Annotated in this window: 48 protein-coding genes (1 of these 48 running past the window's edge); 25 read left to right on the top strand and 23 right to left on the bottom strand. The window is 59.3% G+C overall.

Annotated features, from left to right (window positions below; genetic code table 11):
* Both hemJ and hemE read right to left on the bottom strand, forming a co-directional pair.
* Positions 1-435, bottom strand: partial view of a protoporphyrinogen oxidase HemJ gene (hemJ, locus tag PDO_RS18745; protein ID WP_037074653.1) — the 5' portion only. 102 nt of this gene lie to the left of the window's left edge; 435 of the gene's 537 nt are visible here — the first part of the coding sequence; the start codon lies at positions 433-435; the stop codon falls past the left edge of the window.
* 4 nt (positions 436-439) lie between these two features.
* Complete coding sequence (gene hemE, locus PDO_RS18750; RefSeq protein WP_007605649.1) at positions 440-1,471, bottom strand: uroporphyrinogen decarboxylase; 1,032 nt, start codon at positions 1,469-1,471, stop codon at positions 440-442.
* 404 nt (positions 1,472-1,875) lie between these two features.
* On the opposite strand from hemE, the gene PDO_RS18755 reads away from it, so the two are divergent.
* From PDO_RS18755 to dnaQ, 5 genes are read left to right on the top strand one after another with little or no spacing between them, the layout of a single operon-like run.
* Positions 1,876-2,697: a pyruvate, water dikinase regulatory protein gene (locus tag PDO_RS18755; protein WP_007605650.1), complete on the top strand. Its 822-nt coding sequence runs from the start codon at positions 1,876-1,878 to the stop codon at positions 2,695-2,697.
* Between the two features lie 32 nt (positions 2,698-2,729).
* Positions 2,730-3,329: a Maf family protein gene (locus PDO_RS18760; RefSeq protein ID WP_007605651.1), complete on the top strand. Its 600-nt coding sequence runs from the start codon at positions 2,730-2,732 to the stop codon at positions 3,327-3,329.
* Positions 3,322-4,179 (top strand): shikimate dehydrogenase, encoded by an 858-nt coding sequence (locus PDO_RS18765; RefSeq protein WP_007605652.1) that lies wholly within the window; start codon positions 3,322-3,324, stop codon positions 4,177-4,179. The genes PDO_RS18760 and PDO_RS18765 overlap by 8 nt, the downstream gene beginning before the upstream one ends.
* The gene (gene coaE / locus PDO_RS18770) at positions 4,176-4,775 is read left to right on the top strand and encodes a dephospho-CoA kinase (protein WP_007605653.1); all 600 of its coding nucleotides are present in this window, start codon (positions 4,176-4,178) and stop codon (positions 4,773-4,775) included. The genes PDO_RS18765 and coaE overlap by 4 nt, the downstream gene beginning before the upstream one ends.
* Before the next feature lie 2 nt (positions 4,776-4,777).
* Complete coding sequence (dnaQ, locus tag PDO_RS18775; RefSeq protein ID WP_007605654.1) at positions 4,778-5,479, top strand: DNA polymerase III subunit epsilon; 702 nt, start codon at positions 4,778-4,780, stop codon at positions 5,477-5,479.
* A gap of 50 nt (positions 5,480-5,529) precedes the next feature.
* Here the strand turns inward: dnaQ and secB are convergent, their stop codons facing one another.
* Together secB and PDO_RS18785 are read right to left on the bottom strand one after the other, a co-directional pair.
* Entirely contained in the window at positions 5,530-6,006 is a 477-nt protein-coding gene (gene secB / locus PDO_RS18780) for a protein-export chaperone SecB (protein ID WP_007605662.1), read from the bottom strand.
* An 88-nt stretch (positions 6,007-6,094) separates the two neighbouring features.
* Positions 6,095-6,586, bottom strand: a complete 492-nt coding sequence (locus PDO_RS18785) for an FxsA family protein (RefSeq protein WP_007605663.1) — start codon at positions 6,584-6,586, stop codon at positions 6,095-6,097.
* A 140-nt stretch (positions 6,587-6,726) separates the two neighbouring features.
* On the opposite strand from PDO_RS18785, the gene PDO_RS18790 reads away from it, so the two are divergent.
* The 5 genes from PDO_RS18790 (at position 6,727) to gyrB (ending at position 12,040) form a co-directional block, all read left to right on the top strand.
* The gene (locus tag PDO_RS18790; protein ID WP_007605664.1) at positions 6,727-7,422 is read left to right on the top strand and encodes a Tim44/TimA family putative adaptor protein; all 696 of its coding nucleotides are present in this window, start codon (positions 6,727-6,729) and stop codon (positions 7,420-7,422) included.
* Positions 7,419-8,537 carry a murein transglycosylase A gene (gene mltA / locus PDO_RS18795; RefSeq protein WP_007605665.1) on the top strand — a complete coding sequence of 373 codons (1,119 nt, stop codon included), beginning with the start codon at positions 7,419-7,421 and terminating at the stop codon, positions 8,535-8,537. The genes PDO_RS18790 and mltA overlap by 4 nt, the downstream gene beginning before the upstream one ends.
* Entirely contained in the window at positions 8,538-9,101 is a 564-nt protein-coding gene (locus tag PDO_RS18800; RefSeq protein WP_007605666.1) for a Smr/MutS family protein, read from the top strand.
* On the top strand, positions 9,098-9,463 hold the full coding sequence (locus tag PDO_RS18805) for a helix-turn-helix domain-containing protein (RefSeq protein ID WP_007605667.1): 366 nt from the start codon (positions 9,098-9,100) through the stop codon (positions 9,461-9,463). The genes PDO_RS18800 and PDO_RS18805 overlap by 4 nt, the downstream gene beginning before the upstream one ends.
* A gap of 141 nt (positions 9,464-9,604) precedes the next feature.
* The gene (gene gyrB / locus PDO_RS18810) at positions 9,605-12,040 is read left to right on the top strand and encodes a DNA topoisomerase (ATP-hydrolyzing) subunit B (RefSeq protein ID WP_007605669.1); all 2,436 of its coding nucleotides are present in this window, start codon (positions 9,605-9,607) and stop codon (positions 12,038-12,040) included.
* 124 nt (positions 12,041-12,164) lie between these two features.
* On the opposite strand, the gene PDO_RS18815 is transcribed toward gyrB, so the two are convergent.
* Positions 12,165-12,755, bottom strand: a complete 591-nt coding sequence (locus tag PDO_RS18815; RefSeq protein ID WP_007605672.1) for a nitroreductase family protein — start codon at positions 12,753-12,755, stop codon at positions 12,165-12,167.
* A gap of 298 nt (positions 12,756-13,053) precedes the next feature.
* Between PDO_RS18815 and PDO_RS18820 the strand changes: the two genes are divergently transcribed.
* The 8 genes from PDO_RS18820 to PDO_RS18855 all read left to right on the top strand — a co-directional run bounded on the left by PDO_RS18820 (position 13,054) and on the right by PDO_RS18855 (position 20,894).
* Positions 13,054-14,334, top strand: coding sequence for a polyhydroxyalkanoate depolymerase (locus PDO_RS18820; RefSeq protein ID WP_007605674.1), 1,281 nt, complete (start codon positions 13,054-13,056; stop codon positions 14,332-14,334).
* A gap of 147 nt (positions 14,335-14,481) precedes the next feature.
* On the top strand, positions 14,482-14,916 hold the full coding sequence (locus tag PDO_RS18825; protein WP_037074656.1) for a DUF2852 domain-containing protein: 435 nt from the start codon (positions 14,482-14,484) through the stop codon (positions 14,914-14,916).
* A gap of 91 nt (positions 14,917-15,007) precedes the next feature.
* Positions 15,008-15,766, top strand: coding sequence for a M48 family metallopeptidase (locus tag PDO_RS18830; RefSeq protein ID WP_007605677.1), 759 nt, complete (start codon positions 15,008-15,010; stop codon positions 15,764-15,766).
* A 72-nt stretch (positions 15,767-15,838) separates the two neighbouring features.
* Entirely contained in the window at positions 15,839-16,513 is a 675-nt protein-coding gene (locus PDO_RS18835; RefSeq protein WP_007605679.1) for a phosphoribosylanthranilate isomerase, read from the top strand.
* Positions 16,510-17,730 (top strand): tryptophan synthase subunit beta, encoded by a 1,221-nt coding sequence (gene trpB, locus PDO_RS18840; RefSeq protein WP_007605680.1) that lies wholly within the window; start codon positions 16,510-16,512, stop codon positions 17,728-17,730. Before PDO_RS18835 ends, trpB begins: the two co-directional genes overlap by 4 nt.
* A 2-nt stretch (positions 17,731-17,732) precedes the next feature.
* Positions 17,733-18,572, top strand: a complete 840-nt coding sequence (gene trpA, locus PDO_RS18845; RefSeq protein WP_007605682.1) for a tryptophan synthase subunit alpha — start codon at positions 17,733-17,735, stop codon at positions 18,570-18,572.
* A gap of 38 nt (positions 18,573-18,610) precedes the next feature.
* Positions 18,611-19,516, top strand: coding sequence for an acetyl-CoA carboxylase, carboxyltransferase subunit beta (accD, locus tag PDO_RS18850; RefSeq protein ID WP_007605684.1), 906 nt, complete (start codon positions 18,611-18,613; stop codon positions 19,514-19,516).
* Between the two features lie 37 nt (positions 19,517-19,553).
* Complete coding sequence (locus tag PDO_RS18855) at positions 19,554-20,894, top strand: bifunctional folylpolyglutamate synthase/dihydrofolate synthase (RefSeq protein ID WP_007605686.1); 1,341 nt, start codon at positions 19,554-19,556, stop codon at positions 20,892-20,894.
* Between the two features lie 51 nt (positions 20,895-20,945).
* Here the strand turns inward: PDO_RS18855 and trxA are convergent, their stop codons facing one another.
* From trxA to PDO_RS18915, 12 genes are all read right to left on the bottom strand, one after another.
* Positions 20,946-21,266: a thioredoxin gene (trxA, locus tag PDO_RS18860; protein WP_007605688.1), complete on the bottom strand. Its 321-nt coding sequence runs from the start codon at positions 21,264-21,266 to the stop codon at positions 20,946-20,948.
* Positions 21,267-21,339: 73 nt separating this feature from the next.
* On the bottom strand, positions 21,340-24,903 hold the full coding sequence (gene addA / locus PDO_RS18865) for a double-strand break repair helicase AddA (RefSeq protein ID WP_007605690.1): 3,564 nt from the start codon (positions 24,901-24,903) through the stop codon (positions 21,340-21,342).
* Entirely contained in the window at positions 24,896-28,087 is a 3,192-nt protein-coding gene (gene addB, locus PDO_RS18870) for a double-strand break repair protein AddB (protein ID WP_007605699.1), read from the bottom strand. Before addB ends, addA begins: the two co-directional genes overlap by 8 nt.
* Before the next feature lie 3 nt (positions 28,088-28,090).
* Complete coding sequence (locus tag PDO_RS18875; protein ID WP_007605701.1) at positions 28,091-28,822, bottom strand: nucleotidyltransferase family protein; 732 nt, start codon at positions 28,820-28,822, stop codon at positions 28,091-28,093.
* Positions 28,823-28,827: 5 nt separating this feature from the next.
* Entirely contained in the window at positions 28,828-30,357 is a 1,530-nt protein-coding gene (locus PDO_RS18880; RefSeq protein WP_007605703.1) for a bifunctional tRNA (adenosine(37)-N6)-threonylcarbamoyltransferase complex ATPase subunit type 1 TsaE/phosphotransferase, read from the bottom strand.
* Positions 30,354-32,900: a PAS domain-containing sensor histidine kinase gene (locus PDO_RS18885; protein ID WP_007605704.1), complete on the bottom strand. Its 2,547-nt coding sequence runs from the start codon at positions 32,898-32,900 to the stop codon at positions 30,354-30,356. Before PDO_RS18885 ends, PDO_RS18880 begins: the two co-directional genes overlap by 4 nt.
* A 242-nt stretch (positions 32,901-33,142) precedes the next feature.
* The gene (gene ahcY / locus PDO_RS18890) at positions 33,143-34,540 is read right to left on the bottom strand and encodes an adenosylhomocysteinase (RefSeq protein WP_007605705.1); all 1,398 of its coding nucleotides are present in this window, start codon (positions 34,538-34,540) and stop codon (positions 33,143-33,145) included.
* 165 nt (positions 34,541-34,705) lie between these two features.
* Positions 34,706-34,984 (bottom strand): HPr family phosphocarrier protein, encoded by a 279-nt coding sequence (locus tag PDO_RS18895; protein ID WP_007605706.1) that lies wholly within the window; start codon positions 34,982-34,984, stop codon positions 34,706-34,708.
* Positions 34,985-34,990: 6 nt separating this feature from the next.
* On the bottom strand, positions 34,991-35,392 hold the full coding sequence (locus PDO_RS18900; RefSeq protein WP_007605712.1) for a PTS sugar transporter subunit IIA: 402 nt from the start codon (positions 35,390-35,392) through the stop codon (positions 34,991-34,993).
* Positions 35,393-35,500: 108 nt separating this feature from the next.
* Positions 35,501-35,947, bottom strand: coding sequence for an HPr kinase/phosphorylase (locus PDO_RS18905; RefSeq protein WP_007605715.1), 447 nt, complete (start codon positions 35,945-35,947; stop codon positions 35,501-35,503).
* Positions 35,944-37,725 (bottom strand): sensor histidine kinase, encoded by a 1,782-nt coding sequence (locus PDO_RS18910; protein WP_007605718.1) that lies wholly within the window; start codon positions 37,723-37,725, stop codon positions 35,944-35,946. The genes PDO_RS18905 and PDO_RS18910 overlap by 4 nt, the downstream gene beginning before the upstream one ends.
* Before the next feature lie 112 nt (positions 37,726-37,837).
* Positions 37,838-38,563, bottom strand: a complete 726-nt coding sequence (locus tag PDO_RS18915) for a response regulator transcription factor (protein WP_085995842.1) — start codon at positions 38,561-38,563, stop codon at positions 37,838-37,840.
* Between the two features lie 357 nt (positions 38,564-38,920).
* Here PDO_RS18915 and PDO_RS18920 point away from each other — a divergent pair, with 357 nt between their 5' ends.
* The 4 genes from PDO_RS18920 (at position 38,921) to PDO_RS18935 (ending at position 42,303) form a co-directional block, all read left to right on the top strand.
* On the top strand, positions 38,921-40,531 hold the full coding sequence (locus tag PDO_RS18920; RefSeq protein WP_007605722.1) for a phosphoenolpyruvate carboxykinase: 1,611 nt from the start codon (positions 38,921-38,923) through the stop codon (positions 40,529-40,531).
* Between the two features lie 121 nt (positions 40,532-40,652).
* Positions 40,653-41,087 carry an alternative ribosome rescue aminoacyl-tRNA hydrolase ArfB gene (gene arfB, locus PDO_RS18925; RefSeq protein WP_007605724.1) on the top strand — a complete coding sequence of 145 codons (435 nt, stop codon included), beginning with the start codon at positions 40,653-40,655 and terminating at the stop codon, positions 41,085-41,087.
* A gap of 85 nt (positions 41,088-41,172) precedes the next feature.
* Positions 41,173-41,646 carry a peptidoglycan-binding protein LysM gene (gene lysM / locus PDO_RS18930; protein WP_007605726.1) on the top strand — a complete coding sequence of 158 codons (474 nt, stop codon included), beginning with the start codon at positions 41,173-41,175 and terminating at the stop codon, positions 41,644-41,646.
* A gap of 36 nt (positions 41,647-41,682) precedes the next feature.
* Positions 41,683-42,303: an alpha-ketoglutarate-dependent dioxygenase AlkB family protein gene (locus PDO_RS18935; protein WP_007605727.1), complete on the top strand. Its 621-nt coding sequence runs from the start codon at positions 41,683-41,685 to the stop codon at positions 42,301-42,303.
* 22 nt (positions 42,304-42,325) lie between these two features.
* On the opposite strand, the gene coaA is transcribed toward PDO_RS18935, so the two are convergent.
* The 6 genes from coaA to hisB form a co-directional block, all read right to left on the bottom strand.
* Positions 42,326-43,321, bottom strand: coding sequence for a type I pantothenate kinase (coaA, locus tag PDO_RS18940; RefSeq protein WP_007605728.1), 996 nt, complete (start codon positions 43,319-43,321; stop codon positions 42,326-42,328).
* Entirely contained in the window at positions 43,318-43,641 is a 324-nt protein-coding gene (locus PDO_RS18945; protein WP_007605729.1) for a phosphoribosyl-ATP diphosphatase, read from the bottom strand. Before PDO_RS18945 ends, coaA begins: the two co-directional genes overlap by 4 nt.
* A 17-nt stretch (positions 43,642-43,658) precedes the next feature.
* Positions 43,659-44,435 carry an imidazole glycerol phosphate synthase subunit HisF gene (gene hisF / locus PDO_RS18950; protein ID WP_007605730.1) on the bottom strand — a complete coding sequence of 259 codons (777 nt, stop codon included), beginning with the start codon at positions 44,433-44,435 and terminating at the stop codon, positions 43,659-43,661.
* Between the two features lie 12 nt (positions 44,436-44,447).
* Complete coding sequence (gene hisA, locus PDO_RS18955; protein WP_007605731.1) at positions 44,448-45,182, bottom strand: 1-(5-phosphoribosyl)-5-[(5-phosphoribosylamino)methylideneamino]imidazole-4-carboxamide isomerase; 735 nt, start codon at positions 45,180-45,182, stop codon at positions 44,448-44,450.
* A 22-nt stretch (positions 45,183-45,204) separates the two neighbouring features.
* Positions 45,205-45,855 carry an imidazole glycerol phosphate synthase subunit HisH gene (gene hisH, locus PDO_RS18960; protein ID WP_007605740.1) on the bottom strand — a complete coding sequence of 217 codons (651 nt, stop codon included), beginning with the start codon at positions 45,853-45,855 and terminating at the stop codon, positions 45,205-45,207.
* An 88-nt stretch (positions 45,856-45,943) separates the two neighbouring features.
* Positions 45,944-46,537 carry an imidazoleglycerol-phosphate dehydratase HisB gene (gene hisB, locus PDO_RS18965; protein ID WP_007605741.1) on the bottom strand — a complete coding sequence of 198 codons (594 nt, stop codon included), beginning with the start codon at positions 46,535-46,537 and terminating at the stop codon, positions 45,944-45,946.
* A gap of 200 nt (positions 46,538-46,737) precedes the next feature.
* Here hisB and hslV point away from each other — a divergent pair, with 200 nt between their 5' ends.
* The 3 genes from hslV to PDO_RS18980 form a co-directional block, all read left to right on the top strand.
* The gene (gene hslV / locus PDO_RS18970) at positions 46,738-47,265 is read left to right on the top strand and encodes an ATP-dependent protease subunit HslV (RefSeq protein WP_007605742.1); all 528 of its coding nucleotides are present in this window, start codon (positions 46,738-46,740) and stop codon (positions 47,263-47,265) included.
* Between the two features lie 73 nt (positions 47,266-47,338).
* Positions 47,339-48,649 carry an ATP-dependent protease ATPase subunit HslU gene (gene hslU, locus PDO_RS18975; protein WP_007605743.1) on the top strand — a complete coding sequence of 437 codons (1,311 nt, stop codon included), beginning with the start codon at positions 47,339-47,341 and terminating at the stop codon, positions 48,647-48,649.
* Between the two features lie 169 nt (positions 48,650-48,818).
* On the top strand, positions 48,819-49,051 hold a 233-nt coding region (locus PDO_RS18980), incomplete at its 3' end, for a DUF1402 family protein (protein WP_007605744.1).

The raw sequence follows: 49,051 nt of genomic DNA on the forward strand, positions 1-49,051 counted from the left end.
GCGGCCAAAGGAGCGAACGGCTTTCGAGAAATAGCCATGCACGCCGGAGAGGGCCACAACGCAGGCAAGCTTTGCATGCAGCCAGCCGCCCTGAAATCCATAGACCGACCAGGCAAGATAGAGGCCGAGCACCCAGCTGACGATCATCGCCGGGTTCATGATCACCCCCATCAGCCGGCTTTCCATCACAGCAAATGTGCGCGCCTGATCCGAATCCGCCTCACAGTCCCCATGGTAGATGAAAAGCCGCGGCAGGTAGAGCAAGCCCGCCATCCATGAGATCACAGCGATCACATGCAAGGCCTTGATCCAGAGATAGGCTTCATCCGCACCGAATATCACAATCGAAAGACCGATCGCCACAAAGAAGGCGAGAGCACCGGCAGCCTTGCCGGCAGCCCTGCGACCCGGATTGCGATCGGTCTGCTTTTCCATCATCTCACCCGTTCCGGCGCACCTGGTTGACCAGGTCCGTCACGTGGTCGGGATTTGCCTGCGGCGTAATTCCATGCCCGAGATTGAAGATCAGCGGTCCATTGCCCAGCGCCTGAAGAATGGCATCGATGCCCTCGGTCAATGCGGCACCACCAGCCACGACCCGCATCGGATCGAGGTTACCCTGAACCGGGCCCTCCTTCTGCAGATCGACGGCAAAGCTCAACGGCACCGACCAGTCCAGACCAATCGCATCTGCGCCCGTCTTTTGCCGATACGTTGTCAGCAGAACGCCGGCACCCTTGGCAAAGGCGATGATCTTGGCGGAGGGACGGCGCGCCTTCACCGAGCCTATGATGCGGGCAACCGGTGCAACACAGAACTTCTCGAACTCTGCCTCCCCCAGGACACCCGCCCAGGAATCGAAGATCTGCACGGCATCGGCTCCTGCATCCATCTGGGCCACCAGGTAATCGGCAGACACGTCCGCCAGAAAATCCAGAAGCCTGAGGAAAGCGTCGGGATGCTGGTAGGCGAACAGGCGGGCAGGGGCCTGGTCGGGAGTTCCGTGACCGGCGATCATATAGGTCGCCACCGTCCAGGGCGCGCCACAGAAGCCGAGCAGTGTGGTTTCCTGAGGCAGTTCCTGGCGTAGCTTGCTGACAGTCTGCATAACGGGCTTCAAGTGATCGAGAACCCTGTCCGCGACCAGACCGTCAATGCCATCGGCGTCGATCGGATCCATCTGCGGTCCATGTCCTTCGGTGAAGCGGACATTGCGCTTCAGGGCATCGGGAATCACCAGAATGTCTGAAAACAGAATGGCCGCATCGAACGCGTACCGGCGAATCGGCTGAAGGGTCACCTCGGTCGCCAGTTCTGGCGAATAACAGAGATCAAGGAAACTACCGGCCTGCTGACGCGTTTGGCGATATTCGGGAAGATATCGCCCTGCCTGTCTCATAAGCCAGATCGGCGGAGGCGAGACCGTTTTTCCATTCAACACATCCAGGACTTTACGGTTCGGAGCACTCAAGGCCAAGGCCCTTTCAAAAAAGAAAAGATATATAGAGTCTTCTTCTATTTCTAAGAGTCGGTGGGTATCAAGGATTAAAGCCGCTCCACCGGTCTTGCCTGCCTAGGGGCCTTGCCGGAAGATGACGGAAGAGATTGACTTGGAGAAAACGAGGTTCTGGGGAAAACCTAAAATTAACCCGTAGAGTCAGCTAGTTAGAGTAGTCGATGAAAGGCGCCGTTCTGTGGATAAATCCAGACGGTCGCACAGGACCTGCGACTTCTTAACACAATCCACAGCCCCTCTTTTCGGCAAGCCCCGGTACCGTGGACTGTGGATAAATCGGCACTTTTCCCCTTGCCTTGCCGCTGTCCCGACCGCTAGCTGTGTTTATCCCGGATTATCAACAGGCGACGGAGAACATCGTGGAGAACCGGAAAAACTTCTTCCATCTCCACCTGATTTCTGACTCAACTGGGGAGACTCTGATCTCGGCGGGCCGCGCTGCTGCCGCCCAGTTTCGTGGATCGAATGCAATCGAGCATGTCTATCCGCTGATCCGCAGCAAGAAGCAGATCAACTCGCTGATCGAGGCGATCGATCGCGAACCCGGCATTGTCCTCTATACCATTGTCGATGCGGATCTTGCGGCGCTGATAGAGACGAGTTGCCACGAGCTTGGATTGCCCTGCGTCAATGTTCTGGCCCCGATCATCGAGAAGTTCCAGACCTATCTCGGTGCACCCTCGCGGGGCAGGGTAGGGGCGCAGCATGTCCTGAATGCGGAATATTTTGCCCGTATCGAAGCACTCAACTTCACCATGGATCATGATGACGGCCAGGCGCCAGAGGACTATGACGAGGCTGATGTCGTGATCATCGGCATCAGCCGGACCTCCAAGACGCCGACAAGCATCTATCTCGCAAACCGTGGCATCAAGACCGCGAACATTCCGATTGTCCCGGGTGCCGCGTTGCCGGACAGTCTGCTTGCAGCAACCCGCCCCTTGATTGTCGGCCTGATCGCCACATCCGACCGCATCTCCCAGGTTCGGGAAAACCGCATTCTGGGAACGACCGCGGGATATGACCGCAGCGACTATGTCGATCGCGCCTCGATAACCGAAGAGTTGAAATATGCCCGCGCACTGTGTGCGCGCAACAATTGGCCGATCATCGACGTCACCCGCCGGTCGATCGAGGAAACAGCCGCCGCAATCGTTGCCCTGCGACCCAAGCTACGTTAAGCGAATCGAGCCATATTGCACGGGATGTCGCCATGCCTGAACACCTGATCCTTGCCTCCGGCAGCCAAGCCCGGCGTGAGTTGCTCCGCAATGCCGGATTGGCCTTTGACGCAGAACCGGCACGGGTCGATGAACGTGCAATCGAGAATGGCCTGCCCGCCGAAATGCGAACGCCGCAATGCATCGCCGAGCAGCTTGCCATTGCCAAGGCGAGGGACGTATCCGTTCGACATCCTGGAACGATCGTCATCGGCTGCGACCAGACCATGTCACTGGGCGACCAGTTGTTTCACAAGGCGCCGGATCGCGCCCAAGCCTATGCCACGCTGAAAACCTTGTGTGGGCAAACACACCATCTCAACAGCGCGGTGTGTCTGGTCCGCGACGGCGACGTTCTCTGGTCCCATGTCGGGGTCGCCAGAATGTCCATGCGCGATTTCACCCCCAGTTTTCTGGATCAGTATCTTGACCGGAATCTCGTCCGCATTCTTGGCAGTGTTGGTTGCTATCAATTGGAGGGTGAGGGAATCCAGCTATTCGATGCCGTCGATGGCGACTATTTTACCATCCTGGGGCTGCCGATCTTACCCCTTCTCGCCGCACTGCGTACACTGGGCATTAACCATGCATGATTCACGTGAAACACTTTCGCCGCGTGCCTTTGTTGCCGGCTATCCAATAAAGCATTCCCGCTCGCCGCTCATTCACAATTACTGGCTGAAGCAATTCGCCCTGGTGGGAAGCTATGAGAAAGTCGAAGTCGCCCCGGCAGATTTCACAGATTTCATTCGGCTGTTGAAAACAGAGGATATGTATCGCGGCGGCAATACCACCATCCCGCACAAGGAAGAGGCATTTCGTCTGGCAGACTGGCCCGACGAGATCAGCGAGGAACTGGGTGCCGCAAACACCTTATGGATGGAAGAGGGAGCGTTATACGCGACAAACACCGATGGCTTCGGTTTTACCGCGAACCTCGATTCGAACCATTCCGGATGGGACAGGGCCAAGATCGCTGTGGTTCTCGGTGCAGGCGGTGCGAGCCGCGCGATCGTTCAAGCGTTGCGTGACCGCGGCCTGGCTGAAATTCATATCGTAAACCGATCTGTCGCGCGTGCGCGGGAATTGGCCGATCGCTTCGGCCGGCCGCTCCAGGCACATGGTCTCGAGGCCTTGCCGGAATTGATGCAGGGCGCGGGCCTTTTCGTGAATACCAGTTCACTTGGCATGGATGGGAATCCGGCTCCCGATCTTCCATTTTTCGGCATGCGAAGCGATGCGCTGGTGGCAGATATTGTCTACGTACCCCTCAAGACGCCTTTTATGCGCCAGGCAGAGAGCGTTGGATTGGCGACAGTGGACGGTCTCGGTATGCTGCTGCATCAGGCTGTGCCCGGTTTCGAGAAATGGTTTGGTCGTCGTCCCGTTGTCACCCAGGAATTGCGCGACATCATTCTCGCCGATATCGGAGCCCCCGCATGATCGTGATTGGGTTGACCGGATCGATCGGTATGGGGAAATCCACGACAGCGCGGCTGTTTGCCGATGAGGGAATTCCCGTCAATGACGCCGATCAGGTCGTGCATGACCTCTATGCCGACGCCGCAGTTTCGCCGCTTGGCATCGAGTTTCCAGACGCGGTCGTCAATGGAGTGGTGGACCGTGAGATACTCGCTCGGACTCTGGCTAAGAATCCGGATAAGTTTAAGACCCTTGAGGCTATCATCCATCCGCTTGTCAGGGATCGCGAGCGTGCGTTTGTCGAAGCGCACCGTGCCCGGGGCACGGAAATTGTCCTGCTGGATATTCCGCTGCTGTTTGAGGTCGGAGCCCAGGACCACGTCGATGTGATCGTTGTCGTTTCCTGCAGCGAGGAAATTCAGCGCCAGCGTGTCATGGCCCGGCCGGGGATGACGGAGGAAAAGTTCGCGCTCATTTCGACCCGCCAGATGCCAGATGACGAAAAGCGGCGACGGGCTGATTTTGTCGTCGAGACGTCGCATGGCATTGACAGCGCGCGCGCCCAGGTGAAAACCATCCTGCAACAACTCAGACAGCGTCGACCGGAGATGCATTGACCATGCGCGAGATCGTATTCGATACTGAAACCACCGGCCTTGAAAGCAAGGTGGACCGCGTGATTGAAATAGGCGGTATCGAACTGTTCAATCATTTCCCGACCGGACGCAGCTTTCACGTCTATATCAATCCGGGTGACCGCAAAGTGCATCCCGACGCGCTTGCCGTGCATGGCATCACGGATGAATTTTTGAAGGACAAGCCGCCGTTCGGTGACATTGTGGCCGAGATGCGCGAATTCTTTGACGGCGCCAAATGGGTCGCGCACAATGCCAACTTCGACATCGGTTTCATCAATGCCGAATTCGAACGGCTTGGCCTGCCTCCCGTTCAGTCGGATGTCGTGATTGATACGCTGGCACTCGCACGGCGCAAGAATCCGATGGGTCCAAATTCGCTGGATGCGCTTTGCCGCCGTTATGGAATAGACAATTCGCACCGCAGCAAGCACGGAGCGCTTCTCGACTCCGAATTGCTGGCCGAAGTCTATATCGAAATGCTGGGTGGCCGTCAGACAGCACTGGGCTTGACCTCTGTCGAAAACCGTCAGAACCGCAATACGGATATGCTCGAGACGGTTGAGATTTCCTACGAGCGGCCGCGTCCACTTACAGCGCGCGTCGCGGCGAATGAAGTCGAGGACCATTCGAAGCTTGTCGCCCGTCTAGGCGCAAGCGCGATCTGGTCTAAATTCGAGGCATGAAAAAGGGCCCCGAAAGGCCCTTTTGATATCCTGACATCAAGTCCGATGGATCAGTTCGGGGCGCCCTGCACCTTTGCGCGCGCCTGCTCTTCGGAAACGCGCTGGGCGAACATCTGGGCAAAGTCGATCGGGTCGATCATCAGCGGCGGGAAGCCACCATTGCGGGTCGCATCGGCGATGATCTGGCGGGCAAACGGGAACAGCAGGCGCGGGCACTCGATGAAGAGAACCGGCAGCATGTGCTCCTGCGGGAAGCCGGTGATGCGGAACACGCCGCCGTAGACCAGTTCGGTTGCGAAGACGACCTTGTCGCCTTCCTTGGCTTCAGCAGTCAGCGCCAGCACAACGTCGAAATCCGTTTCGGTCAGCGGATTGGCGTTGACGTTGACATTGATGTTGATCGCCGGCGCCTTGTCGCGAGCCTGCAGCGAACGCGGTGCACCCGGGTTCTCAAAGGACAGATCCTTGATGTACTGGGCAAGAATGTTGAGGGAAGGGCTGCTTGTTCCCTGATTGTCGTCGGCCATAGGGCTTTTCCTCGAAGCGTGTTTTGCTAAGGCCATCTAACATCTAGGCTTTGCGCTTACAACCCTCGGCACCGGGTGTAGCCGCGGTCTAGCGGTCGCCGATCCGCGGCCCACGCCAGGGAGAACCGGGTTTTGGATCGCGACGATATTCGTCCTCGTCGAGATCAACCACAGATGCGTCCTTGCTGGCCTGGTAGCTGAAGTCTGATGTGGTGAAACCACTGCGCTTGACCACGATGCGCGGCTTGGCCAAGCGCCAGGCGATGTCGCGAACGAAGGGCAGGAACAGCAGGAGACCGATCACATCGCCGACAAAGCCGGGAACGAGAAGGAGAAATGCCGCAACGACAAGCAGTGAGGCATGAACAAGTTCGCGGCCCGGATCGACACCTTTGCTGGCCTCCGTCTGCAGCCGTCGCAGGATGCCGGCCCCCTGAATGCGCAAAAGAAACACGCCAACGATACCAGCGAGCAGGACTAAACCGAGCGTTGCCATCACACCCAGGGCCTGACCGACAAGAATGAGGCTGGCGATTTCAGCGAGTGGCGCAAGCAGTATGAGCGCCAGGGATATGCGCATAACGGTCTCCGAACGCCACGTGTCGATGCGATCGCAAGAGCCGGCGCAAACTCTTTGCAAAGATTGCCATTTGAATGATACGGCGCTGACGACTATATGGGAGATCGAATAAGTAAATTCAATCAAGGCCGGCGGTATCCATGGGATCAAATGATTTTGTTACATTGTTCTTTCTTGTGGCGGCGGTGCTGATATTTTTCCAGCTGCGAAGCGTCCTTGGACGCCGGACCGGGCATGAAAAGCCGCCCCTCGATCCTTTGGCGCAGCGCGATCAGTCGAAAGATCCCGCCGACGACAGCAAGGTTGTAACCCTGCCGCGCCGTGAAGAGGGCAATGGCGAGGATCGTTTTGCTGCAATTGACGCTTTCGCCAAGCCAGGCACACCGCTGAACGATCAGTTGCGTGAACTGACCCGGCACGACTCTGCTTTCAATCCGAAGGAATTTCTCAACGGCGCCAAGATGGCTTACGAGATGGTGGTCATGGCCTATGCCGATGGCGACCGGAAGACCTTGAAAACCCTTCTGTCGCGCGATGTCCTTGAGGGCTTCGAAAGCGCCATCGCGGATCGCGAAAGCCGCGGCGAAGTCATCAAGTCGACATTCGTTGGCATCGAAAAGGCCGAAATCACCCAGGCGTCCGTTCGTGACAGCGAGGAGCAGGTCACTGTTCGCATCGCCAGCCAGTTGATTACGGCGACCTATGACAAGGCTGGCGCCCTGATCGATGGCGATGGGGAAGCCGTTTCCGAGGTCAATGATGTATGGACATTCGCTCGCGACATTCGTTCGCGTGATCCGAACTGGAAGCTGATCGCGACCGAAGCAGAACAATGACCGAAGGCCGCGTCGATTTACGGCTTAAGCCGATGCGCTTCGAGGATCTTCCGGGTTGGGAGAAGGACGATCCTTCGGCACTTTTTCCAGCAATGCAGGCATGCCGGACATATATCACCGACGTTAAGCACTATCGCACCGGGTCGCTTGGCTTAAACGCCGGCGACCTTTTGCCGTTGTTCGAAGCGGCGAAACAGGTTGATCCAGGTAACGGCGCCGCGGCGCGGGCGTTTTTCCAGGAGAACTGTCAGCCCTTCCGTATCGAATTGCTTGATGGCTCATCCGGTCATGTGACCGCATTTTACGAGCCGGAAGTGTCCGTATCGAGCCGCCCGGACGGTGAATACCGCTTTCCGTTCTACCGCCGCCCGTCGGACTTGATCGATCTGGATGACAGCAATCGACCGGCCTCCATCGATCCGTCTTATGTCTTTGCACATCAGGCTGGCGGCGAAATTTCGCTTTATCCGGACCGCCGAGCAATCGACGAGGGTTATCTGGAGGGGTGCGGGCTGGAGATTGCCTGGGCCCGGTCAAAGGTCGATGTCTTCTTCGCCCATGTCCAGGGAGCGGCCCGTCTGCGCTATCCGGGCGGCGGCATCAAGCGCATAACCTATGCTGGCAAGGCGGGGCACGCGTTTTCCGGGATTGGCAGACTGCTGATCGATCTTGGAGAAATCCCCGACGCTGACATTTCAATGCAGTCGATCCGTGCCTGGCTGGCCGCGCATCCCGGGCGTGTTGACGAAATTCTCTGGCACAATCGTTCCTACATTTTCTTCCGCGAAGCTGAAGTCGACGATCTGAGTCGGGGACCAATTGCCGCCGCCAAGGTACCGCTGGTGGCGGGGCGTTCGCTGGCGGTGGATCGCTTGATTCATACCTTTGGATTTCCATTCTTCATTCATGCCGAAACGCTGACCGGCCTCGACCATGGTGCACCATTCGCCCGGCTGATGCTGGCGCTCGATACCGGCTCGGCGATCCTCGGTCCTGCCCGTGGTGATATTTTCACCGGCTCGGGTGACGAGGCCGGAGAATTGGCCGGTGCCGTGCGCAATGCGGCAGACTTCTATATATTGATCCCGAAGCAGGCAGCAGCGAGGTTTGTCTGAGTGTCAGGCGGGTCAAAATTCAATCCTGAAGATCGCATCCTCTGGGGCAAGGTCGCCCGCTCGACGCGCGCGATGCCTGGCCGACTGGAAGATCTGCTGGAATTTGAAAAGCAGTTCGATGTCGAAGAGGCTAAAGAAACAGTCGCTCCCAAGGTCGACCTGGCTTTGCCGTCGAATGTTGAAAGCAGTCAGGCCGCCGTTGCACGCAAGCCCTCGGGGACCCATCACCCGCTGGAACGACCGGTCAAGCGCAAGCTGTCGCGCGGCCATCTGGCTCTGGAAGCGCGCATCGATCTGCACGGCCTGATCCAGAGCGAAGCGCATGGCATGCTGTTTGACTTTCTCCACCGGGCCCATGAACGCGGTTTGCGCCACGTGCTGGTCATCACCGGCAAGGGCAGTTCGCTCGGCAGCGAAGGCGCCTTGAAACGAGCGGTGCCGATTTGGTTCTCCATGCCGGAATTTCGCTTTCTGATTTCGTCCTACGAGCCCGCCGCCCGTCAGCACGGCGGGGAGGGCGCTCTCTATGTTCGTCTTTCGCGCCATGGAGTGGATCGTCGATGACGCCCTTTGGCAATGCGCTGCGCGAACTGCGGGAACGCAAGGGCGTTTCGCAAAAGCAGATGGCGGCGGCGATCGGTGTCTCGCCTGCCTATCTGTCGGCGCTGGAACACGGAAAGCGTGGCCTGCCGAATTTCGACTTCCTCCAGCGCGTCGCCGGTTATTTCAACATCATCTGGGACGAGGCCGACGAACTGTTTGCGACTGCACGGCAGTCTGATCCGCGTGTCGTTCTCGACACGGCCGGCATGGCGCCTGACTACACCGTCTTTGCCAATGACCTTGCGCGCCTGATTCGCCAGTTGCCGCCGGATGTGCTAAGGCAATTGCAGGACGTCCTTGACGCTGCCAAAAATCGGATGTGAAAGGCGTAAATCCCTCGGATATCCACGGGAAACACCGCGCGCGCCTTTGGAACTGATATCAAAACCCCTATAGTCGAGCCGCTTGAAGCTGCTGATTCGAATCAGGCAGACCCTTTGAGAATTGACTGGAAAGATTGCTGAATGACCGACTTGCCGATCACGGAAAATGATGGACCGGCCGAATATGGTGCCGACTCGATCAAGGTGCTCAAGGGACTGGATGCAGTTCGCAAGCGGCCGGGCATGTATATCGGTGATACGGACGATGGTTCAGGTCTTCACCACATGGTCTACGAAGTCGTCGACAACGCGATCGATGAAGCCTTGGCCGGACATGCCGACATCGTCACGGTGACGTTGAACGCAGACGGCTCGGTCACAGTGACCGATAACGGTCGCGGCATTCCGACGGACATTCACACGGGCGAGGGCGTATCTGCTGCAGAGGTCATCATGACCCAGCTGCATGCGGGCGGCAAATTCGACCAGAATTCCTACAAGGTTTCGGGTGGTCTTCACGGTGTGGGCGTTTCCGTGGTGAACGCGCTGTCGGTCAAGTTGAACCTCAAGATCCGTCGGGTCGGCAAGGTTCACGAGATCAGCTTTACTCATGGCGTGGCCGACGCGCCGCTGCGCGTCATCGGCGACTACGAAGGCCGATCCGGCACGGAAGTCACCTTCCTGCCCAGCCCGGAAACCTTCACAAACATCGAGTTCGACTACAACACGCTGGAACATCGCCTGCGCGAGCTGGCCTTCCTCAATTCCGGCGTCCGCATTCTGCTGACCGACAAGCGTCGGTCGGATATTCGCCAGGAAGAAATGGTCTATGACGGCGGTCTTGAAGCCTTCGTTGTCTATCTCGACCGTGCGAAGAAGCCGCTGGTTCAGAAGCCGGTGGCCATCCGCGGGGAAAAGGACGGCATCACGGTTGAAGTGGCCATGTGGTGGAACGACAGCTACCACGAGAACGTGCTTTGCTTCACCAACAACATTCCCCAGCGCGACGGCGGCACCCACATGGCGGGTTTCCGTGCAGCGCTGACCCGTCAGGTCACGTCCTACGGTGAAAGCTCAGGCATCACCAAGCGCGAAAAAGTCACGCTCCAGGGCGAAGACTGCCGCGAAGGGCTGACCGCCGTTCTGTCGGTCAAGGTGCCGGATCCGAAATTCTCCTCGCAGACTAAGGACAAGCTTGTTTCGTCCGAAGTTCGCCCGGTGGTCGAAAGCCTGGTGAACGAGGCGCTCAGCACATGGTTCGAGGAACATCCGAGCGAAGCCAAGATTCTCGTCGGCAAGGTTGTCGAAGCGGCCGCCGCGCGCGAAGCCGCCCGTAAGGCGCGCGAACTGACGCGTCGCAAGGGCGCCCTCGACATCGCCTCGTTGCCCGGCAAACTCGCCGATTGCTCCGAGCGCGATCCCGCCAAGTCCGAACTCTTCCTCGTCGAGGGTGACTCGGCAGGTGGCTCGGCAAAGCAGGGCCGATCCCGCGAAAGTCAGGCCATCCTGCCGTTGCGCGGCAAGATCCTCAACGTGGAACGCGCACGGTTCGACAAGATGCTGTCGAGCCAGGAAATCGGTACGCTGATCACGGCGCTTGGCACGTCGATCGGCAAGGACGAATTCAACGCCGACAAGCTGCGTTATCACAAGATCATCATCATGACCGATGCTGACGTGGACGGTGCGCATATCAGAACTCTGCTGCTGACCTTCTTCTTCCGGCAGATGCCGGAACTGATCGAGCGCGGCCATCTCTACATTGCCCAGCCGCCGCTCTATAAAGTGTCGCGCGGCAAGTCGGTCCAGTATCTCAAGGACGAAAAGGCACTCGAAGAGTACCTGATCACCATGGGCATCGAGGAAGCGACCCTGACGCTTGCCAATGGAGAAGTTCGCGCCGGTCAGGATCTGCGCGACCTGATCCAGGATGCGCTTCGTCTGCGTTCGCTCGTCGAAGGTCTGCATTCGCGCTACAATCGCAATGTCATCGAGCAGGCAGCGATTGCTGGCGCACTCAACCCCGAGCTGACCGACAATCGCGCCCGCGCCGAGGCGACCGCTGCCGAAGTCGCGCGCCGCCTCGACATGATTGCCGAAGAAACCGAGCGCGGTTGGCAAGGTTTTGTCACCGACGAGGGTGGCCTGCGGTTTGAGCGCATGGTGCGGGGCGTGAAGGAAACGGCAGCCGTCGATGTGGCGCTGATCGGTTCGTCCGATGCCCGCCATATCGATCAGCTGACGCCGCGTCTGCATGACATCTATTCCGAGCCGCCGGTTCTGGCACGCAAGGATGGAAAGACCGACATGTCTGGGCCGCGCGCCTTGCTCGACCACATTTTTGCAGCCGGCCGCAAGGGTCTTTCCATGCAGCGCTACAAGGGTCTCGGCGAAATGAATGCCGAGCAGTTGTGGGAAACGACGCTTGATCCGAACGTCCGTTCGCTGCTCCAGGTCCGTGTCAACGATGCGACCGATGCCGATAGCCTGTTCGCACGGTTGATGGGCGACGAAGTTGAACCGCGGCGCGACTTCATCCAGGAAAACGCACTGAGCGTTGCCAATCTCGACATCTGATCGGATCTGCAATCACAAAACAAAGGGCCGCATTCCGAGGAATGTGGCCCTTTGTCTTGCCCACTGTTTTCACGTGAATCATGGTTAATGCGATTCACGTGAAACGCTTGATATTGGTGCAGCCTCAGAAGCTGCCTTCGAATGCCACATCGCTCAGAGGCTTGCGGTCGTTGGGCATCTCCCTGGCGCGCAGGCCCTCCGGCAGGACCGATTTGTCACCGGGCTTTCCGATTGCAATGGCGGCCTCGACATGGAAACCTTCCGGGGCGCCGAGGTCGGCCGCTGCCTTGTCGAAATCGATGCCGGTCATGCCGTGGGCGAAATAACCGGCCTTGACGGCCTGAAGCGCAAGCAGACCCCACGCAGCACCGGCATCGAAGCTGTGGCTGCGGAAAGGCTTTGGCGCCGATCCGTCCGCCGGGCGGCTCAGCGTATCCGAAAATACGATGATCAGCGCGGAAGCAGTCTTGGCCCAACCCTGGTTGAACTCATTCAGAATGCCGAGCAGCTTGTCGAATTCGGCAGTGCCCTTCAGGCCATAGACAAAACGCCATGGCTGATAATTGAACGCGGACGGTGCCCAATGGGCGGCATCGAGAATGGTCAGCAAATCTGCCTTCGGCATGACGCTGTCGTCGAAAGCGCGTGGAGACCAACGGTCGAGAAATACCGAATCAACATTGTGCTCGGACTGACGGCTATTGCTGGTGGTCATAGGGTTCCTTTGCAGTTTTGGCAGGCTTGCCGGCACAAGATGGCGCAGTTGCCGAATCCGTGCCAGCACTTCCTTCGCGGTTGCACAAATCTCCAGGCGGACGTGGATAACGGTTAACCAGCGGATGTAATGGGAACCTTAAGCCTTTTCATTCAGCTTGTGTTGGAACGGAAATGCGTGTGCCGATGTTCTCCTTGGATGCCGTGCATCAAAAGGCTTTTGCACTGCAAAAACTCTGTTAGTGTAGCATATCGAAATGGGCTTATATGCCCAACACGACCGGAAGGTGAGCCAAGCGATGTTTTATCAGCTCTATGAACTCAACCATGCTGTCATGGCGCCGTTTCGCGCGACAGCGGATGCGATGAACCTGGCCTGGAAAAACCCTCTCAACCCTTGGTCCCACACTGTCGTCGGCCGAAGCTTCTCTGCGGGCTTCGAAGTGTTTGAGCGCGTCACGCGCCGTTACGGAAAGCCTGCCTTTGATTTGCCAACGACCCCGATCAATGGTGAGGCCGTCACCGTCGAGGAGGAGGTGGTCTGGCGCAAGCCGTTCTGCAACCTCATCCACTTCAAGCGCCATCTCCCGGCTGGCACCGACAAGGGCCCCCGTATCCTCATCGTCGCACCGATGTCCGGTCACTACGCCACGCTACTGCGCGGTACGGTGGAGGCGTTGCTGCCGAGCGCCGACGTCTACATAACCGACTGGATCGATGCCCGCATGGTACCGGTGACGGACGGTGACTTCGACCTCGACGACTATATCGATTACGTGATCGAGATGCTCCACCATCTCGGCCCGGACACGAACGTGGTCGCCGTCTGTCAGCCCTCTGTTCCGGTCCTGGCTGCGGTCGCCGTCATGGAAGCCGACGGCGATACCTGCGCGCCGGCCTCGATGACGCTGATGGGTGGCCCGATCGACACCCGCATCAATCCGACAGCCGTCAACCAGCTTGCCCAGAACAAGCCCATCGAATGGTTCCGCGACAATGTCATCATGCAGGTTCCGTGGCCACAGCCGGGCGTCATGCGGTCCGTCTATCCCGGTTTCCTGCAGCTCTCGGGTTTCATGTCGATGAATCTCGATCGCCATATGATCGCGCACAAGGAATTCTACGGCCATCTGGTCAAGAACGACGGCGACTCCGCGGAGAAGCATCGCGACTTTTACGACGAATATCTGGCCGTGATGGATCTTACTGCGGAGTTTTATCTCCAGACGGTCGATACGGTCTTCATCAAGCATTCCCTGCCGAAGGGCGAGATGCTGCATCGTGGCAAGCCGGTCGACGCCAAGGCGATCCGCAATGTCGCACTGCTGACGGTCGAAGGTGAGAACGACGATATTTCCGGCGTCGGCCAGACCCAGGCTGCACAGACGATCTGCAGCAGCATCCCGGACGAGATGCGCATGCACTACATGCAGCCGGATGTCGGTCACTACGGCGTATTCAACGGTTCGCGTTTCCGCAGGGAAATCGCGCCCCGTATCATCGCCTTCGCCACCAAACACAGCAAGGGTGTAAAGGCGACGCCAGTAAAGCGCGTCATCAAGGGCGGCAAGGCGGGCTGACGTCCGAGCCAATAGCTCCGATTTAAATTAGCGGATTCAGATGGTTGTCCATTTGGGTCCGCATTTCTCTTGAACGCGCGGCTGCCATTTCCCACATCGATTCCATCGGTCGGCATCCTGCCCCCGATGAAACGAGGGTAATCGATGATGAACCAGTCAGCATTGCTTCGACCGGATTGGACTCCGGCGACCGTCGTCCTGATGGTACTTGGATTCATGGTGTTCTGGCCGCTTGGCCTTGCCATGCTTGCCTACATTCTGTTTGGCGACAAGTTCCAGACTTTCAAGCGTGAAGCCAACCGCAAGGCGGACGACGCGTTTGCCTGGTGTCGCTCGAGCCGCTATCAGGGCTCGACGTCGGCCACCGGCAATGTCGCCTTCGACGATTGGCGCAAGGCAGAGCTCGATCGGCTTGATGAAGAGCGTCGTAGGCTCGATGAAATGCGCGCGGAATTCGACGCCTATGGGCGTGAACTGCGTCGCGCCAAGGACCAGGAAGAATTCGATCGATTCATGCGCGATCGCCAACAGGTGAAATCTGCCGATCAGGGGATTGCGCCGATGGGCAATTCCGGCAACTGACGGCGTGCATGCGCGACCAAACGAGGCCGGCATCCTTGATGCCGGCCTTTTTATGCGTCATTTTCCTGAACGAATCCGATAAAAGGCATCAATGTTCTCCCTGTTCAAAAAGCCCGCCGCCACACGCACGTCCAGTATAGCGCTGGACAGGACGCTGGCTGTCGATGGCCGTGAACTGCCTCTGACGATCCGCAGGAACATCCGGGCAACACGCATCACGCTGCGCATCGAGCCCGGCGGCCGTGCATTGAAGATGACCATTCCTCATGGTCTCAAGGAGCGCGACATCGACGACTTCCTCGATCGCCATCAGGGCTGGCTCCGGACCCGGCTTGCGCGGCAGTCGGTTGGCGGTGCGATTGAGGATGGTGGCGAGATCACGCTGCGCGGCATCAAGCACCGCATTGTCCACTCCGGACAGATGCGCGGACTGACCCAGTCGATCGACAGCGAAATCGGCCATATCCTCAGCGTCAGTGGTCTCGAGGATCATCTGCCCCGCCGTATCTGCGATTTTCTGAAGAAGGAAGCGCGTCGGGACCTGGAGCGTTTGGCCGAGCAACACGCCCGGTCGGTCGGCAAACCGATCAGGAGCCTCAGCTTGAAGGATACGCGCAGCCGATGGGGATCCTGTTCCTGGGATGGCAAGCTGAGTTTCTCCTGGCGGATCGTCATGGCGCCACCGCCGGTGATCGATTATCTCGCCGCCCATGAGGTCGCCCATCTGTGTGAAATGAACCACGGTCCGGCATTCTGGTCGCTTTGCAGGGAACTCTGCCCACACATGGATGAATCCAAGGCATGGTTGAAGCGCCATGGCTCTGCGCTTCATGCGATCGACTTCGGCTGATCGGCCTCTGACCGTTCAGCATAGGTCGCAATTTGGCTCGACTCTTTTGTGATTTCGTGCGACTTCGCTGCCATGAGACCCGATATCAAGATCTGCGGATTGAAGACGCCGGAGGCTGTCGATCGCGCTGTTGAGCGCGGGGCGACCCATATCGGCTTCATATTTTTTGCCAAGAGCCCGCGCAACATCGAGCCGGACATTGCAGGCACCCTTGCGGACCGCGTCCGCGGCCGTGCCAAGATCGTTGCTGTTACGGTCGATGCCGATGCTGACGACCTCGATGAGATCATCGCGCTGCTGCGTCCCGATATCCTGCAATTTCATGGACATGAAAGCCCGGAGCGGCTTTTGACGGTCAAGGCGATGACCGGTTTGCCGATCATGAAGGCATTTTCGATCCGTGAGCCAGATGATCTCAAGCGCATCGAACCCTATATAGGTATTGCCGACCGTTTTCTCTTCGATGCGAAGCCGCCGGTCGGCTCGGATCTGCCCGGCGGAAACGGCGTCACATTTGATTGGCGACTGTTGCGCTCGCTTGACGAAAGTGTGAATTACATGCTTTCCGGTGGGCTCAATAAGGACAACATAGCGGACGCCCTGCGCGAAACGGGCGCTCGTGGGATTGATGTTTCCTCTGGCGTCGAAAGCGCGCCCGGGGTCAAGGATCTGCAGATGATGGACGAGTTTTTTGCGGCGGTCGCTGAGGCTTCGCGCCGCGTACCGGTATCAGGGAGTGTCAAGTGAACGAAACACCCAAACCCAATTCCTTCCGGGAAGGTCCGGACGAGGACGGCCGCTTCGGCATCTTCGGTGGCCGCTTCGTTGCCGAAACGCTGATGCCACTGATCCTCGACCTTCAGGCCGAGTGGGAAAAGGCAAAGACCGATCCGGAATTCCAGGCGGAACTGGCGCATCTGAATACCCATTATACTGGCCGGCCGAGCCCGCTTTATTTCGCCGAGCGCCTGACGGAAGAACTGGGCGGCGCAAAGATCTATTTCAAGCGCGACGAGCTGAACCACACCGGTTCGCACAAGATCAACAATTGCCTCGGTCAGATCCTGCTTGCCAAGCGCATGGGCAAGACCCGCATCATCGCCGAGACCGGTGCCGGCCAGCATGGCGTGGCGTCGGCAACGGTCGCGGCCCGCTTCGGCATTCCCTGCGTCGTCTACATGGGCGCGACCGATGTCGAGCGTCAGGCACCGAACGTTTTCCGCATGAAGCTGCTCGGCGCCGAAGTGAAGCCGGTAACGGCCGGACACGGAACGCTGAAGGACGCCATGAACGAGGCGCTGCGTGACTGGGTCACCAATGTCGATGACACCTACTACATGATCGGTACGGCAGCCGGCCCGCATCCCTATCCGGAAATGGTCCGCGACTTCCAGTCGGTCATCGGCCGTGAGACCCGCGAGCAAATGATGGCCGCCGAAGGCCGTCTTCCCGACATGCTGATTGCCGCTGTCGGTGGCGGTTCGAACGCGATCGGTCTTTTCCATCCGTTCCTGGATGACGACAGTGTCCGCATTGTTGGTGTCGAAGCAGGTGGCAAGGGACTTGAGGGCGAAGAACATTGCGCCTCTCTGACCGCCGGTTCGCCCGGCGTCCTGCATGGCAACCGCACCTACTTGCTGCAGGACGGCGATGGCCAGATCAAGGAAGGTCACTCGATCTCCGCCGGTCTCGACTATCCGGGCATCGGCCCAGAGCATTCCTGGCTGAAGGACATGGGCCGCGTTGAATACGTGCCGATCAAGGACGACGAGGCGCTTGCCGCCTTCCAGATGCTGACTCGCACCGAAGGCATCATTCCGGCGCTCGAGCCAAGCCACGCGCTCGCCGAAGTCATCAAGCGCGCGCCGACGATGGACAAGGACCAGATCATTGTCATGAATCTCTGCGGTCGCGGCGACAAGGACATCTTCACCGTCGGCAAGATTCTCGGAATGGGGCTCTGATCATGACTGCACGTATGGATAAACGCTTCGCCGATCTGAAGGCCGAAGGCCGCCCCGCCCTGGTGACCTATTTCATGGCTGGCGATCCGGACTACGCAACATCGCTGGCGATCATGAAGGCGCTGCCGGAAGCTGGTGCCGACGTGATCGAACTTGGCATGCCTTTCTCCGATCCGATGGCCGATGGTCCTGCGATCCAGATGGCGGGACAGCGCGCCCTGAAGTCAGGCCAGACCCTGTTGAAGACGCTCGAACTCGCGCGCGAATTCCGCAAGACCGATCAGTCTACGCCGATCGTGCTGATGGGCTACTACAATCCGATCTATGTCTTCGGCGTCGAGCATTTCCTTGATGTTGCGATCGAAGTCGGCATCGATGGCCTGATCGTTGTCGATCTGCCGCCGGAAATGGATGACGAGCTTTGCATTCCCGCCCGCCGCCGCGACATCAATTTTATCCGTCTGGCCACGCCGACAACGGACGACAAGCGCTTGCCGACCGTGCTGCAGAACACGTCCGGCTTTGTCTATTACGTGTCGATGAACGGCATCACAGGGTCGTCGATGCTTGATCCTTCGCGCGTTTCCGGTGCCGTCCAGCGCATCAAGGCCCACACGGATCTGCCGATCTGCGTCGGCTTCGGCGTCAAGACCGCCGAGCATGCCCGCCTGATTGGTGCCAATGCAGACGGCGTTGTCGTCGGCACGGCCATCGTCAATCAGGTCGCCAACAATCTGACAGCTGACGGGAAAGCCACGGCGGATACGGTTCAGGCCGTCGTCACCCTGGTTCGCGGCCTTGCAAGCGGTGTGCGCAGTGCACGCCTTGCTGCTGCCGAATAATTTTCCGATAGAGGCTGTAAACGTCAGGAGTATACCGCGTGAACTGGATCACCAATTACGTGCGCCCGCGCATCAATTCCATGCTGGGTCGCCGGGAAGTGCCGGAAAACCTCTGGATCAAGTGCCCTGAAACGGGCGAAATGGTCTTCCACAAGGACCTCGAAGAGAACAAGTGGGTCATTCCAGCATCCGGCTATCATATGAAGATGCCAGCCAAGGCGCGCCTGATCGACTTGTTCGACAACGGCCAGTATGAAGCCTTGCAGCAGCCGAAGGTGGCGCAGGACCCGTTGAAGTTCCGCGACTCGAAGAAATACACCGACCGCCTGAAGGACAGCCGTCTGAAGACCGAACAGGAAGACACCATCCTCGCCGGCGTCGGCACCGTGCAGGGGCTCAAACTTGTAGCGGTAGTTCACGAGTTCAACTTTATGGGCGGTTCGCTCGGCATTGCCGCCGGCGAGGCGATCGTGAAGGCTTTCGAGCGCGCGCTGAAGGAAAAGTGCCCCTTGGTGATGTTCCCCGCATCGGGCGGCGCACGCATGCAGGAAGGCATCCTGTCTCTGATGCAGTTGCCGCGCACGACGGTTGCGGTCGACATGCTGAAGGAAGCGGGCCTTCCTTACATCGTGGTTCTGACCAACCCAACCACGGGCGGCGTGACGGCGTCCTACGCAATGCTGGGCGATCTGCACATTGCCGAGCCGGGCGCTGAAATCTGCTTCGCTGGCAAACGCGTCATCGAGCAGACCATCCGCGAAAAGCTGCCGGAAGGTTTCCAGACATCGGAATACCTTCTGGAGCATGGCATGGTTGACATGGTGGTCAAGCGCCACGAGATTCCCGATCTTCTGGCCCGCGTTTTGAAGATCATGACCAAGCGCCCGGCCAACGATGTGGTTTCGAACGGCGCCATAGCACTCCCGACAAAGGCATCGGCCTGACACTTCGTATTTGGCCGATGGCAGTGGAACGACCGTGATGACAGTGCCTACCTTGAGTCTGGCCGATGCCGAGATCGAAAAGCTCATGGGGCTGCACCCCAAGGGCTACGATCTCTCCCTCGACCGCATTCGCCGCCTGCTCGATCTTTTGGGCAATCCCGAAAGGCGTCTGCCGCCGGTCATTCATGTCGCCGGCACCAACGGCAAGGGCTCGGCCACGGCCTTTTGCCGGGCACTGCTCGAAGCCCAGGGGCTTTCGGTCCATGTCCATACCTCGCCGCACCTTGTCCGCTGGCATGAACGCTACCGCATCGGCGTGAAGGGCGGCCCGGGCCAGATCGTTGATGACGCGCTCTTTGCCGATGCGCTGCGCCGGGTTGCCGACGCCAATGACGGCCAGTCGATTACCGTCTTCGAAATCCTGACGGCAGTGACGTTCCTGTTGTTTTCCGAGCAACCGGCCGACGTTGCCGTCATCGAAGTTGGCCTCGGTGGTCGGTTCGATGCCACCAATGTCGTTGAAAAACCCGCGGTCTCGATCATCCAGCCGATTTCCCTCGATCACCAGGCCTATCTCGGCGATCGGGTCGAGTTGATTGCCGCTGAGAAGGCCGGGATCATGAAACGTGGCGTTCCGGTGGTCATTGGCCATCAGGAATTCGAGGGTGCCCGTGACGTGTTGATCGGCACTGCCGAACGGCTGGGCTGTCCGCTGTCCGTCTTCAGCCAGGATTTCCTCGCCTATGAGGAATTCGGCCGATTGGTCTATCAGGACGAGTTTTGCCTGATGGACCTGCCGCTTCCGCGCCTTCCCGGGCGCCATCAAATCGGCAATGCCGCAACGGCTATCCGCGCAGTCAAGGCGGCTGGCTTTGCGGTCAACGAGATGGTTGCCGAGAAGGCCATGCTGTCGGTCGAATGGCCCGGTCGTCTGCAACGACTGACCGAAGGGCATCTGGTCGATCGTGCACCGGCGGGTGCCGAGATCTGGCTCGATGGCGGCCATAATCCGGGTGCTGGCGAAGTGATTGCCGAAGCCATGGCGGCGATGGACGAGCGCAAGGCGCGCCCGCTGCATCTGGTTGTCGGCATGATCAACACAAAGGATCCGATCGGCTACTTCCGCGCATTCACCGGTATTGCCCATGCGGTGTACACCGTACCAATCGAAGGCTCCGACGTCGGTCTCGATCCCGTCGCGCTGGCGCAATCGGCAGCGGATGCCGGATTGACCGCTTTGCCGATGGGGTCGCTGGGCGAGGCGCTGAATGCGATTGCAGAACGAACAGCGGGCGGACCGCCGCCGCGTATCATGATCGGTGGATCGCTCTATCTTGCCGGCAATGTTCTGGCCCAGAACGGCACCATTCCGACATGAAAAAAGCCCGGAAATTCCGGGCTTTTGAATTCTCCAAGCGTTCGCAGGGCCTCAGGCGGCGCTGGAGATCCAGCTCGACAGGGCAGTCTTGGGCGCAGCGCCGACCTTGATGTCGGCCACTTCGCCACCCTTGAAGACAGCAAGAGTCGGGATCGAGCGAACGCCGAACTGGGCAGCCAGTTCCGGGTTTTCGTCGATATTAAGCTTGACGATCTTCACCTTGCCGGCAAGCTCGTTGGAGATTTCCTCCAGGCTCGGCGCGATCATCTTGCACGGGCCGCACCATTCGGCCCAGAAATCAACCACGACCGGCTCGACGGCGTTGAGAACTTCGGCCTGGAAATTGGACTTGTCGACTTTTACAGTAGCCATCGGGCTCTCCTTATAGATATCGAATTGACTAGATATGTGATGCCGCGTCGCGGTAATTTCAATATGCGGTATCTCATGATGTTTCGAGGTCGGCAAGAGAGGCGCGCATCACGTCTTCCGGAAGGTCCAGCACTGTCCCCGTTTCCGTGTAGATCAGCAGGCATTCGATCGGCTTCGTCGGATAAAGCGGCTTGAGGATCTCCCGGTAAATCGCCAGCTGTGCCCGATGGGAAAGAGGTACATCCCGCACATGATGAGGCGGGTTGCGATTGGTCTTGTAGTCGACAAGCAGAACCCGGTCGTCCAGCACGGCCATCCGGTCGATGCGGCCGGAGACCGCGCGAGGTTCGCCTTTTAGCATGAGCGTGCCCATCACAGACACTTCCGGCTGGCTCGCACTCGAAAACAGAGGCGCAAGGCCAGGTGCGTCCAGCACGGACATCACCGTATCAACGAGGCTTTCCCGTTCCGGTCGGGGCCAAAAACGAGCGGCACGGTCGGCATAGCGCTGCGCGGCCTGCAATCGCTCAGAGGCTGGAATGGCGGGGAGTGTCTGCAGCATGCGGTGAACCAGCCGGCCGCGCTGCAGCGAAAGGTCGGCCTTCTTTTCTTCGGTGAACAGCGCCGAGGCGGTCAGAATCTCGTCGGTATCGTCGAGAACGATGCTGCCGACGCCTGATGGGCTGAGCGGTCGCGGAAGACTGACAGGCGGAGGCAGTGGCCGCGACAGCGCCACTGGCAAATGCAGGTCGACATCGTCTACGGCCGCCTCGTCCGAAAGCGGAAAGACCTTCTGCGAAAGCGGCAGGCGCCATTTGAGACCTGACCATTGCCCGTCTGCGCCTTTGAACTCTGCGGGGCTGCAATGGATTTCGTCACCGGCAAGCGCATCGGCAATCATTCTGTGCCAGATATCGCCGGGATCCTGAACGCCGCGATAACCACAGATGATCAGCCGGTCAGCCGCTCGCGTCATGGCCACATACAGCAGTCGCCGATATTCCTCCTCTGTCTGGCTTCTGCGCAACCGGCTGTCTGCCTCGGTGAGCGAGTTGCCGAGCGCCTTGGTCGGCACCCAGATCGGAACAGCCGGTTGCTCCGTGTGTGTTTCAAGCAGACGGAGCTTGGCCAGGTGGTTCGAGTTGAAGGCCTTGGATCCGCCATCGACCAGAAACACCACCGGCGCCTCAAGCCCTTTCGACGCATGCACGGTCATGATCCTGACTTCGTTGCGTTCCTTGTCTTGCTCGCGCTTGACCTCCGGCGCTTCCATTTCCAGCGTTGAGATGAAGGATTGCAGGCCGGGCAGCCCGGCGGTTTCGAAGGACAAAGCGAAGGTCAGGAACTCGTCGAGAATGTCGCTGACTTCGGTGCCGAGCCGCCCGAGATAGACCCGTCTCCCACCATGCATGCCCAAGACCCGGGCATAGAAGTCGTGCACCGAGTGAGTGCGCGAAAGCTCCAGGAAAACCTGCAGTTTCCTCAAGCTTGCAGCCCAGGGCGATCCGTCCTGCGTTGCAAGATCCTGCAGGCGTGCCCAGAGGCTCTGCTTTTCCGGCCGTTCGGCGGCAAGGTCGAGAAGTTGCTCTTCGCCATGATTGAACAGCGGGCTTTTCAAGATTGCAGCGAGCGACAGATCGTCAGCCGGCAGAAGCAGGAAGCGGCCCAGTGCCAGCATGTCCTGCACGGCAATATGGCTGGTCAGCTTCAATCGGTCGGCACCAGCGACCGGAATGCTGTAGGGACGTTTCAGTGACCGGGTCAATGCATTGACGAAACTGTCGCGCTTGCGCACAAGGACGAGGATATCGCCCGGCTGGATCAGCCGCTCGCCACCTTTCTCGATGATCGTCTGTTTGCCCACCAGTTCGCTGATCGCATGGGCAATCCGTCGCGCCAGAATGGCCGAGGGCGCGCTTTCCGGGGTGGCATCGAAGGGCGCGGTCCAGTCCTCGTTTTTGTCGAGCTTTTCCGCTGCGACCATGTCCCAGAGATCGACTTCGCCCGGGTGGCCGCTACGGCTCGACATATGCACGACGGCATCGCCGCCAGCACTCAGGCCACGCAGGTTCTCGCCGACGGAAAATACCTGGTCGACCGCGGACAAGATCGCCGAGGTCGAGCGGAACGAAAGAGGCAGGCGGATTGTATTGAACGTCTGGCCACCATTGTCGACGGCCTGCTGCGTCTGTTTTGCCTCGACGGAAAACTGTTCCGGACGGGCGCCCTGGAACGAATAGATCGACTGCTTTTCGTCACCCACGGCAAAGAAGGTACGCACGCCCGGACGGGCGCTGGCACCTGAAAAGAAATCCTCGCGCAGCGACCGGATGACCGACCATTGAACCGGGCTCGTGTCCTGTGCCTCGTCGACGAGGATATGATCGATGCCCTGGTCGAGCTTGTAGTGCACCCAGGCGCCGACATCGGAACGCACCAGAAGTTCTGCGCTGCGGGCGATCAGATCCTCAAAGTCGAGCTGAGACCGGCGTTTCTTCAGCTCTTCATAGTCTTCGTCCAACCGCACCGCGAGCGTCAGCGCTGCCTTTGTCGCCTCGTACATGCGGAAGATCCGCAGCCGGTCCCGGCTGGACACCACATGCTCGCGGGCAGCAATGACCGCGTCCCGCAACTCAGGCGCCAGCTTGGTCATCGCGGCAGCGATCAGCGAGCTGTCGGCCTTGGGGGCTTCCGCCTGTGTCAGGAAGGCACCATCGAGCAGCTTTGCCCGCTCCAAGGGATCGCGTTCGACAAGCACACGCTCCAGCGTTTCGGCAACCGAGCGAACCTTCTCACCGCCCTTTTCCAGCGCCAGGCGAATATAGTGGGCAAACACCGGGCCAGACAGCCCTGCAAGCGGCCAATAGGCCTCCGCCCGCGATGCTTCAGTTTCATCGGGACTTATCCCGAAGCGCAGGCGCAATGCCGCGTCAATGCTGCCATGGCGGGCGGATTCGCGACGGAACTGCCGGATGGCATGACGATTGGCGACGATATCGCTGATCAGCGTTTCCAGCCCACTTTCATCCGCTATGCTGAGCACCTGGGAGAAGGCTTCCGCCAGGTCCGCATTGTTTTCGGTCGATGTCGCTGTCAGCAGCGAGCGTCGGGCCTCGGCGAGAACCGCAATGGCGGCCCGGTCATCGAGAACGCTGAAATGGCCAGCGACATTGGCCTCCAGCGGAAACTGGTGCAGCAACGCTTCGCAGAAGGCGTGGATTGTCTGGATTTTCAACCCGCCCGGCGTCTCGAGCGCCTTGGCAAAGAGCTGGCGTGCGGTCGCAAGCGTCGTGCGGTCCGGTACGCGCTGCTCGATGGCCGTCACGCGTTTGGTCAGTTCGGCGTCATCAAGTATTGCCCATTCGGCCAGCCGGTCGAAGACACGGTTGGACATTTCCGAAGCTGCCGCCTTTGTATAGGTCAGGCAAAGGATGGAGGAGGGGCGGGCACCGGCCAGCAGAAGGCGAATGACGCGCTGGGTCAGCACATGTGTCTTGCCTGAGCCGGCATTGGCCGACACCCAGGCGGACTGGCCGGGATGAGAGGCGCGCGACTGCTCAACCGTCGTCCAGTCGATCCACGCACTAGGATCATCGCTGGTGGGCAGGTTTGAGGGCAGGGAAGGGCCGTCACTCATCGGAACTCACCTCCTCGCTATCGGCGGTCGACCATTCGGCAACACGCGCCAGATGATCATATTCGCCACCGTATTTGGTCTGCTCGGCCGGGATCAGCCGCGAGACAAAGCCACGTTCGCCCGATTGTAGCGCCTGGATGAATTTGCCCAGTTCATCGACCGCCTGGACCGCAAGTTCGGCTGCCGATTTGCGATTGTCACCCCGGCCGGACAACTCGTTATTGACCTGGTCTGCACCGAACCGGTCTCCTGGTCTCAGTCGTACATAGATCAGGTTTTCTGGCTTCAGTTGTCCGGCGGGACCAAAAGCCCCCTCCATCAATGCTGCGGCCTCAAGCGCCAGCTGCGGATCGAGCAGGCTTCGCGCCTGGGCAGCGCTCGGATTGAGGCCGGTCTTGTAGTCGATGATATCGGCATGGCCGCCGCCCTTGATGTCGATCCGGTCGGCGATCCCCCGGATGGTGATGTCGATCGGTTTCAAGACGACATTGCCGCGCACCTCGGTCAGCGTCTTGCGAATCTCCGGTCGGCGCTCTCTTTCCCATCTGAGAAAGGACTGCGCCACACCATAGAACCGCTGCCGCCAGACGATGTCGATATGCAGGGGCAGGCCCTCCTTGAGGAATTCCTCGTCGGTGATCCGATAAAGAATATCAAGGGCATCCTTGCGTGCCGGATCGTGTGCCTCTCTGATGAAGCGATCGACAATGCCATGATAGAGTGTCCCGCGTTCTGCTGCACCGGGATCCTCGTTGAACGGATCGACGGCATCAAGTCGCAGAATGCGTTTGGCATAGATCGCGTAGGGATCCCGTCGGAAGCGACCGACCTCGCTGAAGGTAAAGGAACGCGGTTGCAGCTCTGCCTTCGGTCTGGGTGCCGGTCTCTGTGCCGGCGCCTGGTTGTCGCCATCGTCCAGCAGTTCGACATAGCGGCGATAGAGATCGCCGCGCTGTTTGAGATCCTTCTCAAAGGCAGATCCACCCAGCGCCAGAAGCCGCTGCAGCCAGCGCGAGGCGACCGTCGGTGCCGATCCCTGGCGTAATGAACGCGAAAAGATCAGATGCCGGGTGCCGCAGGCCATCTCGAAATCATGCGCGACCTGACCGATCTGCCGTTCGGGCGGCTCAAGTCCCACCTCCGCTTTCATCACGCGTGACAGGAAGGGATTGTTGGTGGTCTGTCCCGGCCAGCTGCCTTCGTTCATTCCGCCGATCACCATCATGTCGACAGTCTGCAGCCGGGCTTCGAGCGTACCGAAAATGAAAACCCGGGGGTGGCGCATGGCCTTCGGCTTCACGGCCTGTCCGGCCATCAAAGCTGCGACGATGTCGATCCACTGCTGACCGTCGGCCTCGATCCGCCCTTCGGTCGCGATCACCTGTGTCAGAAGCTCGGCCAGCGTATCGCCGGCCTCCGCGCCCCAGATCCCGGCCAGATCGCCTCGTTCGTCCACGCAGATGGCCTCGATCACCCGGCCGGTGCGTTCCGCCCAGTCTCCCAGCGCCAGCCTGTTCGACAGCACGCGACCATCCACGGTGCGCACCAGAACACCCACCAATGGTTCCACCGCAGCCGTCACCCGTCGTGCTAGTTCCCGCGCCAGCGTGATGGCCTCGTCGGAGAGTGACTGACGCCATTGCGGTGCGTGTCGATCGCCGAGATGGGCCGCCAGACCTTGCTCGAACAGTGGCTCCATCTCCGCCAGATCCAGCGATTTGATACCACCGCGCAATGCGATCGTTTCAAGCGCGTCGGCAGCCGTGCGCGCGGTTTCCGCATCGAAACCGAATCGCGCCAGCGGGTGCTTGAGCAGGGAGACGATCGCTACCGGGTCGCCCGGCCGCAGGCAGGCCTCGACCAGAACCTGGGTGAGCATGGCCTGCTGGGTACCGGTCAGCGGCGTGCCGGCCGAATCGTCGGCCTGGATGCCGAAACGGGCGAGTTCTGCCATCACCCGGCGCGCCAATGCGCGATCCGGCGTGATCAGTGCGACGCGGCTCTCACTGTCGGCCCCGGGCTGTTCCAGGCCCAGCCGAAGCGCGATCGCGATGGCGGTTGCCTCTTCGCGCTCGTTGGCTGCTTCGATCAGCGCGACATCGCTAAATGCATCTCCGAAACGGTCCGTGGCAAATCGGTCGCGCCAGGCCTTCCAGCCATCAGTTGCCTCGGCGGGTGCCATGGCACGCGAGAGGATTTCCGCGCGATCACCCAATGCTGCATCGGCTGCCGCAAGGTGCTGCACTTCGTCTCGGCTTATGCCGATCTGGTTGAGCAGATGGGCGAGCCCGTATTGCGAATGACCGCGCACGGCCGGATTTGGCAGTGCGTCAAGAGCCGAACGATCGTCGAGCTTGGCCCAATGCGCGTCTGGCATGCTTGTGTCGAGCCCGGGCAGGACCACAACGCCCTGATCGAGTCCCGCGATCGCGGCGATCAGTTCTGCCGCTGCAGGAATGGAACCGGTCGAGCCGGCGACGATGATCGGTCCTTCAGATCCCTGGCGGCGGATGCGGTCCGCTTCCGCGCGCAGGACCGCATCCCGGTGACGGGCCGGCGAGGAGCGCATCAACTCTTCCAGACGCGCCGGCCAGAAAGCCGTGGCGATTTTCAGGAATTCCAGCGTCAGTTGCCACCAGGAGGCAAAGTTCTCCGCCTTCAGGTTGGACAGGTTTTTCCAGTCGCTGCCCTCTGTTTCTGCGGCTTCGATCAATTCGGTCAATGCGCGCGCCAGCCAGACCGCATCAGCTGGGCTTGCAGGCGCAACCAACGGCGTGTCGGCATGAATGGAACGCACGATCTCAGGTAGCTGGTTTCGCCAGGCGAGGATAAGCCGGGCGAGTTCGAGCAGCATCACCGTTCCGCTGACCGGAGGCGCCAGATCGAGAGCCGAAGGCGCATCAGCGTCGAAGAAACCGCTGTCGTCCTCGGTCTCACCCAGGGTCCTGATCTGCGGCAGGATCGCCGAACGGCCACCGAGCAGATCGACGAATTCCGACCGCAGAACACGGGCTGCGCGCCGGGTCGGAACTAGGATGGTCACCCTGGACAGAGACAGCGGATCTGCCGGATCATAGCGATAGCTTTCGACGAGATCGCCTTCGACCAGCGCGCGTGTCAGCATGCGCAGAAAAGGCAGGCCCGCTGGAACGGTGAAGACCCGTGGCGTGCGACCGCTTGCCATGGCCTATATGCCTCGGCTGACGCGCTGGATGGTCGCCTCGGCCTCGCTGATTGCCTCAGGAGTTCCGACGGTCAGCCATTCGCCAGCCAGTTTCAGCCCGCACAGACGTCCGGCTGCAATGGCGCGATCGAAATAGATATTGAGGTTGAATGGTTCAGACGGTGCATCGGCGAGAAAACCGGGCATCAGCACCAGTGCACCGGCATAGATGACAGGATTTGCATCGCCTGCTTTGTAACGGGTCAAACGGCCGTCCGGATGCAGCGAAAAGTCGATTTTGCCATTGTGCCCGGTCGTCCGCTCCGGATCTGCGCAGAGCATGGCGATATCCATTGTTTGCGGATCGAACATTGCCGCAAGCTGCCGCAAGTTGGAGAGTTCATGCTCTGGTTCGCCGATCCAAAAGAGATCGGCGTTCATCACGAATGCCGGTGACGGGCTTAGCCGTTTCAAGCCTTTGACCAAACCGCCGCCAGAATCCATCAGTCGGTCGCGTTCATCGGAAATTCGGATATCGATGCCCGGACAAGCTCCGAGATGCGCTTCCATCTGGTCGGCATGGTGATGCACGTTGACCACCACTGTCTCAACGCCAGCCTCAGCAAGCGCTTCCAGAGCGTAGTCGATCATCGCCTTGCCGCTGATTTTCACCAGGGGTTTTGGAATAGTGTCGGTGATCGGCCGCATCCGCGTGCCGAGACCGGCCGCGAGCACCATGGCTTGGGTGATTTTCATTGTGACTACGCCGCTGATTCGGGAAGTTCGATTCCAGCTTCAATACACCAGTCGCGCAAGGGGGCGAGCGCCGGATGTTCGAAAGCGACCGACAGATGCCAAAGCGTGCGCGGCATGTGCTTCATATAGCCGTCTTTACCGTCGCGCTCCTTCAAACGCACCCATAGGCCACACAGCTTGCAGGCGCGTTGAGCGGCCATGATAGCCCAGCTTTTCTGGAACAAAGCGTCATCGAAGGCGGGCGACATCCGCCGCAGCGCGAGATAGTCGGCCATCATCTGGTCGGCCAGCGGGCGTTCGACAGTTACCCGTGCATCCTGGACGATTGACGCGAGATCATAGGCCGATGGTCCGATCATCGCATCCTGGAAATCGATGATGCCGATCCGGTCGTGACCGGTTTTGTCGCCTCGCCAGATGATGTTCGGCGAATGGAAATCTCGCAGCACCAGCGAGGTCTCCGTATCGGCAAGCTGATCGATCAGGTCATCCCAGATGCCGAGATAAGACCGACGCGCGTCGTCGCTGACTGCGAGACCACCGCGTTTCCACGGCAGATGCCAGTCGATCAGCAATTCGACTTCCATCTTCATCGCGGTGCGGTCGAAATCCGGGATTTCATGGGTTCGACTATCGCCAAGCGATATGTCTCGTTCGAAAGACGTGCCATGAATGGCGGCAAGGCAAGCGACACTGGCGCGGTAGCGGTCCGCAATCGGTCGGCCCGCCTCGTCGAGTATGCCCTGGCTGCCAAGGTCCTCAAGCAACAGGATGCCTGCTTCGCAATCGCTGGCCAGAATAGCCGGTGCCGAAAAGCCGCGTTCCCGCAGAGCCTGGTCGATCGCCACGAAAGGATAGACATCCTCCGCGATATGAGCGATTTGCGAATAGCGCTTGCCATCGCGAATGATGGGCCCGTTGGGCCGTTTTGGCGCATCCATCAGCACGAGCCGTGACTGCTCGCCAACCGGATAGACGAATTCATAGGCTCGCGTCGAGGCGTCGCCCATCAGATGCCGGCGCGCGGCATTTCCATAGCCGTTCTCGTCGAGAAAACCGCGGATCTGCAAGACCCGCCGGATCCTGGCAAGCTTTACCTCCGGGCCGGATATCGTCAGGTGACGACCGCCATCGGCGGTGAAGGCAAAGTGAATGTCGATCCTCGATTTCGGCAACGCCCCGCCGGCCTTGTCCGGCCATTCCACCAGACATATTCCGGTCGCAATCGCTTCGTCGAAGCCGAGTTCGTCAAGTTCGCTGGGATCTGACAGCCGGTAGAGATCGAAATGCGCGACCGGCAGCCGAAGCTCGTAGCTCTGCACCAGCGTGAAGGTCGGGCTTGGTACTTCCAGTTCGGGATCATCGGCGATCGCCCGAAGCAGCGCGCGGCTGAGCGTCGATTTGCCGGCGCCCAGATCCCCGTGCAGGGCCAGACAATCGCCCGCCTGCACTGCCAGTGCCAGATCCTCACCCAGCCGCTTGGTTGCCGCATCGTCCGGCAGATCCAGCATGATCGGGGGTAGGCGTTCGCTCATTCTGCGGCGGCGATGGCTTGCGGCACGCTGGCGGATGGGATGCGGCAATGCACGGTCGTGCCAAGGCCGGGCGCGCTGTCGATCGACACCTTGCCGCTGTGCAGATTGACAAAGCTCTGTACGATGGACAGGCCAAGGCCCGGTCCGCTGCGCTTTCCACCCTTGCCATGCGTCGAGAAACGATCGAACACGGTCGAAAGCATTTCTTCGCTCATGCCGCAGCCCTTGTCGGTCACCGAGAAGACAAAATCAGTGTCTTCGCGCCAGCATTTCATCGCGACAACCGAGCCCTCGGGGGCAAAGTTCACGGCGTTTGTCAGCAGCTTTATCAGGATCTGTTTCAGGCGCTGCCGATCGGCGATGACGTAACCAAGCTGGCTGGCCGCAGCAATCTCCAGTGTCACGCCGCCTTCCTGCAGGCGATCGGTCATCTGCATCGAGACATCGTCGAGCAGATCGTTCAGATCGATCTCGGAATAATCGAGCTGCATGATACCGGCATCGACCGTCGCCAGGTCGAGAATATCATTGACGATAGTCAGCAGAACCGAGGACGAGGTCGAGATATGATCGACATACTCGGCTTGTCGCTCGTTGAGCGGGCCGATAGTCGGCGTCTTGAGCAGGTCGGTAAAGCCGATGATATTGGTCAGTGGCGAACGCAGCTCGTAGGAAACGTGCTGGACAAAATCGTTCTTCAGCTCGTCTGCCTTGCGCAGCGCTTCGTTCTTTTCCTTCAAGGCCCGCTCGGCACGAACGCTGTCGGTCATGTTGACAAAGGTCAGCATGGTCTGGGCGTTTGGCAGCGGCGTGACCGCATAGTCGAGCACAAGTCCGGAATAGAGCTCCAATGTGCCCTGGCTCGACGGACGCTCGTCTTCGAAGCTGGTGATGATCTTGCCAAAGGCTTTCCAGCCATCGGGCCGATCATAGGACGGCGCGCAGGTGGCCTCGATCGTGCGGATATGCGTACCAACGGCAGTCTCGGCGTCGGTGACACCCCAGAGCGCGCGGAATGCCGGGTTGGACAGCTGAATACGGCCATCCGGCCCGAACACGGCAACACCTTCCGACAGGTGATCGATGGTTTCGCCCTGAACCTGGAGCAGGGTGTTGTAGCGTGTCTCGAGATCGACCTGTTCGGTCAGGTTCTCGAACACCCAGGTTGCGCCGCCTTGCGGATGCGCTGACGCGATGACGCGCAGGGTCTGGCCATTCGGCAGATGCCAGAGATCGGTCTGAGTCTCGAGCGATCGATAGACGGAAAGGGTATTTTCCTTCCACGCCTTCCAGCTCAGCTGCTCCGGCAATTTGTTCGCCGAGCGCAAACGGTCGAGAATTTCGGCGTTGTCGGGTTTCGATTCGAGGAATTTCGGTTCCAGTGCCCAGAGCGAGACAAAGGCCTGATTGTAGAACTGCAACCGACGCTCGCCGTCGAAGATCGCGACCGGGGTGCCGAGATGATCGAGTGTTTCGGCATGGCTTTTCAGCGTACGGGCCAGTTCCTCGCGCAAGGCTTCGGTGCCGGAGACATCGATTGCCATGCCGCACGAACCGCCGGGGCCGCGGATATCGACAACGTCGAAGAAGGTTCGCGCGCCGCGTACGGCGGTCGATACAGTGTCGTGGAACGGTGATTCCGGCGTCGTGCTCGCCTTGATCTTCTCGCGTGTCAGGCTGCTCAGGACTTCGCGTCCCTCCTGGATTGCCTGGTCGGGAGAGCTGGCTTCTACCGCTTCGCAATAGGCCTGGTTGACCCAGGTCAGGCGACCGTCGCCGTCACGCTGCCAGACCGGCTGCTCGATCGAGTCGAGCAGGGATTCGAAGGTCGCGATGGAGCTGCGCAGCCGGTTGCGCTCGATCTTCAGTTCCGCCAGTTCTGCGCGCAGATTGTTGAGGGCAACAAAATGGGCAAAGGCCCTTCCACCAGACAGGCGGCCCTGAACCTCGATGACTTCACCACGCTGTGTCTCGATCACCAGGTCGAAGGTTTTTGCATTTGAGCGCAGCGCTTCGATCGCCTTTTCGAGTTCGCTCGCCGAACTTGGTTTCAGCCAGCGTCCCAAAGCCAGAAACTCGTTGTCCGATTGTGGAGCGCCGGTATCGGCCGGCAGCTGGCCGAGAAACTCTGCCTTGCCGTTCTGCCCGTCCCACATCACGATCCGCCGACTGTTGTCGGCAATAACGGCATGATAGCCGGAAATCTTCTGCTGGTTGTCCGACAGTGTCGAGCGAATGTCGCGGTTCTCGGATTCCAGGCGATTGCGTTGGCGGATCAGCAGGATCGATGAAAACACAGCAGCCGACACCACGCCGATGACAAGCGCGTAACCCGCCATATCGACGCTGGTAAGCAGCGGCGTTCCGCCTTCATCAGTCGTCTGGGCATGAGCAAGCGCCGGCAGCAGCAGACCGGCCAGAGCCGAACCGTTTGCCAGCACACGACGCCACGAGACCACTGCGTGCTTGCGCGCGATCGAGCGAAGGGATTGCCCCTGTTGATGTGTCATTTGCCGCCAGAGGCCAGATTTAGACGCCGTCATAGCCGTCTCCCGCGAAAGCGGGTCGCATTGATGTACCGACATGCTCGGTCTGTCTCCGTCTTATTATGTGCCGCATCGTCGACAAGACATCCGATTTCGAGTCCACGCCCATCGGGCGGTCCACGAATCAAGTCCTAAACAATACCGCCGATGGAAAGTGTCGGGAAGGCCGGCGGGCAAAAAAGAAGGCGCGGCATTTGTCAATGCCGCGCCTACCACATCTGGTATTATGCAGAGATTAATTAATAGCGATAGTGTTCAGACTTGAAAGGACCCTGCTGCGTGACGCCGATATAGGCAGCCTGCTCGCTAGAAAGTTCGGTCAGCTTCACGCCGAGCTTGGCGAGATGCAGACGGGCGACCTTTTCATCGAGGTGCTTTGGCAGAACGTAGACGTCGTTCTTGTATTCGCCGGGCTTGGTGAACAACTCGATCTGGGCCAGCGTCTGGTTGGTGAACGAGGCCGACATCACGAAGGATGGGTGGCCGGTTGCATTTCCGAGGTTCAGCAGGCGACCTTCCGACAGGAGGATCATGCGGTTGCCCTTCGGGAACTCGATCATGTCGACCTGCGGCTTGACGTTGGTCCACTTGAGGTTCTTCAGCGCGGCAACCTGGATCTCGTTGTCAAAGTGGCCGATATTGCCGACGATCGCCATGTCCTTCATCTCGCGCATATGCTCGATGCGGATGACGTCCTTGTTGCCGGTCGTGGTGATGAAGATGTCGGCCGAAGAAACAACGTCCTCCAGCGTGACGACCTCAAAGCCATCCATGGCGGCCTGAAGCGCGCAGATCGGATCAACTTCCGTGACCTTGACGCGGGCACCGGCGCCCTGGAGCGAGGCGGCCGAACCCTTGCCGACGTCGCCATAGCCGCAGACGACGGCAACCTTGCCGGCCATCATCACGTCCGTACCGCGGCGGATGCCGTCGACCAGCGATTCCTTGCAGCCGTACTTGTTGTCGAACTTCGACTTGGTGACCGAGTCGTTGACGTTGATCGCCGGGAAGGGAAGGAGACCCTTCTTTGAAAGTTCGTACAGGCGGTGCACGCCCGTGGTGGTTTCTTCGGTCACGCCCTTGATGGCATCGCGCTGCTTGGTGAACCAGCCAGGTGTTGCAGCCAGGCGCTTCTTGATCTGCGCGACGAGGATTTCTTCTTCTTCCGACTGCGGATTGGACAGAACGTCCTCGCCAGCTTCGGCGCGGGCGCCGAGCAGGATGTACATGGTGGCATCGCCGCCATCATCGAGGATCATGTTGGAGAAGCCACCATCGGTCCACTGGAAGATCTTGTCGGTGTATTCCCAATACTCGGTCAGTGATTCGCCCTTGACGGCGAAGACCGGAATGCCGGCAGCGGCGATAGCAGCAGCAGCATGGTCCTGGGTCGAGAAGATGTTGCACGATGCCCAGCGCACTTCGGCGCCGAGAGCGATCAGCGTTTCAATCAAAACGCCCGTCTGGATAGTCATGTGCAGGGAGCCGGTGATGCGTGCACCCTTGAGCGGCTTGCTGTCGCCGAATTCGCTGCGGCAGGACATCAGGCCCGGCATTTCGGTTTCGGCGATGTCGAGTTCCTTGCGTCCGAAATCGGCGAGACCGATATCGGCAATGACGTAATCATGTTGGCTCATGGTGTTCTCCGGCTAAATGTGGCCCGGTTCCCGGCATTCGCTGACAGGACCGATACGGATGTGCCGCCCGCAACAACCATTGCAGGCCATGCCGCCTCTGTAACAGGGATCGGGGGCATTGGCAATTAGACATAAAGAAGTCTTTATGTCTTTATGTGTGATCGGTTAAATCTCTTCGCCAAACTTGTCGGCAATCAGCGTTTCCAGCGCCTCTATGACGGCGATCGCCTGATTGCCGGTGGCGCTGACATGGATCGAGCATCCGGGGCTTGCGGCCAGCATCATCAGCCCCATGATCGACGTACCACCGACGGTGGTGCCATCCTTGGACACGCTCACGGCTGCATCGAAGCCGCCGACCATCTGGACGAATTTCGCCGAAGCACGTGCATGCAGTCCGCGTTTGTTGATGATCAGCATTTCGCGGGCGATCGGACCAGTCATGATGTCTTACTTTCCGCTGAGCACACGGCTGGCAACGTTGATGTATTTGCGCCCGGCTTCGGATGCCTCGATCAGCGCCCGGTCCATGTCATTGTCACCGCGCACACCGGCGAGTTTGATCAGCATCGGCAGGTTGACGCCGGCGATGACCTCGATCCGGCCGTTGTTCATGACAGAAATTGCGAGATTGGAGGGTGTCCCGCCAAACATGTCGGTCAGGATAATTACACCATGGCCGTCATCGGCCCGCAGAACCGCGTCAAGAATGTCCTGACGGCGCTGGTCCATATCATCATCCGGGCCGATCGAAACGGTCTCGATATTTTTTTGTGGGCCGACGACATGCTCCACCGCATGGTGAAACTCTTCAGCCAGCTTGCCATGTGTGACAAGCACAAGTCCGATCATTCTTTACTGCCCCTTAGCGCAAACATTGGCCAAATAACGCAACACGGAGGCTCCGTCTATCAGCACGAGGCCATCTTGGCGATGAAAATGGGAAGTGCAAGCCCAGAATCATACGCTCCGAATAAGGGCGAAGATATGGGAAAGTGGAAATCGGACAGACTGGGGGACACGGATAACGGGAAGGTGAATTGTTTTCGTGACTTCCAATTGTTCCTGATCCGGTGGCAATCGGTCGGCGTCAGCCGACGCGACGGGCACGATTGCGTAGTGCAGCGGAGCCTGCTCGACCCACTGCATCCTGACGATACCGCTGTGGCGCAATTCAAGAAGCCCGCGGATGCTGGCTGGCCCGCGTCCGATGATCTGGTCATCTTCGCGCGAAACGATCACCCGGTCGTCGGAGATCAGTGCCGAGGACTGTCCGCCAAGACGCGCTTCGGCCATGCAGTCAAAGGCCAAGGACGATTTTCCGGCTCCTGACGGGCCAACGAATATCAGACCGATCCCGTCAACGATGATGGCGCTCGCGTGAATGTTTTCGCCAATGTCTGTCATGCCGGAGCATCGATCGGAAGAGTGAGAACGAAGCGCGCGCCCAGCAGTGCCTTGCTGTCCGGATCGATGACATTCTCTGCCCGTAGCGTCCCGCCATGTGCTTCTGCGATCTGTCGGCTGATCGACAGGCCAAGACCGGAATTCTGGCCAAAGCTCTCTCCATCAGGACGGTCGGTGTAGAAGCGCTCGAAAATACGGTCGATATTCTCGGCCTGGATGCCGGGGCCATTGTCTTCGATCTGAACCAGGCATCGCCCACGTGTGCGCGACAGGCGAACCCTGATCCGGCCGCCCTGTTCGGGAACGAAGGAGCGGGCATTTTCGATCAGGTTGGTGATGATCTGCCCCAGACGCAGGTCATGGCCATTGACCAGGAACCGCGCCTTGGAACCAGGCTTCTGGTCGATGATATAGTCGATTTCGACAGCCTTCTTGCCGCTGCGGATTTCGCGCGAGATATCCACGAGGCTCGATAGCAGGACCTCCATGTCGACCGGCTTGGCGTCGGAACGTGCTAGCTCCGCATCAAGGCGTGAGGCGTCGGAAATGTCGCTGATCAGCCGGTCGAGGCGCCGCACGTCGTGCTGGATGATATCCATCAGCCGCTGCCGCGACTGATCGGACTTGGCCAGAGGCAGCGTCTCGACGGCAGACCGCAGCGAGGTGAGGGGGTTCTTCAGCTCATGGCTGACATCCGCTGCAAAACTCTCGATTGCATCGATGCGGTCATAGAGTGCGGTTGTCATCTCGCGCAAGGCGATCGACAGGTTGCCGATTTCGTCCTGACGGGCCGAGAAGTCCGGGATTTCTTCGCGCTCGCGCGCACCGCGACGCACCCGGATGGCCGCTGCCGCAAGCCGGCGCAGCGGATTGGCGATGGTCGAGGACAGGAGCAGCGACACGACGATGTTGACGAGCGTCGCCACGCCGAAGACGCGCATGATCGCCAGGCGCTCGGCATGTACGATCTTGTCGATATCGCCGGCCTGGGTGGACAGCAGGAGCACGCCGAGTACGGCGCGGAAACGCTGGACCGGCACGGCAACAGAAACGATCAGCTCGCCCTGATCCGTCACTCGGACCACGGCACCACGCACACCGGTCAGCGCATTCATCACTTCCGGATAGATCGAACCGTCGCCACCGGGTGCTTCCTTATAGACCGGCAGATTGCCCGGCTGCAGTACCGTGTTGAAGATCCGCGCTACCCAGTTGGTCAGGCTTGAGGAATCATTGTCCACCGGCGGCAGGTCGAAACGCAGGACCTGGCCGCGGGAATAGAGATGACGGGAATCGAGCAGCAGATTGGCATCGGCGTCGAACAGCCGGGCGCGAGTGCGCGTCGGTGAGATGAGCCGGCGCAACACGGGTGCGACGCGCTCCGGATTGATCGGAAATTCCAGGTCTTCGTCATTCGGGACCGGCGTGATGCTTTGGCCGGCCTGCAACTCCAGCAGTTTTTCCGGGTCGATGGTGATCGAATTGGTATCAACCGACGCCGACGCGGAAATTGCGCCGGCGATGATTTCCCCTTGGGTGAGCAGGCTCTCGACACGCGCATCAATCAGTCCCTCGCGGAACTGATTGAGATACATGATCCCGCCGACCAGAACGATCAGGGCCGCCAGATTGAAGAAGACAATCCGCCGTGTCAGGCTCGAAAACAGAGCATGGCCGAAGATGCGCCGGATCAGGGTGAACGGGTGGGTAAAGAGCCGGCGCGACTCCGAGGCGCCTTCCAGCTCCTCCAAGGTGTCTTCATCTACCTGCTTGGCCAAACTCCACCCTTTCGCCTGCCGTTCTAACCGCTAGTGCTCAAGCCGAAGCCATTTGCCCAGGACCATGAGCCCCAAGTCTCGGCAGATCTCCGCGGTCAACGGTCAGGTTTGTTCACGCTGCTTCGCGGAAGCGGTAGCCCACGCCGTAGAGCGTTTCAATCATGTCGAAGTCCGTATCGACCATTTTGAACTTCTTGCGCAGCCGTTTGATATGGCTGTCGATGGTTCGGTCGTCGACATAAACCTGCTCATCGTAAGCTGCGTCCATCAGCGCGTCGCGGCTTTTGACAACGCCGGGGCGCTGTGCGAGCGACTGCAGGATGAGGAATTCGGTGACCGTCAGGGTCACTGGATCGCCCTTCCAGGTGCAGGTATGGCGTTCCTGGTCCATCACCAGTTGGCCGCGCTCCAGCGTTCGAGCTTGTTGCTCGGCCGTTGGCTTGCCGGGGCCGCCGATGGCGGACAGGTTTTCGCGATTGGCTGCCCGGCGCAGGATTGCCTTGACGCGCTCCACCAGCAGCCGCTGCGAAAACGGCTTGGTGATGAAATCGTCAGCACCCATTTTCAAGCCGAACAGTTCGTCGATTTCCTCATCCTTGGAGGTAAGGAAGATGACGGGAATGTCAGATTTCTGGCGCAGACGACGCAGCAGTTCCATGCCGTCCATGCGCGGCATCTTGATGTCGAAGATGGCAAGCTGCGGAGGCCGTGCGAGCAGGCCGTCCAGCGCAGAGGCGCCATCGGTATAGGTCTCGACCTTGTATCCTTCTGCCTCGAGCGCGATCGAGACCGAAGTGAGGATATTGCGGTCGTCATCCACGAGCGCGATCGTCTGCATGCTGTACGTCTCCATCGTCATGTAAGCGCTGCTCCTGGTGTGTCACCCAGCCCAGCTCTGGTGGCATGGCAGTGCTTAATGGGGATAAAGGTGGAACAAATTGTGGCAAAGATAAAGGGACGATGTTGCTGAGGCTCTTGGCGCGCGCAGATCACTGCCTGAAGCACCCTCTTGGGTTGTGCCTCCCCTTGGAATGGAACGAGAACTAAACGATTTAAAAATGCTTTCAGCAATTTAAATCGATTAAATAATTGATATCATTATATTATTTAAGAAGCCCCACTTGCCTTTCTAAAATTCACCGACTAATTTCTACCTATTCAAGTATTGTGGCTCACGTTGAGAGGATGCGCGCCCATGGAGGAATTCGGTGTAAATAACCCCGCAATTGGGGTCGCGACGATCGGTCTCGGCAATGCCGCCAGCGTTCGCTACAACCTGGGCGAAGGCCTCCTTTACGAGGAATCGATTCGCCGCGGCGAGGCTGAGCTCACTGCGGATGGCGCATTGCGCGCCCTGACTGGTCAGCACACCGGGCGTTCCGCCAAGGACAAGTTTGTCGTGCGCGATGGCAAGGCAGATGGCCAAATCTGGTGGGACAACAACAAGCCACTGTCGCCTGAGCATTTTTCCGTCCTGCACCGGGACATGCTTGCTCATGCTGCAGGCAAGGATCTGTTCGTTCAGGATCTGATCGGTGGTGCCGACAAGGACAATGCGCTTCCGACCCGCGTTGTGACGGAATTCGCCTGGCATTCGCTGTTCATCCGCAATCTTCTGATTCGTCCCGACCGTTCGGCTCTCGCTGCGTTTGTACCCAAGCTGACGATCATCGACCTGCCGAGCTTCCGCGCGGATCCAGACCGCCACGGCTGCCGCAGCGAGACGGTCATTGCTTGCGACCTGACCAATGGCATCGTTCTGATAGGCGGCACGTCCTATGCCGGTGAGATGAAAAAGTCGGTCTTCACGGTCCTTAACTACCTTCTGCCGCCAAAGGGCGTTATGCCGATGCATTGCTCGGCCAATGTCGGTCCGGATGGCGATGCTGCCGTCTTCTTCGGCCTGTCGGGCACTGGCAAGACGACGCTGTCTGCCGATCCGAGCCGAACGCTGGTTGGCGACGACGAGCATGGCTGGGGTGAAAACGGCATCTTCAACTTTGAGGGCGGTTGCTATGCCAAGACCATCCGTCTTTCGGCTGAAGCTGAGCCGGAGATCTACGCCACGACCAAGCGTTTCGGCACGGTTCTCGAAAACGTCGTTCTCGACGAAAACCGCATTCCGGATTTCAACGATGGCTCGCTGACCGAAAATACCCGCTGTGCCTATCCGCTGCACTTTATTCCAAACGCATCGGAAACCGGTACTGCACCGCATCCGAAGACGATCATCATGCTGACGGCCGATGCCTTTGGCGTGCTGCCGCCGATCGCCCGCCTGACGCCTGAGCAGGCCATGTACCACTTCCTGTCTGGTTATACCGCCAAGGTTGCCGGCACGGAAAAGGGCGTGACCGAGCCGGAAGCAACCTTCTCGACCTGCTTTGGTGCGCCGTTCATGCCGCGTCATCCGACCGAATACGGCAACCTGCTGCGCGATTTGATTGCCCGTCACGAGGTCGACTGCTGGCTGGTCAACACCGGCTGGACCGGTGGCGCTTACGGCACCGGCAACCGCATGCCGATCAAGGCGACTCGCGCTTTGCTCACGGCTGCGTTGAGGGGCGAGTTGAAAAAGGCCGAGATGCGGACGGATCCGAACTTCGGATTTGCCGTTCCAGTGGTCGTGGATGGTGTCGATACCAAGATCCTCGACCCGCGCTCGACCTGGTCCGATGGGGCCGCCTATGACGTGCAAGCCAGGAAACTCGTCGGCATGTTCATCAACAACTTCGCCAAGTTTGAAGCCCATGTCGATGGCAAGGTGCGCGACGCGGCGCCTGGTGTTGCGATCGCAGCCGAATAAGTCCGGCTTCAGAAACTGACATGAAAGGCCCGGTGGAGTTTCGCCGGGCCTTTTCTTGTCGCTTGCCTTGTTGCTGTTTGTTGCCGATATGGAATGTCTGACAGACACGACGTGAAGAACTATGGCCAGCGATCCGCTTTACATCAACAACCGCATCACCATAGCGGGCTGGGAACTGGCCGAGCAGTTCGTTCTGGCCGGTGGCCCGGGCGGCCAGAACGTCAACAAGGTCTCGACGGCTGTTCAACTGTTCTTCAACATCCTCGGATCGCCCGCCCTCAATGATCGGGTCAAGCAGAATGCGGCGGCATTGGCTGGCCGGCGCCTGTCCAAGGAAGGCGTGCTGATGATCGAGGCCAATCGATTTCGCAGCCAGGAACGCAATCGCGAAGATGCGCGCGAACGCCTGAAGGAACTGATCCTGAAGGCCGCCGAACCGCCACCACCACCGCGGCGCAAAACTAAGCCAACCAAAGGATCGGTGGAGCGCCGTCTGAAGGAAAAGTCCGGGCGCTCCGAGGTGAAAAAAATGCGCGGCAGACCGGGTGGAGACTAATTCAGCTGTCTTTAAATTAGAAAATCACTTGTCTTTTGCAGGCCTCTGCAGTCATCTGGTCGATAACAACCAAGGAGGGCTACCGATGGGCTTTTTCAATTTCATCAAGAGCGCCGGCAAGAAGCTTGGACTGGGCGGCGAGGACGAAGCGCCGGATGTCGAAGCGGTCAAGAAGGAACTGGCCTCCCACGATCTTGGCACGGACAAGGTTGACGTCGAGGTCGTCAATGACAAGATCGTCTTGAAGGGCGTGGTCAAGGATCAGTCGATTTTTGAAAAGGCAGTCGTTGCTGTTGGCAATACGCTCGGCATTTCCACCGTGGAAGCCACCGAGTTGAAGATTGCCGAGGCGGACAGCGCTGCACCTGTCGCTGCAAAGGAACCGGTTTTTCATACGGTCAAGAAGGGCGACAATTTGTGGAAGATCGCCGAAGCCGCATATGGCAAGGGCAAGGGTGCAAAGCATACGCTGATTTTCGAAGCGAACCGGCCGATGCTCAGCCATCCGGACAAGATCTATCCGGGCCAGGTGTTGCGCATCCCCCCGCTTGCCGACTAACCTCGTTTGAGGGCAACGGAAGCAAAGACAAAGAACGTGAAGACAAAACTGCCCCTCTCGGAGGGGCTTATTCATTTTCCCGGCTATTTTGACCGGGCCGAACAGGACGTCCTGGTGACTGCGGTGCGAGATGTGGTGGCGGAAGCACCTCTGTATGTGCCTGTCATGCCTGGCACCGGCAAACCCATGTCCGTGCGCATGACCAATTGCGGGTCGCTCGGCTGGGTAACGGACAAGGAGCGCGGCTATCGCTACCAGGCGACCCATCCAGTCACAGGCAGGCCTTGGCTTGCAATCCCGCAGATGCTTGTTGATCTCTGGCGCGAGGTGTCCGACTACGACAAGGATCCGGAAGCCTGCCTTGTCAATTTCTACGGCGACGATGCCAAGATGGGTCTGCACCAGGACCGGGACGAGACCGATTTTAACGCTCCCGTTGTCTCCGTTTCCCTCGGCAACAGTTGCCTCTTCCGCATCGGCGGATTGGAGCGCAAGGATCGAACCAGTTCGCTAAAGCTCGACAGCGGCGATGTCTTTGTGTTGGGCGGAGCAGGCAGGCTCTGCTTTCACGGCGTCGACCGAATCTATCCCGGCACCTCGACACTGCTGAAAAACGGCGGCCGCATCAATCTGACCCTGCGGCGCGTTAATCCCTGATCCATAGCCGGCGATCGATCGCCTACAATTTTCTCAGCGCGACTTTCTCTACAAGGTGATTGCTGCCCTTGCGCAGGATCAGATCGGCGCGCGGTCGTGTCGGCAGGATGTTTTCCCGCAGGTTTTTCAAATTGATGTTGTTCCACAAGCCTTCGGCAATGGTCATCGCTTCAGGCTCGCTGATCGTCGCATAGCGATGGAAATAGGAGTTCGGATCGCGAAAAGCCGTCTGTCTGAGGCGCATGAAGCGCTCGACATACCAGCGATGGATCGCATTCTCATCGGCATCGATATAGATCGAGAAATCGAAGAAATCCGAGACCATCGGCACGATCTTGCCGTCTGCCGGCAGATTGCGCGATTGCAGAACATTGATACCCTCGAAAATCAGGATGTCCGGCCGGTCGATCACCACATGTTCGTTGGGGAGTACGTCATAGATCAGGTGCGAATAGCAAGGCGCCTTGACGTTCGGCAGTCCCGCCTTGATCGCCGACAGGAAGCGCAGCAGTGCGCCGATGTCGTAGCTTTCGGGGAAACCCTTACGGTTGAGGATATCATTCTTGGTCAGGTGCGCGTTGGGATAGAGAAAGCCGTCCGTGGTGACCAGATCGACCTTTGGGCTCGAAGGCCAGCGCGCGAGAAGTTCTTTCAGGATGCGCGCCGTGGTCGATTTTCCAACTGCGACGGACCCGGCAATGCCGATGACGAACGGCGTCTTGAAAACGTCCGACATGCTGAGGAATCGATTGCGTTGCTCGAACAGCAGTTGCGAGGATTCGACATGTGACGAGAGCAGGCGCGACAGTGACAGATAGATCCGCCGCACCTCATCAAGATCGATCGGGTCGTCGATCGACCGCAGCCGATGCACTTCGTCGGCTGTCAAAGTCAGCGGCGTATCGGCGCGAAAATGCGCCCATTCCTCGGAATCGAAGAACAGATAGGGCGAATAGCCATTGGCCTGGAAATGGTCGAGGACTTCTGGCGCTTCGGATTCCCGTATAGATATCGTCATGGATCCTGCCGGCTGGCCTTCTCGTTCAGGCCCGTCTGAGCGGTTCTGCGCTCAAGTTCCTGCATCACGTCTTGTAAAGGTATGTCCGCAATTTTCAATACGACCATCAGGTGATAGAGCAGGTCGGCGCTTTCGTAGACGAGGTTCTCCCGATCGTTCTGAACCGCTGCCATAACAGCCTCGATGGCTTCCTCGCCAAGTTTCTTTGCCGCCTTGTTCTGCCCGCCCGCGACGAGTTTCGCCGTCCAGGATTGGTCCGGGGTAGCCTTGGCGCGCTTTGCCACGATGGCTTCGAGATCGGAGAGGGAAAAAGCGGTCATATCTGCCTTCCTTGCGCTCAGTCGAGCCGCATCGCGATGCCTGCTTCGGCCATGTAGGCCTTGGCCTCGGCGATCGAATAGTTGCCGAAGTGGAAGATGGAGGCGGCAAGCACGGCCGTTGCGTGACCGTCGCGAATGCCGGCGACCAGATCGTCGAGATTGCCGACGCCGCCGGACGCGATCACCGGCACCCGGACGCTGTCTGCGATGGTACGCGTCAGGCCGATATCATAGCCACTTTTGGTGCCGTCCCGGTCCATCGAGGTCACCAGCAATTCGCCAGCGCCGCGTTCGACCATCTTGATGGCGAATTCGACAGCGTCGATTCCGGTTGGCTGGCGTCCACCGTGGGTGAAGATTTCCCACCTGTCGGTTTCCCCGCTGGCAGAGACCTTCTTGGCGTCGATCGACACGACGATGCACTGGTTGCCGAATTTGTCGGCTGCTTCAGCGACGAAATCGGGGTTGTTGACCGCTGCCGAATTGATCGAAACCTTGTCCGCGCCGCAAAGCAGCAGCTTGCGGATATCGGCAACTGCGCGCACGCCACCACCGACGGTCAGCGGCATGAAGCAATGATCGGCCGTCTGGGCGACGACGTCGAAGATCGTGTCGCGATTGTCTGATGAAGCGGTGATGTCGAGGAAACAGAGTTCGTCGGCGCCAACTGCATCATATGCCTTTGCGGCCAGCACGGGATCGCCGGCATCGATCAGGTCGACAAAATTGACGCCCTTGACGACACGGCCGTCCTTGACGTCGAGACAGGGAATTACGCGGGCTTTGAGCGTCATGGAATTGTCCTCTCAGCCTTTGGCTGCCTTGATCAGCGCAAGCGCTTCTGCAGGGTCAATGCGGCCATCATAAAGCGCGCGGCCGGATATGGCACCTTCGAGCTTCTGTGCATCGGGCTGCAGCATGCGGCGAACGTCTTCGATCGAGGCAAGGCCACCCGATGCGATGACAGGAATAGAGACCGCTTCGGCCAGTTCCAGTGTCGACGCCCAGTTGATGCCGGCCAGAATGCCGTCGCGATCGATATCGGTATAGATGATCGCGGCAACACCGGCACCTTCGAAACGCTTGGCAAGCTCGATCACGCCGAGTTCGGAGGCTTCCGCCCAGCCTTCGACCGCCACCTTGCCACCCTTGGCATCGATACCGACGGCAACCTTGCCGGGGAAGCGCTTGCAGGCCTCGATAACCAAAGCCGGGTCGCGCACTGCGATCGTACCCAGGATCACGCGAGACAGGCCGCGCGATAGCCAGTTTTCGATATGCTCCAGCGTGCGGATGCCGCCGCCGAGCTGCACCGGGTTTTTGGTAGCTTTCAGGATCGCGTCGACGGCGGCACCGTTGACACTTTCTCCGGCAAAGGCGCCGTTGAGGTCAACGACGTGCAGCCATTCGAACCCTTGTGTTTCGAAGTCGCGCGCCTGTGCAGCCGGATCCGGATTGTAGACGGTGGCCTGGTCCATGTCGCCGAGTTTCAGGCGAACGCACTGGCCGTCCTTCAGGTCGATGGCGGGAAATAGGATCATGACAGAAATCCGAAAAAGAGGGTCAGGGCTTCCAGGTGAGGAAATTGGCGATCAGCTTGAGACCAAGCGTCTGGCTCTTTTCCGGATGGAATTGCGCGCCGACCATGTTGTCCCGGCCGACAAAGGCCGTCATTGCGCCACCATAGTCTGTGGTCGCAATCACGTCCGAGGCGTGTTTGGCCGCAAGATGATAGGAGTGGACGAAATAGGCATGCAGGCCATTTGGGCCTGTGGCGATCCCGTCGAAAAGTGGATGCTGGTGCCTGAGCGTCAGCGTGTTCCAGCCGATCTGCGGGATCTTGAGCGTGGGATCGGCAGGTGTCATCTCGATGACATCGCCTTCTATCCAGCCGAAACCTTGCGTCGTGGTCTTTTCAAGGCCGCGCGAGGACATCAGCTGCATGCCAACGCAGATCCCGAAGAAAGGTCTGCCCTTGTGCTCGACGACATCGACGATCGCGTCATGCATGCCGGGAACCGCATCGAGCCCGCGGCGGCAGTCGGCATAGGCGCCGACCCCCGGAAGTACGATCCTGTCGGCCGTGGCCACCCTGTCTGCCTGATCGGTCAGCTCGATCGTCACGTCAAGAACAGCCTCGCGCGCCGCGCGTTCGAAAGCCTTGGTCGCCGAGCGCAGGTTGCCAGATCCGTAGTCGATGATCGCTACACGCATGTCATATCCTTTCCGCTCGACGCTCCGGCTCGTAGCCGACAGCGGAGCAAGGTGCAGATCACTTCCGCTGTGCGGAAACGTCCTGCCGTCACAATGTACCCTTGGTGGACGGGATACGGTTCGCCTGGCGCGGGTCTATTTCCGTGGCCGTCCGCAGCGCCCGTGCCACCGCCTTGAAGCAGGTCTCGGCGATATGGTGGTTGTTGGCGCCGTAATGGTTCAGCACATGCAGTGTGATGCCGGCATTCTGCGCCAGGGCCTGGAAGAACTCGCGCACCAGTTCTGTGTCAAAGGTACCGATCTTCGGCGCGCTGAAATTGACGTTCCACACTAGAAACGGCCGACCGGACACATCGATGGCCGCCTTGGTCATGGTTTCGTCCATCGCAAGGTCGATCGACGAATAGCGCGTGATGCCCTTGCGCTCGCCCAGAGCCTTGGAGATCGCTTGGCCCAGCGCAATGCCGGTGTCTTCGACGGTGTGATGATCGTCGATATGCAGGTCACCTTTCACGTCGATATGCATGTCGATCAGCGAATGGCGGCAGAGCTGGTCCAGCATATGGTCGAAGAAGCCCACGCCGGTCGAGATCTTGCCGGTGCCGGTGCCGTCGATATCGACGGAAACGGACACCGAGGTCTCGTTTGTCTTGCGGGAAATCTCGCCTTTGCGCTCTGCCATCGGGCTGCTCCATGGGAATAATGGCCGTTCCATATCAGCAGGTGAGGCAAATATCCAGAAGTTACATTGCCTTGCCGCAAGGCGCCGGCAGCGGACTGTCGGCCATGATTGCAATCGCCAAAAGGCAACTTACATAGGTTCCGACGAACGGCCGCTGGCCGAAGCAAACAAGGCCCGGTGTTCGGGCATATAGGTGTTTGATGACAACGATTATTACAGTTCGCAAGGGCGACAAGGTCGTGATGGCCGGCGATGGTCAGGTGAGCCTTGGCCAGACCGTGATGAAGGGTAATGCCCGCAAGGTCCGCCGCATCGGCAAGGGTGGCGAAGTTATCGCCGGTTTCGCGGGAGCGACCGCGGATGCCTTTACCCTTCTCGACCGTCTGGAAAAGAAGCTGGAGCAATATCCCGGCCAGTTGATGCGCGCGGCCGTCGAGCTTGCCAAGGATTGGCGCACCGATAAATACCTGCGCAACCTCGAGGCGATGATGCTTGTCGCCGACAAGACGATCACGCTTGCAATCACCGGTAATGGAGACGTGTTGGAGCCGGAACATGGCACGATGGCCATCGGCTCCGGTGGCAACTTTGCCTATGCCGCAGCCCGGGCCTTGATGGACAGCGATCGTTCCGCCGAAGAGATCGCCCGTCGCGCCATGCAGATTGCCGGCGAAATCTGCGTCTATACCAATGACAGCGTCATTATCGAGACCCTGGACGTCGCTTGAGCCCGTCTGTCCGGTCCATGAAACCATGTTCAAGCAGTCGAGCATTCTCTGCTACTGCCAGGAGTAAAACCACATGAGCAATTTTTCTCCGCGCGAGATCGTTTCCGAGCTCGATCGCCATATCATTGGCCAGCACGACGCCAAGCGCGCCGTGGCGATCGCATTGCGCAATCGCTGGCGCCGGCAGCAGCTTTCGGACGATCTGCGCGATGAGGTCATGCCGAAGAACATCCTGATGATCGGGCCGACCGGTGTCGGCAAGACCGAGATCTCCCGTCGTCTGGCCAAACTCGCCGGCGCTCCATTCATCAAGGTCGAGGCGACCAAGTTTACCGAAGTCGGCTATGTCGGCCGCGATGTCGAGCAGATCATCCGCGATCTGGTCGAGATCGGCATCACCCTTGTCCGCGACAAGAAACGCAACGAGGTCGAGGCGAAGGCGCATGCGCTTGCCGAAGAACGCGTCCTTGATGCGCTGGTCGGTTCGACATCGTCACCGGCAACCCGCGACAGCTTCCGCAAGAAGCTGCGCAATGGCGAGCTGGACGACAAGGAAATCGATATCGAAGTGGCCGACGCAGGATCCGGCATGCCGGGCGGTTTCGAAATACCGGGCATGCCCGGTGCCAATGTCGGCATCCTCAACATTTCGGAAATGTTCGGCAAGGCCATGGGCAACCGGACGAAAAAGGTACGCACCACGGTCAAGTCTTCCTACAATGACCTGATCCGCGACGAATCCGACAAGCTGATCGACAATGAAGTGATCCAGCGCGAGGCCGTGCGTTCGGTCGAGAACGACGGGATCGTGTTTCTCGACGAGATCGACAAGATCGCCGCCCGGGAAGGTGGCGTCGGTGCCGGCGTATCGCGTGAAGGCGTGCAACGCGACTTGCTGCCGCTGGTCGAGGGCACCACGGTTTCGACCAAATACGGCCCGGTGAAAACGGACCATATCCTCTTCATTGCGTCTGGCGCCTTCCATGTCTCGAAACCATCGGACCTTCTGCCGGAACTGCAGGGCCGCTTGCCGATCCGGGTCGAGCTGAAACCGCTGACCAAGGAAGACTTCCGTCGGATCCTGACCGAGACCGAGGCAAGCCTGATCCGCCAGTACAAGGCGCTGATGGCGACCGAAGAGCTGAACCTCGATTTTACCGAGGATGCGATCGACGCTCTGGCCGATGTCGCAGTCAAACTGAACACCACGGTCGAGAATATAGGTGCGCGGCGACTTCAGACGGTGATGGAACGGGTTCTGGACGATATTTCGTTCAATGCACCGGATCGCGGCGGCGCAGTGGTGATGATCGACTCGGATTATGTGCAGAAGCACGTGGGCGACCTGGCTGCCGATACCGACCTCAGCCGCTATATCCTGTGATCTTTGTGCACCTATGGCGCTCTTTCCCTCCCGCAGTATCGGGAAAGTGAGAGCGCCGAAGGTCGACAATGCAGGCTGTGCTTATGTAAGGAGTGGATTAGTGGATCTGCGGCCCGCGCATTGTGGTGACGGGGATCTAATCTGCGGCTCAGTCTGAGGACGGCGAAGCGTGCTATCTTTCATCCGGACTTTTCTTCTCACGGTCGCTTTTGCGGGCTCGCTGGCTTCCGCGTCGAACGCTGCGCAGGCGGTACCGGCGGGCAATCGAAATATCGAGCAGCCGCCAATTCCGGGCGCATCTGTCCGCCGCACCAAGGCCGGCAAGACCAGCTTTGATCTAGAAATTACGGAAAAGGTTCGCGATCTGCTGCGCGACGATGATGCCCTGGTGGGCAAGATCAA

This window comes from Rhizobium sp. PDO1-076 (assembly GCF_000247475.1).
In the GTDB taxonomy this organism is placed as follows: domain Bacteria; phylum Pseudomonadota; class Alphaproteobacteria; order Rhizobiales; family Rhizobiaceae; genus Allorhizobium.

What these genes read in the sequence shown, in the direction of transcription:
- PDO_RS18760 (WP_007605651.1), top strand. Translation starts at nt 2,730, where the DNA reads ATGCCTGAACACCTGATCCTTGCCTCCGGCAGCCAAGCCCGGCGTGAG.
- PDO_RS18765 (WP_007605652.1), top strand. Translation starts at nt 3,322, where the DNA reads ATGCATGATTCACGTGAAACACTTTCGCCGCGTGCCTTTGTTGCCGGC.
- coaE (WP_007605653.1), top strand. Translation starts at nt 4,176, where the DNA reads ATGATCGTGATTGGGTTGACCGGATCGATCGGTATGGGGAAATCCACG.
- dnaQ (WP_007605654.1), top strand. Translation starts at nt 4,778, where the DNA reads ATGCGCGAGATCGTATTCGATACTGAAACCACCGGCCTTGAAAGCAAG.
- secB (WP_007605662.1), bottom strand. Translation starts at nt 6,006, where the DNA reads ATGGCCGACGACAATCAGGGAACAAGCAGCCCTTCCCTCAACATTCTT.
- PDO_RS18785 (WP_007605663.1), bottom strand. Translation starts at nt 6,586, where the DNA reads ATGCGCATATCCCTGGCGCTCATACTGCTTGCGCCACTCGCTGAAATC.
- PDO_RS18790 (WP_007605664.1), top strand. Translation starts at nt 6,727, where the DNA reads ATGGGATCAAATGATTTTGTTACATTGTTCTTTCTTGTGGCGGCGGTG.
- mltA (WP_007605665.1), top strand. Translation starts at nt 7,419, where the DNA reads ATGACCGAAGGCCGCGTCGATTTACGGCTTAAGCCGATGCGCTTCGAG.
- PDO_RS18805 (WP_007605667.1), top strand. Translation starts at nt 9,098, where the DNA reads ATGACGCCCTTTGGCAATGCGCTGCGCGAACTGCGGGAACGCAAGGGC.
- gyrB (WP_007605669.1), top strand. Translation starts at nt 9,605, where the DNA reads ATGACCGACTTGCCGATCACGGAAAATGATGGACCGGCCGAATATGGT.
- PDO_RS18815 (WP_007605672.1), bottom strand. Translation starts at nt 12,755, where the DNA reads ATGACCACCAGCAATAGCCGTCAGTCCGAGCACAATGTTGATTCGGTA.
- PDO_RS18820 (WP_007605674.1), top strand. Translation starts at nt 13,054, where the DNA reads ATGTTTTATCAGCTCTATGAACTCAACCATGCTGTCATGGCGCCGTTT.
- PDO_RS18825 (WP_037074656.1), top strand. Translation starts at nt 14,482, where the DNA reads ATGAACCAGTCAGCATTGCTTCGACCGGATTGGACTCCGGCGACCGTC.
- PDO_RS18830 (WP_007605677.1), top strand. Translation starts at nt 15,008, where the DNA reads ATGTTCTCCCTGTTCAAAAAGCCCGCCGCCACACGCACGTCCAGTATA.
- PDO_RS18835 (WP_007605679.1), top strand. Translation starts at nt 15,839, where the DNA reads ATGAGACCCGATATCAAGATCTGCGGATTGAAGACGCCGGAGGCTGTC.
- trpA (WP_007605682.1), top strand. Translation starts at nt 17,733, where the DNA reads ATGACTGCACGTATGGATAAACGCTTCGCCGATCTGAAGGCCGAAGGC.
- PDO_RS18855 (WP_007605686.1), top strand. Translation starts at nt 19,554, where the DNA reads ATGACAGTGCCTACCTTGAGTCTGGCCGATGCCGAGATCGAAAAGCTC.
- trxA (WP_007605688.1), bottom strand. Translation starts at nt 21,266, where the DNA reads ATGGCTACTGTAAAAGTCGACAAGTCCAATTTCCAGGCCGAAGTTCTC.
- addA (WP_007605690.1), bottom strand. Translation starts at nt 24,903, where the DNA reads ATGAGTGACGGCCCTTCCCTGCCCTCAAACCTGCCCACCAGCGATGAT.
- addB (WP_007605699.1), bottom strand. Translation starts at nt 28,087, where the DNA reads ATGGCAAGCGGTCGCACGCCACGGGTCTTCACCGTTCCAGCGGGCCTG.
- PDO_RS18875 (WP_007605701.1), bottom strand. Translation starts at nt 28,822, where the DNA reads ATGAAAATCACCCAAGCCATGGTGCTCGCGGCCGGTCTCGGCACGCGG.
- PDO_RS18880 (WP_007605703.1), bottom strand. Translation starts at nt 30,357, where the DNA reads ATGAGCGAACGCCTACCCCCGATCATGCTGGATCTGCCGGACGATGCG.
- PDO_RS18885 (WP_007605704.1), bottom strand. Translation starts at nt 32,900, where the DNA reads ATGACGGCGTCTAAATCTGGCCTCTGGCGGCAAATGACACATCAACAG.
- ahcY (WP_007605705.1), bottom strand. Translation starts at nt 34,540, where the DNA reads ATGAGCCAACATGATTACGTCATTGCCGATATCGGTCTCGCCGATTTC.
- PDO_RS18895 (WP_007605706.1), bottom strand. Translation starts at nt 34,984, where the DNA reads ATGACTGGTCCGATCGCCCGCGAAATGCTGATCATCAACAAACGCGGA.
- PDO_RS18900 (WP_007605712.1), bottom strand. Translation starts at nt 35,392, where the DNA reads ATGATCGGACTTGTGCTTGTCACACATGGCAAGCTGGCTGAAGAGTTT.
- PDO_RS18905 (WP_007605715.1), bottom strand. Translation starts at nt 35,947, where the DNA reads ATGACAGACATTGGCGAAAACATTCACGCGAGCGCCATCATCGTTGAC.
- PDO_RS18915 (WP_085995842.1), bottom strand. Translation starts at nt 38,563, where the DNA reads ATGCAGACGATCGCGCTCGTGGATGACGACCGCAATATCCTCACTTCG.
- PDO_RS18920 (WP_007605722.1), top strand. Translation starts at nt 38,921, where the DNA reads ATGGAGGAATTCGGTGTAAATAACCCCGCAATTGGGGTCGCGACGATC.
- arfB (WP_007605724.1), top strand. Translation starts at nt 40,653, where the DNA reads ATGGCCAGCGATCCGCTTTACATCAACAACCGCATCACCATAGCGGGC.
- lysM (WP_007605726.1), top strand. Translation starts at nt 41,173, where the DNA reads ATGGGCTTTTTCAATTTCATCAAGAGCGCCGGCAAGAAGCTTGGACTG.
- coaA (WP_007605728.1), bottom strand. Translation starts at nt 43,321, where the DNA reads ATGACGATATCTATACGGGAATCCGAAGCGCCAGAAGTCCTCGACCAT.
- PDO_RS18945 (WP_007605729.1), bottom strand. Translation starts at nt 43,641, where the DNA reads ATGACCGCTTTTTCCCTCTCCGATCTCGAAGCCATCGTGGCAAAGCGC.
- hisF (WP_007605730.1), bottom strand. Translation starts at nt 44,435, where the DNA reads ATGACGCTCAAAGCCCGCGTAATTCCCTGTCTCGACGTCAAGGACGGC.
- hisA (WP_007605731.1), bottom strand. Translation starts at nt 45,182, where the DNA reads ATGATCCTATTTCCCGCCATCGACCTGAAGGACGGCCAGTGCGTTCGC.
- hisH (WP_007605740.1), bottom strand. Translation starts at nt 45,855, where the DNA reads ATGCGTGTAGCGATCATCGACTACGGATCTGGCAACCTGCGCTCGGCG.
- hisB (WP_007605741.1), bottom strand. Translation starts at nt 46,537, where the DNA reads ATGGCAGAGCGCAAAGGCGAGATTTCCCGCAAGACAAACGAGACCTCG.
- hslV (WP_007605742.1), top strand. Translation starts at nt 46,738, where the DNA reads ATGACAACGATTATTACAGTTCGCAAGGGCGACAAGGTCGTGATGGCC.
- hslU (WP_007605743.1), top strand. Translation starts at nt 47,339, where the DNA reads ATGAGCAATTTTTCTCCGCGCGAGATCGTTTCCGAGCTCGATCGCCAT.